Origin of the sequence: Paraburkholderia phenoliruptrix, assembly GCF_902859825.1 — a bacterium.
GTDB lineage: Bacteria > Pseudomonadota > Gammaproteobacteria > Burkholderiales > Burkholderiaceae > Paraburkholderia > Paraburkholderia phenoliruptrix.
In genome coordinates this window covers 228,516-284,826 of sequence record NZ_CADIKB010000004.1, presented here as the reverse complement: position 1 = coordinate 284,826, position 56,311 = coordinate 228,516, and the positions used below count along the sequence as shown (strand labels likewise).

The following is a 56,311-nucleotide window of genomic DNA, read 5'->3' as shown; positions in this document are numbered from 1 at the left end:
CGGCCCACGCACGTGAACGCCGACAAGCCCGTACGCACCGCTCGCGCCAAAGCGACCGCGTTGCGCGGCGTGCGTGCGAACACGCGCGAGCCTGTGCAGAGCCCGGTCAAACAGCGGTCGAAAAATAGTTGCGGCACGATTGAACTCAACCATGTCGCCAGGCATCTTACGTGCCTCACGTCTCATTAGCGTCTAACGAACTTGATGGATTGCACCAACGCACCGCGCCGATTGCTGCGGCTGGTCGGCCGGTTGGCAACATTGGCAGCAAGTCTCTCGCTTGTCTGCACCGCGCCCGCATTCGCCGACCAACTCGAACAGCACAACGATCTCGTCAACAAATTTGTCAATGAAATGCACGCCGACCCGCTCGTAGCGGATTGCGCCGCGCATGGCAATTTTGTCGCGAGCACATCGACCGCTTTTGATCACGTCGAATTCCCACCCAGTTCCTTCGACAGCGCGCACGCCTCGATCACACCGTGGAACGATTCGTTCGACGAAGGCAAGCAGCGCGTCAAGGTGGACAACATCGTCACGGTGGAAGGGCTCGGCATCCGCCAGAACGGCGGAGGCGACGCTGCCGACCTGAAATTCCGTTGCGGCTATGTCGGCTCGCAAATGCTCGCGTTCAGCTGGAACGACCCGGTGCCGCCCGCACGGGCGCGCAGCGCGGAACATTCACAGTCGCGTGCGACGTCGGGCAAGCATCGTGGCGGCAAGGGCAAGCAGGCGGCAACCAGCAAAGGTGCAAAGAAAAGCACGGCCAAGTCGTCGAAAGGCACGTCGAGCAAATCGTCCAGCAAGAAAGCACCGGCGAAGAAGAAGCATTAGGCGAAGAACGCGCGTCACCACGCGCGGTCGGCAACGCCGCCCCCGTCCCATCTTGGGCGCTGGTAATACCGCCAGAGTGGGCAATCTTCAGCGCGTGTCGTGATGAAATCCGCGGCGCGCGCTCACGGCAACACAAAGGCACACGCGCAATCCATGTGTGCCTTTGTGTGCCGCCACCCATCAGGCGAACCTCTCCAGATGCCACAAAATGGCCTGCAGCATCGCCGCGCCGAGCGACGCGCTGCGCTCGCCGTTCCAGCCCACCCGTTCGTCAGGCAAGTTGGCGTTGTCCTTGAACGGCATTTCCAGCGTCAATGACAAACAGCCAAATTCGTTGCCGATATATTTCGACGCCAGCTTGAGCGCATCTTCGCGATACTTGCTCGCCGCGTAGCCGTACTTGTCCTGGAAATCAGGGCTCGCCTGTTTGAATGCTTCGATAAAGGCTTTCTGTTCCTCGGCTTGCCGCTCGGTGAATCCCGGCAGCATCTCGGAGCCCGCCACGAACACGTAAGGCAGCGCCTCGTCGCCGTGAACGTCGAAGAACAGATCACAACCGGTTGCGCGAATTGCGTCACGCACCACGAGGACCTCGGGACTTCGGGCGGCGTCCGGCTCCATCCACTCGCGGTTCAGATTAGCGCCCGCCGCGTTCGTGCGCAGGTTTCCGTGCACGCTGCCGTCCGGGTTCATGTTGGGCACGATATGAAACACGGCGTGATCGTACAGCTTGCGCGCAACCGGATCGCCCGCCCAATCGCCCCAGCCGACGAGCCGCTTTACGAGCCCTTCGATAAACCATTCGGCCATTGTTTCGCCGGGATGCTGACGCGCGATCAGCCAGATGTTCTTCTTCGGCGTGTCGCCGCTTCGCGGCGTGCCGAGCGTGAGCAGCGACACCGGCCGGCCCTCGACGGTCGTGCCCAGTTCGGTGAGCGCGGCATGCGGCATCTGCTGAACGGCGCCGAGAAACTCGGCGTGACGTTCCTCGCTGTACGGCTCGAAGTACGCGTAGTAAATGTGGTCGAACTCCGGCGTATGGTCGATGATGAGCACGCGGCCGTCGTAGGACGTCGGCACGCGAAACCAGTTGACGCGGTCGTAGCTGGCCACGGCCTGGTAGTCGCGCCAACCTTCCGCAAAGGCGCACGCCGCCGCATTCTCGAAGGTCATCACACAGCGCTCGCCTGCCGCGCCCGAGAGCCGGAAGTAGAACCACTGCGCGAAGTCCGCATGGCTGTCGGGCCTGACGCGCAGGCGGATGTCCCCGGCTTGCGCGCAGGACAGCACCTCGATTGCGCCCGCGTCGAAGTTGCTCGTAATCGATATAGTCATGATGTGATTCTCTGCAGGGTGTGCGGCAAACCCCCGGGCGGCGCTCCGCCGGGCGGCGTTCCGCTTATTCGGCGACGCGGCGGCGGAATACGTAAGTGGAATCGTTCGAGGCCTGAACGTCGAACGCATAGCCTTCCGAGTCGAACGCCTTCAGCTGTTCCGGCTGGTCGAGGCGATGTTCGACGACATAGCGCGCCATCAGCCCGCGCGCGCGCTTTGCATGAAAGCTGATGATCTTGTAGCGGCCGCCCTTCCAGTCCTCGAACACCGGCGTGATGACCGGCGCTTCCAGCAGCTTCGGCTTGACCGACCTGAAATACTCACCCGACGCGCAGTTCACCAGCACCCGCGAGCCCGCCGCGCGCTTCTTCAATTGCACGTTCAAGGCTTGGGTGATGCGCTCGCCCCAGAATGCGTACAGGTCTTTGCCGCGCGGGTTGGCGAGGCGCGTGCCCATTTCCAGACGATACGGCTGCAGCAGATCGAGCGGACGCAGCAGCCCATAGAGCCCGGACAACACGCGCACGTGGTTCTGGGCAAAGTCCAGATCCGCCGACGACAACGTCTTCGCGTTCAAGCCCTCATACACGTCGCCGTTGAACGCGAGCACGGCCTGCTTCGCGTTGTCCGTGCCGAAGCGCGGCGACCACTGCGCATAGCGCTCGAAATTGAGGTGCGCCAGCTGATCGGAAATGCTCATGAGCGAGGCGATCTGTTGCGGCGACAAACGACGCAGGCCGCTGATCAATTCGGCGGCATCGTCGACAAAATCGGGAATGGTGTGCTTCTTGACGTGAGGCGGGGTGTCGTAGTCGAGCGATTTCGCCGGCGACAGAACGATTATCATAGAGGCTTGCAGGCACGCCGTGCCTGGCGGTCAAAGACGAAAGCCAGATTGTAACGAATGCCCGGTTCCCATGCCTCACGCGGCGCTTTGCGCGTCGTTCTCGATTCCAATGTCTGGATCGACATTCTCGTGTTCGACGATCCGCACACGCGGCCCATTCGCGCCGCGCTTGAAAGCGGCGCCCTCGCCGCGCTGATCGACGCGCGCTGCCTCGCCGAACTCACTTACGTGCTCGACTATCCGCAGTTCGTCGAACGCAAGGTGGACAAGTCCGCCGCGCTCGCCGTTCTCGGGCGCCTCGCGCAGCTTGTCGAACCTGCTGCGCAGCCCGAAGACGCGCGGCCGCTCCCCAGATGCAAGGACCGCGACGATCAGAAATTCCTCGAACTCGCGCATGCCGCACAGGCGCACTGGCTGATTTCGAAAGATCGCGCCGTATTGAAGCTCGCGAAGCGGATCGCGCGCGATTTCGGCTTTCAGATCGCGCAGCCCGCGCCGTTCGCCGCCTCGCTGGCTGATCCTGCCGGCAACGCACCTGGCGGTTCGACGAGCCGAGCCGCAGCCATGGAAAGCCCGGTATAACCCTAGGCTTCGAACCCGCGCTGCGGCGCGGCCGCGCACGCGGCGCCGCGATTCCCTACAATCAGGCTTCGCGGGTTTCAAACGATGCCTGCGCCCACTCACCCGTCCTGCCCGAACAGCGCCATGAATGCACCGCACGACACGCCCATGAGTCCCTCGTTTCCCTCGCGCCTGCCGAATGTCGGCACCACGATCTTCACCGTGATGAGCGCGCTCGCCGCCGAAAAAGGCGCGGTGAACCTCGGCCAGGGCTTTCCCGACTTCGGCTGCGATCCGCGCATCGTGGAGGCGGTTGCGAATGCAATGCGCGACGGCCACAACCAGTATCCGCCGATGGCAGGCGCCGCGTCGCTGCGCGAAGCGATCTCCAGCAAAATCGCCAGTCTGTACGGCCGCCGCTATGACGCCGCCACGGAAATCACCGTCACGGCGGGCGCGACCCAGGCGCTGTTGACCGCGATTCTGTGCACGGTCCATCCGGGCGACGAAGTGATCGTCATCGAACCGACCTACGACAGCTATCTTCCGTCCATCGAGCTGGCGGGCGGCAAACCCGTATTCGTCACACTGGAGGCGCCGGACTACGCGATCCCGTTCGACAGGCTCGCCTCCGCCATCACGCCGAAAACGCGGCTTTTGTTGATCAATACGCCGCACAATCCGACCGGCACCGTCTGGCGCGCCGAAGACATGCGCAAGCTTGAAGACATCGTGCGCGGTACCAACGTGCTGATTCTCTCGGACGAAGTGTACGAACACATGGTGTACGACGGCGCACCGCACGAAAGCGTGGCGCGTTATCCGGAGCTGGCGCAACGCAGTTTCGTCGTGTCGAGCTTCGGCAAAACGTATCACGTGACCGGCTGGAAAGTCGGCTACGTTGCGGCGCCGGCCGCGCTGACCGCCGAATTCCGCAAAGTCCATCAGTTCAACGTCTTCACCGTGAACACGCCGATGCAGATCGGTCTCGCCGAGTATATGAAAGACCCGGCGCCGTATCTGGAGCTGCCGGCGTTTTATCAGAAGAAGCGCGATTTCTTCCGCGCCGGCCTCGCCCATTCCCGCTTCAAGCTCCTGCCTTGCACGGGCACGTACTTTCAGTGCGTCGACTATTCCGCCATCAGCGATCTGCCCGAAGCCGAGTTCGCGCAATGGCTGACCGGCGAAATCGGCGTCGCCGCCATTCCGGTCTCCGCGTTCTATCACGAGGCGCACGAGTCGGGCGTAGTGCGCTTCTGTTTTGCGAAGCAGGAAAGCACGCTCGCCACGGCGCTCGAGCGGCTGGCGCAGCTCTAGCATGTCACGCGCGATGCTGCGAACGAACCCACGTTCCTCGTCATCGCGCGCAGCGGCCAGCGCGTGCGCCGGGCGCCGCGGCTCGCTTCATGCCGCGCGGCGCGTTTCGGGTTGCATTCCGCGTTGCACTTCGTGTTGCGCTTCGTGTGGCATTTCGCGGTGCCCCGGTCGGCGCCCTCAGTCAGGCCGGACGCGACGCCGCGATATACGCCTTGCGGTCCTCGGTCACGCGCTGCGCGGCTGGCCGGCTGTTGATCGCTTTCACATAGCTCTTCCAGTCCAGACCGGCGTCGAGCAGAAAATCGCGGCCATAGACAGCCTGCGTCGCCATGCCGACGAGCGGCAAGCTTACATAGCCGGCCGCATCCGCGACGCTGAACCGCTCGCCGCGCAAATACGGCGCGAACTTCGCTATCCGCCTGAAGCCCGCGATGTGATGCGCGAGCAGCTTCTCGACCCGGCCCTTGGTCGCATCGCTCACCGTGCCGCCGAAAAACGCTTCCTTGTACAGATTGCGCACCGTCAGTTCGAGATGCACATCGACGAACGTGATCAACTCGCGCTCCTTGGCCGCCTCCCAGGGATCCGCGGAGAAAATCTGCCTGTCGGGAAAGCGCGCGGCGAGATACTCGACGATACATTGCGATTCGCACAAATCGCCGTGTTCCGTCTGCAAATAAGGCACTTTGCCGAGCGGCGAGTGAGCGAGCACCGCCTCGTCCTGGCTCGGCTCGACGAACACCTCCTCGAACTCGATGCCGTGTTCGAGGAGAACGAACTTCACCTTGTTGTAGTAGTTGGAAAGCGCAAAGCCGCAGAGCTTGATCATCGTTGTCTCCTTGTTTCCTGCGTAGGTGAAACTGTTGAACTGCTGATCAACAGATGCGGCAGCCGCCCGGCAACCGTCAGGTAATGTGCACGAGCGTGCTATTCTAAAATAACCATGGAGTCGAGCAACACAATGACCTCTCGCAATTTCAGCATCGAGACTATCGGCATTGTCGGCAGCGGAGCAATGGGCCGCGGCATCGCGCAGATCCCGGCGCTCGCCGGTCTCACCGTGCGCCTCTACGACGCGAATCCGGCTGCAATCGGCGCCGCGCGCGATTACCTCGCCGACACGTTCGCCAAGCTCACCGCCAAAGGCAAGCTCGACGACGCGCGTTCGCTCGCCGCGCTCGCCAACGTCAAGGCCGCGCATTCGATCAGCGAACTCGTGGATTGCGATCTCGTGATCGAGGCGATCGTCGAAAAGCTCGAAGTCAAGCAGGCGCTCTTTCGCGAACTCGAGACCGTGGTGAGCGGACGTTGCGTGCTCGCGTCGAACACGTCGTCGCTGTCCATCACGGCGATCGCCGCGGGCTGTAGCGACCCGTCCCGCGTGGTCGGCTATCACTTCTTCAATCCGGTCCCGCTCATGAAAGTGGTCGAAGTGATCGACGGCCTGCGCAGCGACCGCGAAGCAGGTGACGCGTTGATGGACCTCGCGCGCCGCATGGGCCACACGCCGGTTCGCGCGAAAGACATGCCTGGCTTCATCGTCAATCACGCGGGCCGAGGCATGAATACCGAGGGCCTGCGCGTGGCCGGCGAAGGCGTGGCGAGTTTCGCCGACATCGACCGAATCATGCGCGAGCAAGCGGGCTTTCGCCTCGGCCCGTTCGAGCTGCTCGACCTGACCGCGCTCGACGTTTCACACCCGGTGATGGAGTCGATCTACCATCAGTTTTATGAGGAGCCGCGCTTTACGCCCTCGCCCATTACCGGCACACGGCTCGCGGGCGGACTGCTCGGCCGCAAGACCGGCGAAGGGTTTTATCGCTATGAAGACGGCAAGCAGCAGGCGGCCGCGGAAGCCCCCGCGCCCACTGCGCTGCCGGCGAGCGTCTGGGTCAGCAAGCGATACCCGGAAGCTCGCGAAGCCGTCGTGGAACTCATCGGGAAAGCCGGCGTGACGCTAGACGAAGGCGCGACACCCGCTGCCGATTCGCTGATTGTCGTCACACCGTTCGGCCACGACGCCACCACGGCCGCCGTCGCCGAAGCGCTCGACGCGCGCCGCGTCGTCGCCATCGACGCGCTCTTTCCACTCGTCGGCGCCCAACGCCGCACGCTGATGACCACGCCCGCCACCACGCGCGCCGCGCGCGACGCCGGCCACGCGCTCTTTGCCGCCGACGGCGTGCCGGTCACCGTCATTCGCGACTCGACGGGGTTCGTCACCCAGCGCGTGGTGGCAACGATCGTCAACATCGGCTGCGAGATCGCGCAAAAGCAGATTGCGTCGCCGGAAGACATCGACCTGGCCGTGATGCTCGGCCTCGGCTATCCGCGCGGGCCGCTTGCACTCGGCGACGCACTCGGCGCGAAAACCATCCTCACCATTTTGCGCAATATGTTCGACGTGCTCGGCGAGCCGCGCTACCGGCCGTCGCCGTGGCTCGCGCGCCGCGCGCAACTCGGCCTGTCGCTCACTCAGTGCGACGCCGCAGACAACGATACGGAGACACAATCATGAGCGCCGAACTGCTCACCTCGCGCCCCCCAGAAAGCGAATCGACACTGGTTCTCACGCTATCGAACCCCGGCGCCCGCAACGCGTTGCACCCCGACATGTATGCGGCCGGGATCGAAGCGCTCGATTCAGTGGAACGCGATCCATCTATTCGCGCCGTGGTGATCGCCGGCGCGGACAACTTTTTTTGCGCGGGCGGCAACCTGAACCGTCTGCTCGAAAACCGCGCGAAAGACCCTTCGGTGCAGGCACAAAGCATCGACCTGCTGGCCGAGTGGATCTCGGCGCTGCGGCTGTCCTCGAAACCGGTGATTGCCGCGGTCGACGGCGCGGCTGCCGGCGCCGGCTTTTCGCTCGCGCTGGCATGCGATCTGATCGTCGCGGCCGAAGACGCCAAATTCGTGATGTCGTATGCGCGCGTCGGCCTCACACCCGACGGCGGGGGCTCGTGGTTCCTCGCGCAGGCGCTGCCTCGCCAGCTGGCCACGGAAGTGCTGATCGAAGGCAAGCCGATCGGCGCCGCGCGTTTGCACGAACTCGGCGTCGTCAACAGGCTCGTGAAGCCGGGCACGGCGCGCGACGCCGCCGTCGCATGGGCGGACGAGCTCGGCAAGATCTCGCCCAATTCGGCCGCGCGCATCAAGACCCTGGTCTGCGCGGCCGGCACGCAGCCGCTTTCCACGCATCTCGTTGCCGAACGCGATAACTTCGTCGCCTCGCTGCATCATCGCGACGCGCTGGAGGGTATTTCCGCGTTCCTCGAAAAACGCGCGCCCGTCTACAAATAAGCGAGGGACCATGCCCGCCTATCAGCTACCGAAGCGCCGGCGCATCTATCTGATGCGTCACGGCGATGTGACGTACTTCGACGACTCCGGCCGGACAATCGATCCCGAAACCGTGCCTTTGAACGCCAACGGCCGGGAGCAGGCAAGCGCCGCGGGCCGCGTGTTCGCCGAACAGCAGGTGCGCTTCGACCGTGTGATCGTGAGCGGACTGCCGCGCACCGTGGAAACCGCGCAGCGCGTGCTGGCCGAGACCGGTCAGCGGATCGAAGTGGAGATCGAACCGGCGTGGCATGAAATTCGCGGCGGCAAGCTGCTGCAGATTCCGTTGCAGGATCTCGAAGCGGCGTTTCTCGGCGTGTTCGACGGGATCGTGCCGGAAAGCACGCGCTTTCTCGACGGGGAGACGATCGGCGAATTGTTCGACCGCGTGCTGCCCGCCGTCGCCGCGTTGCGCGAGGACAGCTCGTGGGACACCGTGTTGCTGGTGCTGCACGGCGGGGTGAATCGCGCGATTCTCTCGCATGCGCTCACGGCCGGCGGCCGCACATTCTTCGGCCACCTTGCGCAGGCCACGGGCTGCATCAACGCACTCGACGTCGGCTCGGCACCGCGCGACTGGGTGCTGCGCGCGATCAATTATTCCCCGCCGTCGCCGCTGCATCGCGACATCCGCAATACGACGATGGAAATTCTCTACGCACAATTCATCCGATACTCGCGTAGCTGAACCCGAACCGGAGGAGACACATGGTGCAAGCGTCAGAAAGCGGCGAACTGGAACAGCGGGCGGATTACTCGGCGTTCGAGGGCACGCGCCCTGTCAATGAACGGCAGCGCTTCGACCATGAAGCGCTCGGCGCGTGGTTGACGCGGCATGTCGACGGTTTCTCGGGGCCGCTCACGGTCGAGCAGTTCGCCGGCGGGCAGTCGAATCCCACCTTCAAGCTCGTCACGCCCTCGCGCGCTTACGTGATGCGCGCGAAGCCCGGGCCGGCGGCGAAATTGCTGCCGTCCGCGCATGCCGTCGAACGTGAATACCGCGTCATGCATGCGCTCGCCGGCACGGACATGCCCGTCGCCAGAATGCTTGCGCTGTGCGAGGACGAAAGCGTGATCGGGCGCGCCTTCTATGTGATGGAGTTCGTTGAGGGCCGTGTGCTGTGGGACCCGTCGCTGCCCGGCATGAGCGCCGCTGAACGCGCCGCGATCTACGATGAAATGAACCGCGTGATCGCCGCACTGCACAGCGTCGACCCGGCGGACGTGGGGCTTTCCGACTATGGCAAGCCGGGCAACTATTTTGCGCGTCAGATCGGCCGCTGGAGCAAGCAGTACCTTGCGTCGGAAACCGAACCGATCGAGGCGATGCAGCGTCTCATCGAATGGTTGCCGCAGCATATGCCCGCCGAAAGCGGCCAGCGCGTCTCGATCGTGCATGGCGATTACCGGCTCGACAATCTGATCTTCGATCGCAAGCAACCGAAAGTGCTGGCCGTACTCGACTGGGAATTGTCGACGCTCGGCGATCCGCTCGCGGATTTCGCGTATCACTGCATGGCGTGGCATGTCGATCCCGCTCAGTTCCGCGGCATCGCGGGCCTTGACTGGGCCGCGCTGGGCATACCCGACGAGCAGCACTACGTCGAGCAATATTGCGCGCGCACAGGCTTCGAGATTCGCGGCGACTGGAATTTCTACCTGGCGTACAACATGTTTCGCATCGCGGCGATTCTGCAGGGCATCATGAAGCGAGTCGTCGACGGCACCGCGGCAAGCGCGCAAGCACTCGATGCGGGCCGGCGCGCGCGGCCAATGGCGGAACTCGCCTGGCGTTACGCGCAGAAGGTGGGTTGATCGGCGATGCGAGGGCGCCGGAGCGCGCCTCGCAGCCCAACATTGAATATCGTCCGTTATCCGCGAGGTTATAGATGAATTTCGACTACACCCCAAAGGTTCAGGCACTGCGCGAAAAACTGCTCGCCCTTTTCGACGAGCACATTTATCCCAATGAGCACGCGTTCTACGCGGAGATTGCGCGGAATCGGCAAGACGGCAACGCATGGCAGCCGACGGAACTGATCGAGGAACTCAAGCAGACAGCGCGCGACGCGGGCCTGTGGAATCTGTTTTTGCCGGATTCCGTACGCGGCGCCGGGCTCACCAACCTCGAATACGCGCCGTTGTGCGAAATCATGGGGCGCGTGCCCTGGGCGCCGGAGGTGTTCAATTGCAACGCGCCCGACACCGGCAACATGGAAACGATCGAGCGCTACGGCAGCGAGGAGAACAAGCGCGAATGGCTTGAACCGCTTCTGCAAGGGCACATTCGTTCTGCATTCCTGATGACAGAGCCCGAAGTCGCTTCGTCGGATGCCACCAATATCCAGACCAGCATTGTGCGCGACGGCGACTACTACGTAATCAACGGTCACAAGTGGTGGTCGTCGGGCGCGGGCGATCCGCGCTGCAAGATCTATATCGTGATGGGCAAGACCGATCCCGAGGCGCCGCGCCATCAACAGCAGTCAATGATCCTCGTTCCCGCCGACGCCACCGGGATCACGGTGCACCGTCCGCTTTCCGTGTTCGGTTATGACGACGCTCCGCACGGCCACATGGAAATTACGCTCGACAACGTGCGCGTGCCGGTGACAAATATGCTGCTCGGCGAAGGGCGCGGCTTCGAGATTGCGCAGGGCCGCCTGGGACCGGGACGCATCCATCATTGCATGCGTCTGATCGGCCTTGCAGAGCGCGCACTCGAATTGATGTGCAAACGGTCGCTGCAACGCGTCGCCTTTGGCAAGCCGGTTGCCATGCAGGGCGTGACGCAGGAGCGTATTGCCGAGGCGCGCTGCCTGATCGAACAGGCACGGCTCCTGACGCTGAAAACCGCGTACATGATGGACACCGTGGGCAACAAGGCAGCGCGCGGCGAAATCGCGATGATCAAGGTTGTGGCGCCGAACATGGCGTGTCAGGTCATCGACTGGGCAATCCAGGCTCACGGCGGCGGCGGTGTCAGCGACGACTTCCCGCTCGCGTACGCTTACGCGTCGGCCCGGACGCTGCGTTTCGCCGACGGACCGGACGAAGTGCATCGCAATGCGATTGCCAAGCTCGAACTTGCGCGTTACATGGAGCCCGGCGCGGCGGATCGTGTCAAGACGCCGGTCACGCGCGCTTGAGGTACTGCTGACAGAATTTGACGCGCGTTTTGTCGGCGGCAGGTTCGGTCTTGCAGCGCCCGTCGTCGCTGCCGGCTCGCCAGCAGCATCGTGCGATCTATGCTCTAATTTTCGCGAAGCGCGGCGCCCTCGCGGTGCCGCGTTAACGAACGCAAGGAGCGAGGATGATCGACGTCTATAGCTGGGCGACCCCTAACGGTCACAAGGTCCATATCATGCTCGAGGAGACAGGCCTCGAGTACACGGTGCACGCAGTCGACATCGGCGCCGGCGATCAGTTCAAAGCCGAATTTCTCGACATCAGCCCGAACAACAAGATTCCGGCGATTACCGACTCCGACGGCCCACGCAGGGCGGACGGCAAACCGTTCGCGCTGTTCGAATCGGGCGCGATCCTGATTTATCTCGCCGAGAAAACCGGCCGTTTCCTGCCGACCGATCCCGCTGCCCGCTATTCGGTACTGCAATGGCTGATGTTCCAGATGGGCGGTCTCGGGCCCATGCTCGGGCAAACGCACCACTTCCGCATTTACGCGCCCGAGCCGATCGAGTACGCGATCAACCGCTACACCAATGAAACCCGGCGGCTGTATGGCGTGATGGACAAGCAACTCGGCAAGACGCAGTACCTGGCCGGGAACGAGTATACGATCGCCGACATTGCGTCGTTCCCCTGGACGCGTTCGTGGCAAAACCAGGGCATCGAACTCGACGCGTTTCCGAACGTGAAACGATGGCATGAGGAAATCGCCGCGCGTCCGGCGGTGGTGCGCGGCGTCGCGGTGCTCGCGTCGGCCCGCAAGCCGCTGATGGACGACAAGGCCAAGGAAATGCTGTTCGGCGCGACACAATACGCAAAGCATTAGGGCGTTGGGGCGTGGCGCGACGGCGCGCACGCGGGCCTGACTGGAAATGTCGCGGTGCCAAAGCGACCTGGCCTTGGCATGCGGCTAGCCGTCGTCCGTCTAACGCTTGCGGCGGAGCGCGTCAGAAATAATGGCGCGTGATGAACTCGGCAATGCACACCGGCCGCTCATTGCCTTGCCGCTCCAACGTGACGTTCCACGTTATTTGCACGCCTGCCTGCTCGATATCCACGACGGACGCCACCGCGAATTGAGCGCGCAATTGCGCGCCCACCAGTACAGGCGACGTAAACCTGACGCGATTGAGCCCATAGTTCACCGCCATGCGTTGCTCGATCCGCAGGGTTTTTTGCAGCAGTCCGGGAATCAGGGAAAGCGTCATGAAGCCGTGCGCAATGGCACCGCCGAATGGCGACTCGCGCCGCGCGCGCTCGGGGTCGACGTGGATCCATTGCTGGTCGCCGGTGGCTTCGGCAAAACGATCCACGCTCGCTTGATCGATCGTTATCCAATCGCTTAGCAGTGGCGCCCCGCCGACGAGCGCATGCAACGCCGCCGCGTCGCAAAACACCGCAGCAGGCGACACGCTTTCCGTCGTCATGACGCGGCGCCCGGGTTGCGCAGCCCGAACAAGCCTTTGGAGCGCACCGTGATCACCGTCTCGCCATGCTGATTGATGCCCGCCCATTGCGTGGACACGATGCCGCGATCCGGTTTGCTCTCCGAGACGCGCTTGTCGAGCACCGAATTCGTCATGGTGATCGTATCGCCGACGCGCACCGGCTTGAGCCAACGTATTTCGTCGATGCCGGGCGAGCCCATCGACGTCGAGCCCGCGAGTACGTTGCGCACCAGCATGCCCATCATGACCGAACAGGTATGCCAGCCGCTCGCCACCAATCCCCGAAACGCAGAGGTTTCAGCCGCGGCCTCGTCGACATGGAACGGCTGCGGGTCGAACTTCTCCGCAAACTCGATGATCTCCTCGCGCGTGAAAGTGTGCTTGCCCACTTCGGTCGTGGAGCCGACCGTCATGTCCTCGTAACTCAAACCCATCTCTTTGTCTCCTTGCTGTCGATTCAATCGGCCAATCAGACTTCGGTACTGACAAACCCCGGCAGCGCGGCAAAGCGTGCAAGATGATGATCGACGTCGCCCAATGTCGTTTCAATGATAGCGAGACGCTTGAACAGATGCGCCGCGGCGACCTCGTTCGTGACGCCCATTCCGCCGTGCAACTGCACCGCCTGCTGGCCGACGAACCGTGCGGCCTGCCCCACGCGCACCTTCGCCGCGGAGATTGCGCGGCGGCGCTCATCGGCATCTTCGCTCGAATAGCGCATGGCGGCCAGGTAGGTGAGCGAACGCGCCTGCTCGGCGTGAATCAGCATCTCGACCATACGGTGCTGCAAGACCTGGAAGCGTGCGATGGGCTGACCGAACTGCTGGCGCGTCCTCGTGTAGTCGACCGTTGCCGTGTTCAATGCGTCGAGCGCGCCGATGGCTTCCGCACACAGCAACAGCGTGCCGTAATCCGCGATATGCTCGAGAGCGGCCGCGCCCGAGTGCCGCCCGCTCAGACGGCGTGCCGGCGTGCGGTCGAACTCCAGCGTGGCAGCGCGCTGCCCGTCGATGGTGCGGTAATCGGTGATCTTCGCACCGGCGGCCTCGCGCGCAACGACGAATAACGCGATTTCGCCATTCACGCGCGCCGGAACGATCCAGTAATTCGCCTGCGCGCCATGCAGCACTACCGACTTCCTTCCGATAAGCGTCTGCTGCTCGCCTGCGTCATGTGCAGTGGTTGCCACATCGAACAGGTCGTAGCGCGCCTGCGGTTCGTGGAATGCAAACGCCAGCTTGATCTTGCCTTGAGCCGCGCGCTCGAGCAGCGATGCATCTTCGCCCTGCCCTGTGCCGGCGAGGCGCACGGCCTCGATGCCCACGGCGCTCGCCCAATATGGCTCGACCACCAGCGCACGGCCCAGTTCCTGCATGACGACCAGCATGTCGACTGGTCCGCCGTTGAAACCGCCGTGTGCTTCTGGCACCGGTAATGCCGTCAGGCCCAACTCGGCGAAGGCTGCCCAGTGGGCCTCAGAGACACCAGTGTCCGACCGCACGATCGCCTGGCGCGCTTCGAAGCCGTAGCCCTTATCCAGATAGCGGCGCAGCGCGTCGGCAAACTGCTGTTGCTCGTCGTTGAAGGTGAAGTCCATGCGCCGCTCCTCAAAGTCCGAGAATCATCTGGGCGATGATGTTCTTTTGAATTTCGTTCGACCCGCCGTAGATCGACGTCTTGCGGAAGTTGAAGTAATACGCGGCTAACGGCGCCGCATCGTCGTCGCCAGCAAGGCTGTGTTGGCGCTCGCCCTCGAGGAACGGCACGTCGAACGGCGCGGCAAGCGGTCCAATGGCTTCGAACATGAGTTCGGTCAACGCCTGTTGCACCTCCGTGCCTTTGATCTTGAGCATCGAGGCCTCGGGACCCGGCCCACGTCCGCCTGCCTCGTTGGCCACCACGCGCTGCACGGTGACTTCGAGCGCCATCAGTTCGATTTCCAGATTTGCAACTTTGGCGGCGAACACCGGGTCGTGCAAAAGCGGTTTGCCGTTCTTTTTCTGATCGAGCGCGAGACGCTTGAGGAAAACCAGCTCGCGCTTTGACTGCCCGACTCGTGCGATGCCGGTGCGCTCGTGCCCGAGCAGATACTTCGCGTAGGTCCAGCCGCGGTTCTCCTCGCCGACCAGATTGTCGACGGGCACTTTTACGCCTTCGAAGAAAACTTCATTGACTTCATGGTCTTCGTCGAGCGTGATGATCGGACGGACCGTGATGCCGGGCGTTTTCATGTCGATAAGCAGGAACGAGATCCCCTCCTGCTTCTTGGCGCCGCTGTCCGTGCGCACAAGACAGAACATCATATCGGCGTGCTGCCCCAATGTAGTCCACGTTTTCTGCCCATTGACCAGGTAGTGATCCCCGACCCGTTCAGCACGCGTACGTAGCGACGCGAGGTCGGAACCGGAGCCGGGCTCCGAGTAGCCCTGACACCACCAGTCGGTACCGTCGAGAATGCGCGGCAGGTAGTAGCGTTTTTGGGCCTCGTTGCCGTATTTCATGAGGACCGGCGCAACCATGGAGACACCGAATGGCAACACCGTGGGCGCACCGACACGCGCGCACTCTTCGTCCCAGATATGACGCTGGGTCGCGTCCCAGCCTGGGCCGCCGTATTCCTTCGGCCAGGCCACAGCCGACCAGCCGCGCGCGCCCAGCAGTTTGTGCCAGCTTGCGAAGTCTTCGCGATTCAGCCGCTTGTGATTGAGTACCTTCTCGCTCAGTTCGCGAGGCAGGCTGGCTTCGAGCCAGGCGCGGATCTCGGCGCGGAACGCCTTCTCCGCGGGGGAATAGTCCAGATTCATACGCAGTGTCTCCTGGCCGCTACCACCCGCCGCCAGTGAGCCGGTGCGCTATTGCAGCGGTTCCTTCAAGGCAGCCGGGACCGGCAGCGGCATCACTTCGATGCCTTCTTCGACCAAAGCTCGCGCGTCTTCCGGCGTCGTGACGCCGCGAATATTGCGTGCCGGCGCTTCGTTGTAGTGAATGCGCCGTGCTTCCTCGGCGAAGCGGTCGCCCACGTTCTCCGTCTTTTCCAGTACCTCGCGCAACGCACGCATGGCCCGCGCCTGCAGATCACCGGAGGTCGCGGGCGCTTTCGTTTCGACCGCACCCGAGAGATTCAGGCGCGGAGCCGACGGCAAACGGCTCACCTCTTTCGCGCCGCAAATCGGACATTCGACCAGCTTGCGGGACTGCTGCGATTCGAAGTCATCAGCCGAAGCAAACCAGCCTTCAAACCGATGGCCGTGCGGACACTGTAAATCGAGGACCTTCATTTGGAATCAGGGGCTTGCTTGCCAGTTTAGCGCAAAACGAAGTTTTGTGAACGGTCGTTCGTAAAAAGTTGGCGGACCACGCGTTCATATTAAGACGCTGCCGGAAGATCAGGCGTGGTGGGCGATTTTAACGCTTCGCGCAAACACCTGCTGAACGCGATATGACCGGACGAGCCCGACCCGCGTGCGTGTTACCACCTTAGCGCATCCGAAAAACTGCGCACTCACGGGGTGGCTCCTCGTACGGTTCCCTGTTGAGCGCTCACGCGACGAGGCGTTCGAGTCGACGACTCAGTTGCGGCTCAAGCGCGCGCACTTCTTTGGCGAGGTTGATCTGCTTGGCCGACTTCGCGACATCGAAAACGTCTGGCTTGATGTCGTATCCACCACGGGAATCCAGCCAATCGAGCACGTCCGACAAATGCCACACCGACGCACTTCCCTCGTGCACCGGCGCCGGGAACTCAACTGCATGACTCAGCATAAGCTTGCGCATGTTTTGCCGGGACACGCCCGCAATCTCGGCCACGTCTGTCAGACCAACGAAATCCGGGCCCGCTTCGACAAGCCGTGCCGACGGCACCGCATTCTTGACGTCGCGAAGCGCGCTGGCCAGCGCCTCGAACGCGGACGCCGCTTCTCGAGAAAAGACCAGCGCGAGCCGCCCCGGCTGACCCACGCCGATTGTGGCGTCGTCACACCCCGCTTCGCCCAGTCGCTCGACAATCGCGTCAAGATCGCAGTCTTGCGCAGCGAGTTTGTACTTCAACGTGAACGTATATTCCATGTGCTACTCCTACTCAATTCCTTGACTTTGCAACTCAATGCCGGCATGAACGGTGCGCCGTGCAGTTGTCGACCACACGCCGCAAGTGCCTGGCATGACTAACCGCATTCTTAGGCGTACTCCACACACTTGAGATGCCGAACTCTCCGCAACGGCACTCTGCGTCTTTATAAGGGCAATAGATTTTTCCCCACGCGTGCCCCTTGCCTCTGCCTTGTATGCGCCACCCGCGCCGCTCGGCATATGCCAATGCGGCCTCAATCTCTTTCTTAGCGTGGACTCCACGAACCATCCTGTCCTCCAATGTAGTACGCGCAAATCAGGTTGTCAAGTGACAACCTGATTTCAGTCAGCGACGCTCGCGCCCATATACTTCGTTATGCAAAGTAATTTGACGAGAAAACGGTTTTTCGGAGTTCCATACTAAAGTAGGCGCCACAATGACGCGAGACTGTCGGATGGCATAGGACAAAGGCGCATTCGTTCAGACGCCATGAGAAATGTGGAAGGTTTGGCGCGCCCAACAATGACAAAGCCCCTGACGGTCAAAACCGCCAGGGGCTTCGCTGATGCCGCACCAATACTTGTGTGCCGGCAGATGCCACGATTTATTGCGGTTGCGCCATCGGCCATGCGCCCGACAACACCTTCTCGAGCCAGAACGTCCCGATGATGGTTTTGACGTCTGTGATCTTGCCGGTTCGCACCCACTCCGACACTTCGGGAACCGTCGCCGTGAACATTTCGAGAAACTCGCCGTCGTCGAGCTTGCGTTCGCCGGCCGTGAGACCTCGCGCGAGATAGATGTCGATGAACTCGGTCGAGTAGGAAATAATCGGATGGATACGCGTCAGGTACACATACTCGCGCGCCGTGTAGCCCGTCTCTTCGCGCAATTCGCGAATCGCGCAGGCGAGCGCGCCTTCGTTCGGATCGAGTTTGCCGGCCGGATACTCGACCATAACCTTGCCCATCGGATAGCGATACTGGCTTTCCAGCAGCACACGGCCGTCATCGAACAGGGGAATCACCATCACGGCGCCCGGATGCTCCACATATTCGCGGGTGGCATGCTTGCCGTCCGGCAGACGAACGGTGTCGCACTTGAGTGTCAGAAACGGCCCTTGATGGACCGTTTTACTGTCGACACAGGTCTCGGTAAGGACGGCGTCGTGATTGGGAAGTTCAGCCATATGCGGACCTCGGAACAGCTTGGTGCGCGACGGCGTGACGCCGTCAGCGGCGTTTGAGGAGATACTGGAAAGTGAAGCCGGGGAAGGCGAAGACGACGAACAGTGCGAACGTGATCGCGTAAAACTGCCACCCCTGTTCAAACCGATTGCCGGCACGCGCTTCGAGCAGAAAACCGAGCGCGCCGACCACGAAGTACAGCACGATCAGTTCGGCAATGCGGAGCCAGGCGCTTTTCTTCGCCGCCTTCAACGGGACGGCGGCGAAGAGTCGCTGATTCAGGAACGGCAGGTTGGCGCCGACGAGCGCCAACAGCACGATAAACCAGCCAGCGGCGGACATTAGAACGACAGCGTGTGCTGGATAGCTTGCAGGCAAGCCTTCAAGAGCGGGTCCGGCACGATGCCGAGTACCAGCACCGCGACGCCGTTGAGCGCGAGCAACGCGCGAGTGCCCGTGTCCGCGGTGATGGCCGACTTGTCTTGCGGCTCGTCGAAATACATCAGCTTCACGATACGCAGGTAGTAGAACGCGCCGAACAGCGAGGTGATCACGGCCAGCACCGTCAGCCAGGTCAGGCCGGCGTTCATCGTAGCCTGCAGTACCGCCAGTTTCGCGTAGAAACCGACTGCGGGCGGGATGCCGGCGAGCGAGAACATCATGACCATCATGACGAACGCGAATACCGGGCTGCGTTGATTCAGGCCCTTGAAGTCGTCGAGCGTGTCGGCTTCGAATTCGCGACGCGCGAGCAGCATGATGACGCCGAAGGTACCCATCGTCGTGATCAGATAGACGATGCTGTAGTACATCGCCGAGCCGTACGCACTCGCCGCGCCGGTGGTCTTGTGGTCGACCACGCCGGCCAGCAGGCCGAGCAGCACGAAGCCCATGTTCGAGATCGCCGAGTACGCGAGCATCCGCTTCACGTTGCGCTGCACGATACCCGTGATATTGCCGACGATGAGCGACAGCGCCGCGAGAATCACCAGCATTTCCTGCCATTCGACTGCGAGCGGCAGCAGACCCATCACGAGAAAGCGCAGGCCCCACGCGAATGCCGCGACCTTCGGACCGCCGCCGACCAGCAGCGTCATGGCCGTGGGCGCGCCTTGATAGACGTCGGGCACCCACATGTGGAACGGCACGGCACCCATCTTGAACGCGACGCCCGCGACGATGAAGATCACGCCGAACAGCAGCACGCTCGGGTCGTAGTGGCTCTGACCGATCGCCTTGAAGACTTCGTTCAGCTCGAGCGAGCCGGTCGCGCCGTACAGCATGGAAATACCGTACAGCAGGAAGCCGGAAGCCAGCGCGCCGAGCACGTAGTACTTCATGGCGGCTTCATTCGACGGCGCGGCCTCGCGACGCAGTGCGATCACGCCATACAGCGACAGCGACATCAGTTCCAGACCGAGGTACAGCGTCAGGAAGTTGTTGCCCGAGATCATGACGATCTGACCGAGCAGCGAGAACATGCCGAGCAGGAAGAACTCGCCGCGATACAGCCCGCGATCTTCGAGGTAGCGGCGCGAATACACGATCGTGACCGTATAGCCGAGGGTCACCACGGCTTTCATCAGATTCGCGAACGAGTCGACCACGTACATGCGGCTGAAGAAGTAGTGCACCGACGGGTCGAACGCATTCACCGCGAACCAGATGCCGGCGACGAGCGTCGACAGGACCGCGATGAAGTACGTGGTACGGCGACCGGCCTGGCCGACGAACGTGTCGTTGAGCCACGCGACGACAACGGCGAGCATCACCAGCGCGTCGGGCAACAGAGCAGTCATAGGGGCGTTTTGCATGGTGTTTGATTCCTCCGCTCTGCGTTACTGAGACAACGGCAGCTTCGACTGCGCAACGTGGGAGAGGAGGTTTTCCACGGATACGTGCATCACATCGGTAAAGGGCTTCGGATACAGGCCCATGAAAAGCGTCAGTGCGGCGAGCACTGCCAGCATGAAAAATTCGCGGCGGCCGATGTCGAGCAGGCTCTTCACGTGGTCGTTGGCGACCGCGCCGAAGTACACGCGCTTGTACATCCACAGCGTGTAGGCTGCGCCCAGGATCAGCGTCACGGCAGCGCCGGCCGCGATCCAGAAGTTGTACTGGACGGCGGCGAGAATCACCATGAATTCGCCGACGAAACCCGAGGTGCCCGGCAAACCGCAATTGGCCATCGAAAACAGCATGACGAAAGCCGCAAACTTCGGCATGACGTTGACGACGCCGCCGTAGTCCGCAATCTGACGCGAATGCATGCGGTCGTACAACACGCCGATGCTAAGGAACATGGCACCCGACACGAAACCGTGCGAGATCATCTGCACGATCGCGCCTTCTACGCCGAGCTGATTGAAGATGAAGAAGCCGAGCGTAACGAAGCCCATGTGCGCAATCGACGAATACGCGACGAGCTTCTTCATGTCGGCCTGCACCATCGCGACGAGACCGATGTAGATCACGGCGATCAGCGACAGCGTGATGACGACCGGCGCGAGAAAGTGGCTTGCGTCCGGCGTAATGGGCAACGAAAAGCGCAGGAAACCGTAGGCGCCGAGCTTCAGCATGATCGCGGCCAGCACGACGGAGCCGCCCGTCGGCGCTTCCACGTGAGCGTCAGGCAACCACGTGTGCACCGGCCACATCGGCACCTTCACGGCGAACGCCATGAAGAACGCGATAAACAGCAGGATCTGCGGCGTCATCGCGATTTGCGCGTGCTGCCAGGTGGCGAGGTCGAATGTACCGGTCTGGATGTACAGATAGAGCAGCGCGACCAGCATGAGCAGCGAGCCCATCAGCGTGTACAGGAAGAACTTGAACGCCGCGTAGACGCGGTTCGCCCCGCCCCACACGCCGATGATGATGTACATCGGAATCAGCGTTGCTTCGAAGAACACGTAGAACAGCATGCCGTCGGCCGCGCTGAACACGCCGACCATGATGCCCGACAGGATCAGGAACGAAGCGAGGTACTGGCCGACGTTCTTCGTAATGACTTCCCACGCGGCGATCACGACGATCACGGTGATCAGTGCGGTCAGCACCACGAACCACATCGAGATGCCGTCGACGCCCAGGTGATACGTGATACTGAATCGTTCGATCCAGTTCGCCTTTTCGACGAACTGCAGGTCGGCGGTGCTCGAATCAAAACCGGTGATCAGCGGAATCGTGACGAGAAAGCTCACGATGGAGCCGATCAATGCAATCCAGCGCGCGGGGCCCGGGTTGCGGTCGGAACCGATGGCCAGAACCAGCAGGCCGAAAAGGATCGGTAACCAGATGGCAATACTGAGAATCGGATAAGCGTGCATTAGTGTCCCTCGCCTTATTTGCCGCCGAGCGTTACAAACAGGGTCAGGAGCCCCAACATGCCGATAATCATGGCGAACGCGTAGTGGTAGATGTAGCCGGATTGGAGGAAACGGATCACGCCGGCGAACCAGCCGATAAAGCGTGCGCTGCCGTTGACGATACCGTCGATCACGACGACGTCGCCTTCCTTCCAGAGACCACGGCCAATTGCCACCGCGCCCCGCGCAAACACGACTTCGTTGATCTTGTCCATGTAGTACTTGTTGTCGAGCAGCGTGTAGATCGGACCGAACGCGCGCTTGATGGTAGCCGGCAGTTCAGGACGAACCAGATACAGGAACCACGCGACCACGACCCCCGCGAGCGCCAGCCAGACCGGCAGACCGGCCACCGAGTGCAGGCCCATTGCCGCCCAGCCGTGGAACTCTTCCGCCATTTCATGCAGTGCCGGATGGTTTTCGCCGATGAAGATGACCTTCTCGAACGCCACGCCGTGCCGGAAGAAGTCGCCGAACAGCATCGGACCGACAGCAATCGCACCGATCACGACCGACGGAATGGCCAGCAACACGAGCGGCACCCACACCACCCACGGCGTTTCATGAGGTTCGTGCGCGTGACCGTGGTCGTCGTGACCATGACCGTGCGCGTCGTGGCCGTTGCCATGACCGTGTGCCGCGGCTTCGGCGCCCATCGGCGAATCCGGATGCTTCGGATCGCGGAAGCGCTCCTTGCCATGGAACACCATGAAATACATACGGAACGAGTACAGCGCGGTGACGAACACGCTTGCCACCACGGCGAAATAGGCAAAGCCCGAACCCGGCAGATGCGACAGCTTGACGGCGTCGATAATCGAATCTTTCGAGTAGAAGCCCGAGAAGAAAGGCGTGCCGATCAGCGCGAGCGAACCGATCAGCGACGTGATCCACGTGATCGGCATGTACTTGCGCAGCCCGCCCATGTTGCGCATGTCCTGATCGTGGTGCATGCCGATGATCACGGAACCCGCGCCGAGGAACAGCAGCGCCTTGAAGAACGCGTGCGTCATGAGGTGGAACACGCCGACCGGATAAGCCGAGACGCCGAGCGCAACCGTCATGTAGCCGAGTTGCGAGAGCGTGGAGTACGCCACCACACGCTTGATGTCGTTCTGGACAATGCCGAGGAAACCCATGAACAGCGCGGTAATGGCACCGATCACTGTGACGAACGACAGCGCGCTATCCGACAGTTCGAACAGCGGCGACATGCGCGTGACCATGAAGATACCGGCCGTCACCATGGTTGCCGCGTGAATCAGCGCGGAAATCGGCGTGGGGCCTTCCATCGAATCGGGCAGCCACACGTGCAGCGGAAACTGCGCGGACTTACCCATTGCGCCGATGAAGAGGCAAATACAGGCCACCGTCAGCAAGCCCCAGTCCGTGCCCGGGAAGCTCAGCGCCGCAAGCTCCGTACGCTTTGCGAACACGTCGCCGTAGTTCAACGAACCGGCAAACGCGAACAGCAGGCCGATACCGAGCAGGAAGCCGAAGTCGCCGACGCGGTTCACGAGGAACGCCTTCATGTTCGCGTAGATGGCCGACTCGCGCGTGAAGTAGAAACCGATCAGCAGGTACGACACCAGACCCACCGCTTCCCAGCCGAAGAACAGCTGCAGGAAGTTGTTGCTCATGACGAGCATCAACATCGAAAACGTGAAGAGCGAGATGTACGAGAAGAAGCGCTGGTAGCCGTCGTCGTCGGCCATGTAGCCGATCGTGTAGATGTGCACCATCAGCGACACGAAGGTCACGACGCACATCATCATGGCCGTCAGCGAATCGACGAGGAAGCCGATCTCGAACTTCGTCTTGCCGATCATCATCCATTCGTAGACGGTCGCGTTGAAGCTCGCGCCGTCCAGCACCTGGAAGAACACCATCATCGACAGGACGAACGAGATGGCAACGCCGAGAATCGTGACCGAGTGCGCGCCCGCGCGCCCTACAGCCTTCCCGAACAGCCCCGCGACCAGTGAGCCGGCCAGCGGCGCCAGCGGAATCGCCAGCAGCAGGTTTTCATTAAGTATCGTGGACATAACCGCTTTTCCTGAGATTAACCTTTGAGCTGATCGAGATCTTCGACATTGATCGTGTCGAGACTACGGAATAGGGTCACCAGAATGGCGAGGCCGATCGCCGCTTCCGCTGCCGCTACTGTCAGCACAAAAAACACGAAAATCTGGCCATGCACGTCGCCGAGGTAATGCGAGAAGGCGACAAAATTGGTGTTCACCGCGAGCAGCATCAATTCGATCGCCATCAGGATGATGATGACGTTGCGGCGGTTCAGGAAAATGCCGACGACGCTGATCGCAAAGAGAATCGCGCCGAGCACGAGGTAATGGGCAAGGGTCAACATGATTTCTATCTCCTGTGCGCTCAGCTGTTCTTCGCAGACGCCGATTCGGCTGCCGCCGCTGCTGCGGCCTCTTCCGCCGCGACAGTCGCCGCGCTCTTCTCCGACGGCATCTTCACGACGCGCACGCGGTCCTGCGCGCGCACCTTGACCTGCTGGCTGATTGTCTGGCGCTTGCTGTCCTTCTTGTGGCTCGTGGTCAGCGCGATGGCCGCGATAATCGCCACCAGCAGCACGAGTCCGGCAATTTCAAACGCGAAGATGTAGTCGGTGTAGATCACCTTGCCGATCAGGCGGGTGTTCGACCAGTCGCCCATGCCGCTCGCGGCGGCGGTCGTGTCGCGCACCACCGTGCTCGTCGCACCGTAGCCGTGCCACAGGATGAGCGCGGTTTCGAGCACGATGATCGCGCCAACGACCGTGGCCATGGGCACAAAGCGTTTGAAGTCCTTGCGCAGCACGTCGAGGTTGATGTCCAGCATCATCACGACGAAAAGGAACAGCACCATCACCGCGCCCACATAAACCAGCACCAGCAGGATGGCGAGGAACTCGGCCTGCAGCAGCATCCAGATAGCGGCTGCGTTGAAAAACGCCAGCACGAGAAACAGTGCGGACGACACCGGGTTGCGCGAGGTGATCACCTTCAGCCCTGAAACCACCAGGAGCAGCGCGAAGATGTAGAACAGTACGGTCGTGAATTCCATGATTACCGGTTCATCGTTAGGCCATCGTCAGGCATTTTCTTTGGCACGTGCATCTGGCAAGCACGCTGACAACAGCGTGAAAACCGCCAGAACAACCGCACAGGTGCGCCATGCCGCGGCATTCACGCCGCGGCGTCCGGCCCGACAACAGGCCGTGTTACTGCTGCATTGACTCGATGCGCGACTGCCGCATCTACCGCTTCACTTGACGCTTTAACGATACGGCGCGTCGGCAGCCTTGTTCGCGGCGATTTCCGTTTCGTAGCGATCGCCGACGGCCAGCAGCATTTCCTTCGTGAAGTACAGATCGCCGCGCTTTTCGCCGTGATACTCAAGAATGTGCGTCTCGACGATCGAATCGACCGGGCAGCTTTCTTCGCAGAAGCCGCAGAAGATGCACTTGGTCAGGTCGATGTCGTAGCGCGTGGTGCGCCGCGTGTTGTCCTCGCGCGTTTCGGACTCGATCGTAATAGCGAGCGCCGGGCACACCGCTTCGCACAGCTTGCAGGCGATGCAGCGCTCTTCGCCGTTTTCATAACGGCGCAGCGCATGCAGTCCGCGAAAGCGCGGCGAAATGGGCGTTTTCTCTTCCGGGAACTGCACGGTGACCTTGCGCTGGAACGTATAACGCCCGGTCAGCGCGAGGCCCTTGACGAGTTCCGTCAGGAAGAAGGTCTTGAAAAAGTTTTGGATTGCGGTCATGAGTTCATCCGCCCTTTATTTCCAGATATTCCACGGCGACATGATCCAGAAGCCGACCACCACCAGCCATACCACGCAAACGGGAATGAAAATCTTCCAGCCGAGACGCATGATCTGGTCATAGCGGTAGCGCGGAAACGTGGCACGCGCCCAGATGAACACCGACAGCAGCAGGAAAACCTTGAGGACGAGCCAGAAGATACCTGGGATAAACGACAGGAAGCCGAACGGCGCACTCCAGCCGCCGAGGAACAGCGTCGACGCCAGTGCCGAGATCACGATCATGTTGATGTACTCGGCGAGGAAGAACAGCGCGAACGCCATGCCCGAGTAGTCGATCATGTGACCCGCGACGATTTCCGACTCACCTTCCACCACGTCGAACGGATGGCGGTTCGTTTCGGCGATGCCCGAGATGAAGTACACGACGAACATCGGCAGGAGCGGCAGCCAGTTCCACGACAGGAAGTTCAGGCCGTGCGCCGCGAAAAAGCCGCGTTCCTGCGAACCGACGATGTCCGACAGGTTCAGCGTACCGGCCGTCATCAGCACGACGACCAGCGCAAAGCCCATGGAAATTTCGTACGACACCATCTGCGCCGCGGCGCGCATGGCGCCAAGGAACGCATACTTCGAGTTCGACGCCCAGCCGGCCAGAATCACGCCGTACACGCCGATCGACGAAATGGCGATCGCATACAGCAGACCTGCGTTGATGTCGCCGAGCACCGCGCCCGCCTGGAACGGAATCACCGCCCAGACCGCGAAGGCCGGCACCACCACCATGATCGGCGCGATCATGTAGATCCAGCGGCTTGCCTGGGTCGGCTGAATCACTTCTTTCAGCAACAGCTTCAGCACGTCGGCGATCGGCTGCAAGAGACCTGCGGGGCCGACGCGGTTCGGGCCGAGACGCACGTGCATCCAGCCGATCAGCTTACGCTCCCACAGAATCAGGTAAGCCACGCACAGCAGGATCACGACGGCCACCACCAGGATGCGCACCAACGCCCACACCGTGGGCCATGCCACACCGAGAAGCTGGATGCCGCCCGAGTTGATCGTATCGAACAAGCTCATTTACGCCTTCTCCACCACCAGTTCACCGAACAGGCTGCCCAGCGCTGCACCGGCAGGCGTAGCCGCCGACACGCGGACGACCGTCTCCGCAAGATTCGCATCGCGCACGGCCGGCAACTGCACCGATTGCTCGCCCTGGCGCACGCGAACCGCGTCGCCTTCCTTCAAACCCAGTTTGTCGAACAGCGCCGCCGGCAGGCCGACCTTGTTCGCGGCGCGCGCCGCGGCGGTCAGATGCAGCGACTCGGCGCGACGGACCAGCGGGTCGGCGTGGTAAATGGGCACGTCGGCGATACGCTCGAACTTGCCTTCCGCTGCCTTCGCCGCCTTGCCGCGAGCAACCGCTACGCTCGTGCGGTTCGACAGACGCGCTTGCAGTTCGCCGTCGCCGAGTGCCGCCGTGCGCACTTCTTCCGCCGTGTCGTATTCGAAACCGGAGGCGCCCAACAGACTGCCCAGCACGCGCAACACTTTCCATGCAGGACGCGTGTCGCCGAGCGGGCGCACGACGCCGTTGAACGTCTGCACCGTGCCCTCCGCATTCACAAAGGTACCGGCCGTTTCGGTGAACGGCGCGATGGGCAGCAGCACGTCGGCATATTCGGCGCCCGTCTGGAACGGCGACATGACGACGACCATTTCCGCCTGCTTCAGTGCGGCCAGCGCCTCAACCGGATTGGCCGTGTCGAATTCCGGTTCGAAATTCAGCAGCAGATAGCCCTTGCGCGGTTGCTCGAACACTTCACGGGCGTTCAGACCGCCCTCGCCCGGCAATGCATTCACGAGATGGGCGCCGACCGTGTTCGCCGCCTCCGTCAGGAAGCCGAGCGTTGCGCCGGTTGCGTCGGCGATCCATTGCGCCGCCGCATGAATGACCGCGAAATCCGGATGACGCACCGCGCCGTTGCCGAGCAGCACAAGGCGGCGTTCGCCCGTAGCCAGCGACTTTGCGACGTCCTTGTCGGCTTCCGTGGCTTCTACGCCGGAGAACGCTTCCGGCAACGCGGTGCCGTTCGCCTGCGAAACCGCCGATGCGATGGCGCCCAGTGCCTGAAGCCATGCCGACGGCGCAGCGGCGATACGTTGCGCTTGCGGAATCAGCGCATCGTCGCCGCTCGCTTGCACCAGCGTGAGCTTCGCGCCGCCCTTCGCGGCCTGACGCAGGCGCGCGGCGAAGAGCGGGTGATCGCGACGCAGGTCCGAACCGATCACGAGTGCGGAGTCGATATTCGACAGGTCCGCAATCGTGGTGCCGAGCCACGGCGCGCCGTTGACCGGAGCCGAGAAATCCGATTGACGCAGACGGAAGTCGACGTTAGGCGTGCCGACCGCTTGCGCCAGCTGCTTCAGCAGGAACAGTTCCTCAACCGTGCTGTGGGCGCTCCCGAGCGCAGCCAGCGCGTTTGCGCCGTGGTCGCCCTTGATGCCCTTCAGACCCTTCACCACGTAGTCGAGCGCCGTCTGCCAGTCGGTTTCCACCCACTTGCCGCCCTGCTTCAGCATGGGCTGCGTGAGACGCTCCGGACTATTCAGGCCTTCGTACGAGAAGCGGTCCTTGTCCGAAATCCAGCATTCGTTGATCGCTTCGTTTTCGAACGGCAAAACGCGCATGACGCGGTTGTTCTTCACCTGCACCACCAGGTTTGCGCCGACGGAATCGTGCGGGCTCACCGACTTGCGGCGCGACAGTTCCCACGTACGGGCGCTGTAGCGGAACGGCTTGCTGGTCAGCGCGCCGACCGGGCACAGGTCGATCATGTTGCCGGACAGTTCGGAGTCCACCGTCTTGCCGACGAACGACGTGATTTCCGAATGCTCGCCGCGGCCCAGCATGCCGAGTTCCATCACGCCGGCGACTTCCTGGCCGAAGCGCACACACCGCGTGCAGTGAATGCAACGCGACATTTCTTCCATCGAGATCAGCGGACCGACGTTCTTGTGGAACACCACACGCTTTTCTTCGCTGTAGCGCGACGACGACTTGCCGTAGCCCACGGCCAGATCCTGCAACTGACACTCGCCGCCCTGATCGCAGATCGGGCAATCGAGCGGATGGTTGATCAGCAGGAATTCCATCACGGATTGCTGACCCTTCACTGCTTTTTCCGACTTCGTGCGCACGACCATGCCGGCCGAGACGGGCGTCGCGCATGCGGGCACGGCTTTCGGCATCTTTTCGACATCGACGAGACACATCCGGCAGTTGGCCGCAATCGACAGCTTCTTGTGATAGCAGAAGTGCGGAATGTACGTGTCGACCTTATGCGCAGCCTGGATCACCATGCTGCCTTCGGGCACTTCTACCTTCTTGCCGTCTATTTCAAGTTCAACCATGATGGTCAATCTTCCTTAACCTGTTACCGCTCAATCGTTCGCCCCGTTCATCGCAGGCTTCTGCAATGAATCCCGTGGTTGACGTGTTCTGGTGCGTAGCTGTCTGGCGCGTTGCTTGCCCGGCGCTTGCCCGAGCGCTTTAGGTTCGCGCCTCGGGCAATCTGAAGCTCACTTTGAAGCTCATTCCAAAGTTCGATCAGGCCGCCACTGTTTCGGCTGCCGCCGCAGCACCCGCATGACCGCCGACAAGGCAATGCTTGTGAGCGACGTGATATTCGAATTCGTCCCAGTAGTGCTTGAGCATGCCGCGAACCGGCATGGCCGCCGCATCGCCGAGCGCGCAGATCGTGCGGCCCATGATGTTTTCCGCGACAGAGTTCAGCAGATCCAGGTCTTCCGGACGGCCGAGCCCATGCTCGATACGATGCACGACGCGATACAGCCAGCCCGTGCCTTCACGGCAAGGCGTGCACTGACCGCACGACTCTTCGTAATAAAAGTACGACAGGCGCAGCAGCGAGCGCACCATGCAGCGCGTTTCGTCCATGACGATGACCGCGCCGGAGCCAAGCATGGAGCCCGCCTTCGCGATCGAGTCGTAGTCGAGGTCCGTCTGCATCATGATGTCGCCGGGAATGACCGGCGCCGACGACCCGCCGGGAATGACCGCCTTGATCTTTCTGCCGCCGCGCATGCCGCCCGCGAGTTCCATCAGCGTGGCGAACGGCGTGCCGAGCGGAACCTCGTAATTGCCGGGACGTTCGACGTCGCCGGAAATCGAGAAGATCTTGGTGCCGCCGTTATTCGGCTTGCCGATTTCGAGGTAATTCTGCGGGCCGATGGCGAGCAGGAACGGCACTGCGGCGAACGTCTCGGTGTTGTTGATGGTGGTCGGCTTGCCGTACACGCCGAAGCTCGCCGGGAACGGCGGCTTGAAGCGCGGCTGGCCCTTCTTGCCTTCCAGCGATTCGAGCAGCGCCGTTTCCTCGCCGCAGATGTAGGCGCCATAGCCATGGTGCGCATGCAGTTCGAACGAAAAGCCCGAACCCATGATGTTCTCGCCGAGGAACCCAGCGCGGCGAGCTTCGTCCAACGCTTCTTCAAAGCGCTTGTAGACTTCCCAGATTTCGCCGTGGATATAGTTGTAGCCGACCGTAATGCCCATCGCGTACGCGCCGATCGCCATGCCTTCAATCAGCGAATGCGGATTGAAGCGCAGAATGTCGCGGTCTTTGAACGTGCCCGGTTCGCCTTCGTCCGAGTTACAGACCAGGTACTTCTGCCCCGGAAACTGACGCGGCATGAAGCTCCACTTCAGACCGGTCGGGAAGCCCGCACCGCCACGGCCGCGCAGACCCGACGCCTTGACGTCGGCGATCACCTGCTCGGGCGGAATTTTTTCTTCCAGAATGCGGCGCAGCTGGGCATAACCGCCGCGCGCCACATAGTCTTCGAGATGCCAGTTGTCGCCGTTCAGGCCAGCGAGAATCAGCGGTTTGATGTGACGATCGTGTAAAGACGTCATTTCGAAAGTTCCTCGAGCAGCTGGTCGATCTTCTCGCGGCTCATGAAGCTGCACATGCGATGGTTATTCACCAGCATCACCGGCGCGTCGCCGCACGAACCCATGCATTCACCTTCTTTCAAGGTGAATTTGCCGTCGGCCGTGGTTTCGCCGAAGTCGATGCCGAGCTTCTGCTTCAGATATTCAGCGGCGCTGTCGGAGCCGCCGTCCGGGCCGAGCTGGCACGGCAGGTTCGTGCAGAGCGTGATCTTGTACTTGCCGACGGGCGACGTCTCATACATCGTGTAGAAGGTTGCCACCTCCTGCACAGCGACAGCCGGCATGCCGAGGTAGTCCGCGACGAACTGCATGAGTTCGGGCGAGAGCCAGCCATGCTCTTCCTGAGCAGTGGCCAACGCCGACATCACGGCGGACTGTTTCTGATCGGCGGGATACTTCGCGATCGCACGATCGATTTCTTTCAGGCCTTCAGCTGAGATCATTTTCAGACACGACTCTTTCAATTCCTACCGAACGAAAACCTGTCGCTCACTTCGTGCTGCGACAGACCCGGCGTTCCTTTGCTTGACGCGCGCTTGTGACCTACCCGAACGCGCGCGCCGATGATTACGTCCTAGCGATCGACTTCGCCGAACACGATGTCCTGCGTGCCGATGATCGTCACGGCGTCGGCGATCATGTGCCCGCGCGCCATTTCGTCCAGTGCGGACAGGTGCGCATAGCCCGGCGCGCGAATCTTGAGGCGATACGGCTTGTTCGCGCCGTCCGAGATCAGATAGATACCGAACTCACCCTTCGGATGTTCCACTGCGGCATACGTCTCGCCTTCCGGCACATGGAAGCCCTCAGTGAACAGCTTGAAGTGGTGAATCAGTTCTTCCATGTTCGACTTCATGCCCACGCGCGACGGCGGTGCCACCTTGTGATTGTCGATCATTACAGGGCCCGGATTCTTGCGCAGCCACTCAATGCACTGTTTCACGATACGCGTTGACTGGCGCATTTCCTCGACGCGAACCAGATAGCGGTCGTAGCAGTCGCCGTTCACGCCGACCGGGATGTCGAAGTCGAGCTTTTCGTACACTTCGTACGGCTGTTTCTTGCGCAGATCCCATTCGACGCCCGAGCCGCGCAGCATTGCACCGGACATGCCGAGCTGCAAAGCGCGCTCGGGGCTGACCACGCCGATCCCGACCAGACGTTGTTTCCAGATACGGTTGTCGGTGAGCAGCGTCTCGTATTCGTCGACGTACGTCGGGAAACGCGTGAAGAAATCGTCGATGAAATCGAGCAGCGAACCTTGACGGTTCTCGTTCATCTTCGACAATGCCTTCGCATTGCGAATCTTCGACGCCTTATATTGCGGCATTGCGTCAGGCAGATCGCGATAGACGCCGCCCGGACGGTAATACGCCGCGTGCATGCGCGCACCGGACACCGCTTCGTACACGTCCATCAGATCTTCCCGCTCGCGGAACGCGTACAGGAACACAGCCATCGCACCGACGTCGAGCGCGTGCGCGCCGATCCACATCAGATGGTTCAGCACGCGCGTGATTTCGTCGAACATCACGCGAATGTACTGCGCGCGCACCGGCACTTCGATGCCGAGCAGTTTTTCGATAGCCATCACATAGCCGTGCTCGTTGACCATCATCGACACGTAGTCGAGACGGTCCATATACGGCACCGACTGGATGAACGTTTTGGTTTCGGCGAGCTTCTCGGTAGCGCGATGCAAAAGGCCGATATGCGGGTCGGCGCGCTGAATGACTTCGCCGTCGAGTTCCAGCACGAGGCGCAGCACGCCGTGCGCTGCCGGGTGTTGCGGGCCGAAGTTGAGCGTGTAGTTCTTGATCTCTGCCATGGCGTTCTCTTAGTGTTTCAGACCGCCATAGCGATCCTCGCGGATCACGCGCGGCGTGATTTCCCGCGGCTCGATCGTCACAGGCTGATAGACGACGCGCTTTTCTTCCGGGTCGTAACGCATTTCGACGTAGCCGGAAACAGGGAAATCTTTACGGAACGGGTGACCAATGAAGCCGTAGTCGGTGAGAATGCGGCGCAGGTCCGGGTGGCCTTCGAAGACGATGCCGTACAGGTCGAAGGCTTCGCGCTCGTACCAGTTCGCGGAATTCCAGACTTCGACGACGGACGGCAGAATAGGCATGTCGTCGTCCGGCGCGAACACGCGCAGCCGCAAACGCCAGTTATTCTGCACCGACAACAAATGCAGCACGGCCGCGAAACGCGGGCCGTCATACGCGCCGTCGGCATAGGTTTGATAGTCGACGCCGCACAGGTCCATCATCTGGTCGAAACCGAGCGAGCGGTCGTCGCGCAGACGCGTTGCCACGTTGAGGTAGTCGCTTGCTTTCACGACGATCGTCAACTCACCGATTGCCTCGGTAGTGCTCAGCAGGAGGCCGCCAAAGGCCGCCTCGAGGTTCGCTTTCAGGGTCTCGAGTTTGCTTGCCATATTGTGGGGAGGCGTTGCCTTATTGACGGGCGATTGTGTTGGTGCGGCGAATCTTGGCCTGCAACTGGATCACGCCGTAAACCAGCGCCTCCGCTGTGGGCGGGCAACCCGGCACATAGACGTCGACCGGCACAATGCGGTCACAGCCACGCACCACCGAATACGAGTAGTGGTAATAGCCGCCGCCGTTCGCGCACGAACCCATGGAAATCACCCAGCGCGGCTCCGCCATCTGGTCGTACACCTTGCGCAGAGCCGGCGCCATTTTGTTACACAGCGTGCCGGCGACGATCATCACGTCCGACTGACGCGGACTGGGACGAAACACCACACCAAAACGGTCGAGGTCATAACGGGCCGCGCCCGCATGCATCATCTCGACCGCGCAGCACGCCAGACCGAACGTCATCGGCCACAGGGAGCCGGTGCGCGTCCAGTTGATCAGTTTGTCAGCCGTCGTGGTGACAAACCCTTCCTTCAAGACCCCTTCGATACTCATTTGCTTTCCACTCCAGACGGGGCGGCAAGCTTTAGCCACCCGCGCAAACCGGCGATTAAACCATCATTCCCAGTCGAGGCCGCCCTTCTTCCAGATATAGGCGAAGCCCAGCAGGAATTCGAGCAGGAAAATCATCATCGCCATGAAGCCAGGCCAGCCGATGTCGCGCAGGGCCACACCCCACGGGAACAGGAACGCGGTTTCAAGATCGAAAATGATGAAGAGAATGGCGACGAGGTAATAGCGCACGTCGAACTTCATGCGCGCATCTTCGAATGCTTCGAAGCCGCACTCGTACGGTGCGTTTTTCTCGGTATCGGGCTTGTTAGGACCGAGGATCTTGCCGATACTGACCAGTGCTACGCCTAAACCGGTGCCCACAAGGAGGAACAACAAGACGGGGAAATAGGCTGCGAGGTTCAAGACTATCCTCAATCGGTTGGTTCTGAGTGCCGTCAGGAGCATAGCACCCCTGACGAGAAATCACTTCTGAGACGTACACGCCGCAGACCAACGCAAACGGCGCGCCAGAAGTGAAAATGCCAGCCGAAGCGAAGCAAGCGGCTGGCATTTAGATAACATTTGGTGCCGACGGCGAGACTCGAACTCGCACAGCTTTCGCCACTACCCCCTCAAGATAGCGTGTCTACCAATTTCACCACGTCGGCACTGTATGCAATCCGGGAAAACAACTTGTAAAACCCGCGAATCGCTTCAAGACTTAGATTGTAACTGCTTTAAACAGATTGTTCAACGCACAAACGCACTTTCTACGAAAATTTATTTCGGCACGTCGGTAGCAGGCACGGACGCAGCCGATGCCGCGAGCGCAGCCGAACCACCAGCCGGCGCGGACGCAACGGGAGCAGCGGGAGCAGCCGAAGCAGCGACCGGTGCAGTGACCGCCGCGCCCAGCACGCCGGCCGACGGTTTCACGCGATACGCGCCGAGATACGTGAGCGCCAGCGTTGTAACAAAAAACACGGCGGCGAGCACGGCGGTGGTGCGCGACAGGAAGTTTGCCGAGCCGGTCGCACCGAACAGACTGCCCGACGCGCCGCTGCCGAATGCCGCGCCCATATCGGCGCCTTTGCCGTGCTGCAGCAAGACGAGGCCGATGACCCCGAGCGCCGACAGCAGCTGAACGACGATAATCAAAGTTTTCAAATACAGCATTACACTCACCTGAGTCTTTATTGAGCCGAGACTCGCAAACTGCGAGACCCGGAATGGGTCACCCCCGCCGCGGCGCCCTGCTCAACTCGCGGCTGCCGTTGCAGCCGCCGCTTTGCAGATCGCCAGAAAATCCTGGTCCTTCAACGACGCGCCGCCGATCAGACCGCCGTCGATATCCTGCTGACGGAACAACTCTTCCGCATTGTCGGGCTTCACGCTGCCGCCATACAACAGCGGCACGCCCGCGACCTCAGCACCCTTTACCGCAAGACGCGCGCGCAGAAACGCATGGACCGCCTGCGCCTGCTCCGAACTCGCGCTCTTACCGGTGCCGATAGCCCAGACGGGCTCATAGGCGACGACGATACGCGCCGCTTCTTGCGCCGACAGTTTCGCCAGCACTTCGTCCAGCTGCGCGCCGACCACCTGCTCCGTCGCGCCCGCTTCCCGCTCTTCCAGCGTTTCGCCGACACACACGATCGGCGTCAAGCCCGCCTCGAGCGCACGCTGCGTCTTGACCGCGACGAGCTCCGCGCTCTCGCGGTGATAGGCACGCCGCTCCGAGTGCCCGACGATTGCAAACGTGGCACCGAAATCCGTCACCATTTGCGCAGCAACTTCGCCGGTATAGGCACCGTGCGTAAAAGCGGAAACATCCTGCACACCCCACACCACCCGGCTGCCTTCGAGCAACGACTGCGCTTGCGCGAGATATGGGCTCGGCACGCACACACCTACGCGCACCGCAACCGGCAGTTCGCCCGCGCCTTTTGCCACGGCCTGCAGCAGCCCGGCGTTCTCGGCGAGGCGCCCATGCATCTTCCAGTTACCCACTACCAGTTTGGCTCGTTGTGTCGACATCGTCTCGTCTTGTCTTCTGTTGACGGCGGGCCTCGCTTGCGCGTGTTGCGTTGCGCTTACAGTCCGCCTTTCGGATTCATGCGGCGCGCGCAAAACGCGCAATTTTACTGCGTGGGGGAGATCGGGTCAAACACACGCGTTGGCACCCGCTCCCGCCGCCGGACGGCTCGCATCAAGCGTCCTGACCCCACGTCAGCACAATCTTGCCGACATGCGTGCTGCTTTCCATCAACGCGTGCGCGTCGGCGGCCTGCGCGGCGGGAAATACCCGATGCACCACCGGTTTGATTCGCCCGCCTTCCAGATGGGGCCACACCTGCTCCTTCAACTGCGCGGCAATTTTCGCCTTGAACTCCACTGGCCGCGGACGCAGCGTCGAGCCCGTCACGGTCAAGCGGCGACGCAGCACTTCGTTGAGGTTGAGTTCCGCTTTCGCGCCGCCCAACAGCGCGATCAGCACGATACGGCCGCCGTCTGCCAACGCCGTCAGCTCGCGCGACACGTAACTGCCGGCCACCATGTCGAGCACCACGTCGACGCCGCGATCGTTGGTCAGCGACTTGATGACTTCGACGAAATCTTCAGTCTTGTAGTTGATCGCACGCTCGGCGCCCAGCGCTTCGCACGCGCGACATTTGTCGTCCGAACCGGCGGTTGCGAAAACGCGGAAACCGAGCGCGTGCGCGATCTGGATCGCGGTCACGCCGATGCCGCTCGAGCCGCCCTGCACCAGCAGCGTTTCGTTCGCGCCACCCTCGCCCTTGCCGAGCTGCGCGCGGTCGAACACATTGCTCCACACGGTAAAAAACGTCTCCGGCAGCGAGGCAGCCTCGACATCCGACAGACCGGCCGGCGCCGGCAGGCACTGCAACAACGGCGCGACGGCGTATTCGGCGTAGCCGCCGCCCGCCAGCAGCGCACAGACGCGATCGCCGACTTTCAAACCAAACGGATTGTTCTTTTCGTCGATGTCGCCGCCGACGATTTCCCCCGCCACTTCCAGCCCCGGCAGGTCGGACGCGCCCGGCGGCGGCGCATAGGCGCCCTTGCGCTGAAACACGTCCGGACGGTTGATGCCGGAAGCCGCCACCTTGATCAGCACCTCGCCCGCTTTGGGCTGCGGCGTGGGCCGCTCCGCAAGCTTGAGAACTTCCGGCGCTCCGAATTCCGTGATTTCGATCGCTTTCATCTGCGTCAACTCCAAGATTGGATTGCGTTGCACACCGCGCATTCTGCACGCGGTTCGCGCTGGCGGGACCTCATGCGCATTGTCGCCCGATTGCGACAATGACGTGCGCGCTACCCGATTTTCGCCAACCGCCCCCCAATGCAAGCGGCGTACCGTTTAGGCCCGTTTGAGCGACCCACAGCCATTCGCAACGCAATTCACCCTGCGTCCACCAAGAAAAACGGCCGGCGCGCGTTCGCGCTGCCGGCCGTTGTGCCACTACCGCTTTACTGCGGCGCCGGCTCGCCTTGCGGCGCACCCGACGCGGCGTCGTTCAACAACGCCTTCGCCGACAAACGCACGCGGCCCTTCTCGTCCGTCTGGATGACCTTGACCTTCACTTGCTGGCCGTCCTTCAGGTAGTCGTTGATGTCCTTGATACGCTCGTTGGCGATTTCGGAGATGTGCAGCAGACCGTCCTTGCCCGGCAGGATGTTCACGATCGCGCCGAAATCGAGCAGCTTGAGCACCGTGCCCTCGTAGACCTGGCCCACTTCGACTTCCAGCGTAATGTTCTCGATACGCTTTTTCGCTTCGGCCATACCTTCGCTGCTGGTGCTTGCGATGGTCACGACGCCGTCGTCGGAAATATCGATCGTCGTGCCGGTTTCTTCCGTCAGCGCGCGGATCACCGAACCGCCCTTGCCGATCACGTCGCGGATCTTTTCCGGGTTGATCTTGATGGTGATCATGCGCGGTGCGAACTCCGACAATTGCGTGTTCGCGCCCGACACCGCCGAAGTCATCTTGCCGAGGATATGCATGCGGCCTTCCTTCGCCTGCGCGAGGGCGACCTGCATGATTTCCTTCGTGATGCCCTGGATCTTGATGTCCATCTGCAGCGCGGTCACGCCCTGCTCCGTGCCCGCCACCTTGAAGTCCATGTCGCCGAGGTGATCTTCGTCGCCGAGGATGTCGGTCAGCACAGCGAACTTGTTGCCTTCCAGAATCAGGCCCATGGCGATGCCGGCGACGTGCGCCTTCATTGGCACGCCGGCGTCCATCAGCGCGAGGCAGCCGCCGCACACCGAAGCCATCGACGAAGAACCGTTCGATTCCGTGATTTCCGACACGACGCGGATCGAGTAGCCGAATTCGTCGGCGCTCGGAAGACACGCGGCCAGCGCGCGCTTCGCCAGACGGCCGTGACCGATTTCGCGGCGCTTCGGCGAGCCGACGCGACCCGTTTCGCCGGTCGCGAACGGAGGCATGTTGTAGTGAAGCATGAAGCGTTCGCGGTACTCGCCTTCGAGCGCGTCGATGTTTTGCTCGTCACCCTTCGTGCCGAGCGTGGCCACCACCAGCGCCTGCGTTTCGCCGCGCGTGAAGAGCGCCGAGCCGTGGGTGCGCGGCAGCACGCCCGTGCGGATCTCGATCGGGCGCACCGTGCGGGTGTCGCGTCCGTCGATACGCGGCTCGCCGTTCAGGATCTGCGTACGGACGATCTTCGCTTCGATGTCGAACAGCACGTTGCCGACGGTCGCCTTGTCGGCCGCCACCGTGCCGCTTGCCGCGGCTTCTTCTTCCAGCTTCGCCGACACCGCTGCGTAGACTTCCTTCAGCTTGGTCGACCGCGCCTGCTTGTCGCGGATCTGATAAGCCGCGAGCAGATCGGCTTGCGCCAGTTCCGTCACGCGCGCGATCAGCGGCTCGTTCTTCGCGGCCGGTTGCCAATCCCATTCCGGCTTGCCGCCTTCGCGGACCAGATCGTGGATGGCGTCGATCGCGACTTGCATTTGCTCATGGCCGAACACCACGGCGCCGAGCATCACTTCTTCGCTCAGCTGCTGCGCTTCCGACTCCACCATCAGCACCGCGCGTTCCGTACCGGCGACCACGAGGTCGAGCGCCGAGTCCTTCATTTGCGGACGCGTCGGGTTCAGCACGTATTCGTTGTTGATGTAAGCCACGCGCGCTGCGCCGACCGGGCCGTTGAACGGCAGACCGGACACCGCGAGCGCCGCCGACGCGCCGATCAGCGCGGGAATGTCGGCGGGGATGTCCGGGTTGAGCGACAGAACGTGAATGACGACCTGCACTTCGTTGTAGAAGCCTTCCGGGAAGAGCGGACGCAGCGGACGGTCGATCAGGCGCGAAATCAGCGTTTCGCCTTCCGACGGACGGCCTTCACGGCGGAAGAACCCGCCCGGAATCTTGCCGGCAGCGTAGGTCTTCTCGAGATAGTCGACCGTCAGCGGGAAGAAGTCCTGGCCCGGCTTCGCTGTCTTGGCGCCGACCACGGTTGCCAGAACCACGGTGTCTTCGACGTCGACGATGACCGCGCCGCTCGCCTGGCGAGCGATTTCACCGGTTTCGAGGCGAACGTTGTGTTGTCCCCACTTAAATTCTTTGACGACCTTGCTGAACATAGTCATTGCTTTTCCTCATCGTAATGCCGCGCGGAACAGAAGCGGCGCGGCAACGCCAGGACCGGCGCCGCATGGGAAGAGGTGTGTTATGCCATTCCAGAGAGCCGCATGCTGCGTCGCCGGTCATGCGAAGGCCGGCGAGGCGCGCGAACCGCTGGAATGACACAAAGCTCCGCCCTGAAGCCCGGCCATGTTTCTATTTCTGCTTTTTCTACTGCTTTGTGCTGCGTTCTGCTGCTATTTTCTGCTGCCTGTTACTGCCTTCACTGCTGCGAGCCCGCCGCGCGAACCGACACGCCGCTGCGAAGCCCGGCGGCGCACCTCACGCGATGCACGCCGCGCAAAAACAAAATGCCTGCATCAGCGGAACTGACACAGGCATCTTGCTGAACGACTAGCCGATTACCGGCCGCTTACTTACGCAGACCCAGCTTCTCGATGAGAGCGCGGTAACGGTCCGCGTCCTTACCCTTCAGGTAGTCGAGCAGCTTGCGGCGGCGGCTCACCATGCGCAGCAGACCGCGGCGGCTGTGGTGATCTTTCGCGTGTGCCTTGAAGTGAACGGTCAGTTCGTTGATGCGGGTCGTGAGCAGCGCGACCTGAACTTCGGGGGAGCCGGTGTCGTTGGCTGCGCGTGCGAATTGCGCGACGACTTCGGACTTCTTGCTTGTGTCAACTGCGGACATGTCGATTTCCTTGAGAACTAGACAGGCGGTCACGGAAGAAAGGCCGTGCCGTGGATTACCCGTGCAAACTGGCGCCGCAAACTGCTTTCCAAACTGCTGCTTTCAAACTACTGTAAAACCGCTTTTCGGACAGCTCGTGTACTGCCGGCAACGCAACGGGACGCGTATTGTAGCACAGTGCAATCCCGCCGCGAACCCCGCCGCGCCGGGCGAAATAGCATCCGCGGGGCATCCGCGCGCGGCGGCATCACGGCACGCCGGTGCCCACCGATGCAGACTTACGGCCGCTTCATCTTGCAGACTGTCGGCGGCACCGTGCGCTCCGCCGGCAATGCAAGCACCGTGCGGAAGCCGAACCCGGAGCCTTCGTTGTCGAAACGCACGCCGCGCGTGCCGGCCTTGTCCATTTCCATCACGTAAAGGGGCTGGATCAATTGATGGTCGTCCGCCCGCATCCATGACGCGTGAAAGCCGTTGTCGAACCGGATGCCTTCCAGTGCGCGCGCGACCGCCGTCGGATCCGCGGTTTTCGCGCGGTTCATCGCCGCGGCCAGGGTTTCGATCATCAACGGCATGCGCAGCACCGGATAGTCGTCCTGCGCCGCCGGGAAGCGCGCGCGGAACGCCTGATACCACGCATCGGAGGCCGCGCCGCCCGCGTTCGGATGCCAGTCCGCCACCGCGATCACGCGCCCGACGCCCGCCTCGCCAAGCGCAGCCGGCGCGCCGAGACTGTTCCCATAGAACGTGTAGAACTTCGTGTCGAGGCCCTGCTCGCGCGCCGCTTTCACGAGCAGCGTCAGGTCGTTGCCCCAGTTGCCCGTGATCACGGCATCGGCACCGCTCGCGCGCATTTTCGCGACGTACGGCGCGAAGTCCTTCACGCGGCCTATCGGATGGAACTCGTCGCCGACCACTGCGATGTCCGGGCGCTTCGCCCGCAGCGCCGAGCGCGCGAGACTGCTCACGTCGTGCCCGAAGCTGTAGTCCTGGTTCAGCAGATAGACCTTCTTGATCGCCTTGTCGCGCTGGATCACGTCAGCAAGCGCGTCCATGCGCATGCCCGCATGCGCGTCGAAGCGGAAGTGCCAGAAGCTGCAGTTGGCATTCGTGAGCGCGGGGTCGTCGGCGGAATAGTTGAGGAACAGCTCGCGGTTGCCCGGCTCGCGGCTGTTCTGCTTGTCGATGGCGCTGATGAGCGCTGCCGCGACCGCTGAACTATTGCCCTGCAGGATATAGCCAATGTGCCGATCGGCCGCCGCGCGCAGTTGCGTGAGCGCTTCTTCGGTGCCGCCCTTGCTGTCCAGCACCACCAGCTCGAGCGGATGCGCACCGTCGGCGAGTTGCACACCGCCGCGCGCGTTGACCTGCTCGACACCGAAGCGCAGATTGCGCTCCACCGCGGCGCCGGCGTTCGCAAACGGACCGGACATGCCCTCGATCAGCGCAAGCTGGATCGGCGCGCCGGAGGGCTTCCGCGCCGTTTCAGCGACGTTGGCCGTCTGGGCCGTCTGGGCCGTCTGCGTCGCGCGAGCCCCGCCGGCCGCCGCCATCATTGCCACAGAAATTGCCGCCAGGACCACTGCCGTCTTCCGTTGCCACTTCGCCATCGCCCGTTTCCGTCTGGTTCGTCAAAGCGCGGATCATAGGGCGCGGGCGACGCAATAAGCAAGCCGCGCGAGACGCTTCCGTACACGCCGGCCCGCGCGCGAACGGGCAAATCTTTTACAGCGCCGCGTGTCAAAATGCTCTGTGTTGACGATAAAAACCGCTATTTGAAAAGTCACTGGAGGAATTCATGTCCAACCGCCATCACCGCAAGGCGGCCTCGACGGAGGCGCCGGCTGCGGGACCTGCCGGGCGCCTGCGCCGCGCGGCGCTCGCAGCCTTGAGCGCACTCGCGCTGGCCGGCTGCGCGCAGCCCTGGCAGCAGTACCAGGCTGGCGCCGACGAGTCGACAATCGTCGCGCGTCTCGGCCCGCCGCGCGAAAGCTACGATCTGCCGAACGGCGGCAAGCGCCTGATGTGGCCCACGCAGCCGATGGGTGAGACCACCACTGCGGCCGACATCGACGCGTCCGGCAAGATCGTCAACGTGCGCCAGGTCTTGCAGCCGAACGAGTTCTATCGCGCCGAAGTCGGCAAGTGGACGAAGGGCGACGTGCTGGTGAATTTCGGGCGCCCGGTCGAAACGTCTTACTTCCCGTTGATGAGGCGCGAAGTCTGGACCTATCGCTATCTCGAGGACAACGTCTGGTACATGATGTTCAGCTTCTATTTCGACGACCAGGGTGTGCTGCGTCTCACGCAAAAAACGCCCGATCCGCTGCATGATCCCGATCGCCGGAACCTGTTCTAGCTCGCGCTGTCATTGAATCTACGCGCATCTCCGAAAGCCGCTCGCGAAGCGGCTTTTTTTTATTTATTTCGCATCGCAACGAATTTTATTTCACACACAGACGATTAATTTTTTGATAGAAAGGCTTTTGTAAGCATCGATCCGGTGCTGGCCGTCGCTCCAAAAGAAGTGCGGCCACGCGGCACCGCCGTGATTCCTGCACCGGACGATGCGCCCCTTTCTGGAGCCGCTATCGATGAATCGTCCTAAACGCCTTCTCGTCGCCAACGTCGCATGGGCGCATGACACCGCCGAGCGCAACCCCGAATTTTTCCGCGACCTGGCGCGCGGTCAGAATCCGCACGTGCTGTGGATCGGCTGCTCGGACAGCCGCGTGCCCGCCGAAACCATCACGCATTGCGAGCCGGGCGACCTGTTCGTCCACCGCAACATCGCCAACCTCTTTCATTCCGACGACGACAACTCCGCGAGCGTTCTCGAATACGCGGTGCGCGTGCTGAAGGTCGGTCATGTGATCGTCTGCGGGCATTACGGCTGCGGCGGCGTGCGCGCGTCGCTCCTGCCGCCCGATCCGGGGCTGCCGCATGTGAACCGCCGCATCGCGCCGCTGTGTTCGCTGGCGAGAGCGCATCGCGACGAGCTCGACGCAAAAGCGAGCGAACGCGAGCGCGTCGACCGGCTGGCCGAGCTCAACGTGCTCGAACAGGTGCGCCAGCTGCGCGCGAATCCGATCGTGCGCGACGCCGAGCCCGCGCCGCTCGTGCACGGCTGGATCTTCGCGCTCGAAGACGGACGCCTGAAGGTGCTCACGTCCGGCTACGAAGCCGACGACGCGATGACCTGCGAGACAGCCGCGCACAGCGCTTAGCGCCTAGCTACCCTCGATCGCCGAGATGCGCCTCGATGTGCCACGGGCGCCATCCTGTGGTTCAGCCTTCGTCTTACACAGGCATCACTTACTTCTGCACCGACATCATGAATCTTCGAGCTTTCTTTTCGACATTTCAGCGCGACGCCCTTGCGGGCACCGTCGTTTTTCTCGTAGCGCTGCCGCTGTGCCTCGGCATTGCCAATGCATCCGGTGTCGAGCCGTTCGCCGGGCTCGTGTCGGGCATCGTCGGCGGGCTGGTCGTCGCCGTCCTGAGCGGCTCGCGGCTGAGCGTCAGCGGACCGGCGGCGGGTCTCGTCGTGATTGTCGTCGACGGGATCGCGCAGCTCGGCAGCTTTTCCGCGTTCCTCGCGGCGGTGCTGTTGTCCGGCGCCATCCAGTTCGGCTTCGGCATGCTGAAGGCAGGCCGCTTTGCCGCGTACGTGCCGTCGCCCGTCATCAAGGGCATGCTTGCCGCCATCGGCATCCTGCTGATCGTCAAGCAGTTTCCGCTCGCGCTCGGGCTCGTGAATGGGCCAGCCGAAGGCGCGGCGTCAGCGGGCGGCACAATCACGGCGCCGTTCGGCACGATCTCGGCGGTGGCCTGCGTCATCACGCTGCTGTCGCTTGCGATCCTGTTGGCCTGGGAAACGCGACCGATGCGCCGCTTCGCGCTGGTGCGCATTGTGCCCGCGCCGCTCGCCGTCGTGCTGCTCGGGATCGGCGCGACGCTGCTCCTGACCATGCTCGCGCCGTCGCTCGCCCCGCCGGCCGAACATCGCGTCGCGCTGCCGTCGCTCGAATCGTTCGCGGCCTTGAGCGTCGCGCTCGAATGGGCCGACTTCGGCCCGCATTTCGCCCAACTCGTCAATCCGGACGTGTGGCGCGTGGCGATCACGCTTGCGATCGTGGCGAGCCTCGAAACCTTGCTGAGCCTCGAAGCGGTCGAGCAGATCGACCCCGAACGCCGCCCCGCGCCGCCGGATCGTGAACTGAAGGCGCAAGGCGTGGGCAATCTGATTGCAGGCGCGATCGGCGGGCTGCCGATCACCGCGGTGATCGTGCGCAGTTCGGCGAACGTACATGCCGGCGCGCAAAGCCGGCTGTCGGCGATCATTCACGGCGTACTGCTGCTCGTGAGCGTGTTCGCGTTGACGAGCGTCATCAACCTGATCCCGCTCGCCTGTCTTGCCGCGATCCTGATTTTCACGGGGCTGAAGCTCGCCAAGCCGTCGCTGTTCGTCGCGGTCGCGAGGCAGGGCTTTGCGCCGTTCGCGCCGTTTATCGTTACGCTGGTCGGCGTGCTGGCGACCGATCTGCTGATCGGCATTGTGCTCGGCATTCTGTGCAGCGTGCTGCTCGCGCTGTATGCGAATCTGCGGCGCCCTATCGTGCTCGCGCAGCATGGCGATCACTATTTGCTGTCGTTCCGCAAGGACGTGTCGTTCCTCGGCAAAGTGCCGCTCAAGCACTATCTGCAGCAAATTCCGGACGGCGCCACGCTGATCGTCGACGCGACGCGCGCCGATTTCGTCGATCACGACGTGCGTGAAATGCTCGACAGCTTCGTGGACGAGGCGCCCCGCCGAGGCATCGCGGTGGAAGTGCGGCATCAGGTCCGCACGCAGGCGCGCGCGGCGCGCGGCTGGCCGATGCGACGCGCGGCAACCGAGTAACGTGGGGAGACGGCGGCGGGTAAGCACGACGCGCCCGCCGCATAAAAAAACCCCGCGCCGTTTGAGGCGCGGGGCTTGACGTTGGTTGGGGCGGGTTAGTGCGGTGGCTGCTGGCTAGCAGCGATTGGCGCTGGCTGGCACCGTTGCTGCTGGTTAGCGCCGATTGCCGCTGGTTGCCGCCGCCTCGCGTTGGCGGCGCCGCTTCTTCCCGCCTGGCGCTGCTTGCCGATCCGCGGCGCTTGACGCCGCAAGCAGACAAATCGCGCCTCGCCGCTCCAGGCCGCCACCCTGCCCGGCTTCACTCCGAGCGCTGCGGGTTAAGCTTGTCGGAGTTCGAATACAGCTTGTTGAGCGCCGAGATATACGCTTTCGCCGACGCCGCGACAATGTCCGGATCGGTGCCGACACCATTGACGATGCGCCCGCTCTTCGACAGCCGCACGGTCACCTCCCCCTGCGCCTGCGTTCCCGTGGTGATCGCGTTCACCGAGTAAAGCAGCAGCTCCGAACCGCTGCCCACTTCCGTTTCGATCGCGTTGAGCGTGGCGTCCACCGGACCGTTGCCGCGCGCTTCGCCGGTGATTTCCTTGCCGTCCACTGCGAACACGATCTTCGCCTGCGGCTGCTCGCCGGTCTCCGAATGCTGCGACAGCGACACGAACTTGTAGTGCTCCTTCTCCTGCGCCTCAGCCGATTCCTCGGTGACGATCGCGATGATGTCCTCGTCGAAAATTTCTGCCTTGCGGTCGGCCAGTTCCTTGAAGCGCGCGAATGCGGTATTGAGTTCGGCCTCGCTGTCGAGCGCGATGCCCAGTTCCTGCAGGCGCTGCTTGAACGCATTGCGGCCCGACAACTTGCCGAGCACGATCTTGTTCGCGCTCCAGCCCACGTCTTCCGCGCGCATGATTTCGTACGTGTCGCGCGCCTTCAGCACGCCGTCCTGGTGGATGCCCGACGCGTGTGCGAACGCGTTTGCGCCCACCACGGCCTTGTTCGGCTGCACGACGAAACCGGTGATCTGGGACACGAGCTTCGACGCCGGGACGATCTGCGTGGTATCGAGACCGAGTTCGAGCCCGAAATAGTCCTTGCGGGTCTTCACGGCCATCACGATTTCCTCGAGCGACGTATTGCCCGCCCGCTCGCCGAGACCGTTGATCGTGCACTCCACCTGACGCGCGCCGCCGATCTGCACGCCCGCCAGCGAATTGGCGACCGCCATGCCGAGGTCGTTATGGCAATGCACCGAGAACACGGCCTTGTGCGAGTTCGGAATGCGCTCGCGCAGCGTTTTGACGAGATTGCCGTACAACTCCGGCACGCCGTAACCGACCGTGTCTGCAATGTTGATGGTGGTCGCGCCTTCGGCGATCACCGCTTCCAGCACGCGGCACAGGAAGTCCATGTCCGAGCGGCTGCCGTCTTCCGGCGAAAACTCGACGTCGTCGGTGAATTTGCGCGCGAAGCGCACCGCCAGCTTCGCCTGCTCGAACACCTGGTCCGGCGTCATGCGCAGCTTCTTTTCCATGTGCAGCGGCGACGTCGCGATGAACGTGTGAATGCGGAAACGCTCGGCAGGCTTCAGCGCGTCGGCCGCGCGTTGAATGTCCTTGTCGTTCGCGCGCGCAAGCGAGCAGATGGTGCTGTCCTTGATCAGCCCGGCAATGGTGTGAATGGCGTCGAAGTCGCCGTTCGAGCTTGCCGCGAAGCCCGCTTCGATCACGTCGACTTTCATCCGCTCGAGTTGCTTCGCGATACGGATTTTTTCTTCTTTCGTCATCGACGCGCCGGGCGATTGCTCGCCGTCACGCAGCGTAGTGTCGAATATGATCAGTTTGTCGGACATGTCGAGTCTCCTGCGGAGTACTTTAATTGGGGGAATCGGATAGGGATTCGGGATGCGGTCGCGCCGAGCGCCACGGCGGTGACAACTCGGCATCACCTCAGCGTCATGTCAACGGCAAGTCAACATCGCGGACGGCGCTCGAGCATGAGCGAGGCGAACAGCGGCACGGCCGGTTAGCGTGGTTGCCGCGGGGCTGGCAGGCCCGTCAGCGAAGCTTTATGCCGACCCGGCTCCGTAGCCGCGGCGCCGACGGAAAAAGGAACGTGGACGCAGTCATCCAACGACTATAGCGGCATTCCACCTGCCGTGCAATTGGCGCCGGGCCTGCCTGGCAAGCGCTTCGCGAACGTTTCGCACGGGTTGGCAAACCGCCTCGCAAGCGCACTTGCTAAAAAGAAACGGCGCCCCGAAGGACGCCGTTGTTGAGTGCCTGGCCTGCCGGACGACAGTTACAACGACTGTCGCGACGCCGGCCGCTACCGGTCGTGCGCGACCGAGCGAGCCGGATTCGCCCTGCCCCGCAGCGCCTGATAACCCCAGAACACATAGCCAGACAGCCCGTACAGCACGAACAGGCCGAACAGCATCAAAGGCGGATCCGACGACACCAGCACGAACGCGACCACCACGAGCAGAATCACGCCGAACGGCACGCGATGCCGCACGTCGAGCGCCTTGCCGCTATAAAACGGCGCGTTGGACACCATGGTCACGCCCGCGTAGATGGTCAGCACAAACGCGACCCACGGCAGCCAGACGAGCTTGAGCGGCACGCGGTTGTCGGTGGCGAGCCACACGAAGCCCGCGATCAGCGCCGCGGCCGCCGGACTCGGCATGCCCTGGAAGAACCGCTTGTCGACCACGCCGATGTTCGTATTGAAACGCGCGAGCCGCAGCGCCGCGCCCGAACAGTAGACGAAAGCCGCGAGCCAGCCCCAGCGGCCGAGATCTTTCAGGATCCACTCATACATGACGAGCGCCGGCGCGACGCCGAATGACACCATGTCGGAGAGACTGTCGAACTGCTCGCCGAACGCGCTTTGCGTGTGCGTCATGCGAGCCACGCGGCCGTCCATGCCGTCGAGCACCATGGCGACGAAAATCGCGATGGCCGCGACCTCGAAGCGCACGTTCATGGCCTGCACGACGGCAAAGAAGCCGCAGAAGAGCGCCGCCGTGGTGAAGGCGTTCGGCAGCAGATAAATGCCGCGCTTTCGCAGGAATTGCTGACGCTGCGCGCGCCGGCTGTCTACAGCCGGCGACTCCGCGACGATCGGCTTGTTGCGGCGAAACGGACGCGGCAGCGGTCCACTGTTGCGCGGTCGGCGCGGTTTGAATGCGGCCATTCGGACAACCTCCTTTGTGCCGCTTCAGAGTTCAGCGAGGATCGTGGACGACGCCGACACTTTCTCGCCGATCGACACCCGCGGACGGCTGCCCACCGGCAAATACACGTCGACGCGCGAGCCGAAGCGGATAAAGCCATACCGTTGACCGCGCGTAAGCGGCTCACCTGCACGCACATAGCAAAGAATGCGCCGCGCGATCAGGCCGGCGATCTGCACGGACGTGACAGTCTGGCCGCCGGCCATTTCGATGACGATCGCATTGCGCTCGTTTTCGAGCGAGGCCTTGTCCACCGCCGCGTTCAGATAGGCGCCGGGAAAATATTCGACCTTGGAGATTGCGCCGTCGACCGGCGAGCGCTGCGAATGCACGTTGAATACGTTCATGAACACGCTGATTTTCAGCGCTTCACGATTGGCATACGGATCATGCGCGGTTTCCACGGCGACGATGCGGCCGTCGGCCGGGCACAGCACGGCGTTCGCCTGCGTGGGGATGGGGCGCGCCGGATCGCGGAAAAACTGCACGACGAAGATCAGGATCAGCCAGAAGATCCAAGCAAAGCCGAACCCCGCGAAAGCGTGAACCAGTAATGCAACGACGGCCGCGATGGCGATGAACGGCCAGCCTTCTCGCGCGATGATCGGATGTGGGTAATTCATGGATGGCTTCAGTGTTTTTGTAAAACCGTAGGATAGCAAAAGCCGCCCAGGGTTCAGCACCCTTGGGCGGCTTTTTGCATGACCGACGCCTGCGGCGGTGCGCCGCGCCGGCTTCGTGCGATAAAACGGACTTCTTAGTTCTTCGACTGGTCGACCAGCTTGTTCTTCGCGATCCACGGCATCATGGCGCGCAGCTTCGAGCCGACCTGCTCGATCTGGTGCTCGGCCGTCAGACGGCGGCGCGATTGCAGCGTCGGTGCGCCGGCCTTGTTTTCGATGATGAAGCTCTTTGCGTACTCGCCCGTCTGGATGTCGGTCAGCACGGCCTTCATCGCCTTCTTCGTTTCAGCCGTCACGATGCGCGGACCCGTCACGTACTCGCCGTATTCGGCGTTGTTCGAGATCGAGTAGTTCATGTTCGCGATGCCACCTTCGTAGATCAGGTCGACGATCAGCTTCAGTTCGTGCAGGCACTCGAAGTACGCCATTTCCGGCGCGTAGCCGGCTTCAACCAGCGTTTCGAAGCCGGCCTTGATGAGGTCGACGGTACCGCCGCACAGCACCGCCTGTTCGCCGAACAGGTCGGTTTCGGTTTCTTCGCGGAAGTTCGTTTCAATGATGCCGGCACGGCCGCCGCCGTTCGCCGCTGCGTACGACAGCGCGATGTCGCGCGCCGCGCCCGATTTGTCCTGCGCGACCGCGATCAGGTGGGGCACGCCGCCGCCTTGCGTGTACGTGCCGCGCACCGTGTGGCCCGGCGCCTTCGGCGCGATCATGATCACGTCGAGATCGGCGCGCGGGATCACCTGGCCGTAGTGCACGTTAAAGCCGTGCGCGAACGCGAGCGCCGCGCCCTGCTTGATGTTCGCGTGGACTTCCTTCGCGTACACGTCGGCGATCTGCTCGTCGGGCAGCAGCATCATGACGACGTCTGCGCCCTTCACGGCTTCCGCCACTTCCTTCACTTGCAGGCCGGCATTCTCAGCCTTGCTCCACGATGCGCCGCCCTTGCGCAGACCGACCGTGATGTTCACGCCGCTTTCCTTCAGGTTCAGCGCGTGCGCATGGCCTTGCGAGCCATAGCCGATGATGGTGACCTGCTTGCCCTTGATGAGGGAGAGATCGGCGTCCTTGTCGTAGAAAACTTTCATGTCGGTTCCTTGGCTAATTCGATGATTCAGAGAGATTCAATACTGCGAACGTTGTGCTGCAAGGCCGGATAGTGATGAGCCCCATCCGGCCCGGATCGGGACGCTGCGCGTTACACCTTCAGAATGCGCTCGCCGCGGCCGATGCCCGAGCTGCCCGTACGGACGGTCTCGAGAATCGCAGTGGCGTCGAGTCCTTCGATGAAGGCGTCGAGCTTGTCGCTCGCGCCCGTCAGTTCGATCGTGTAAGTCTTTTCGGTGACGTCGATGATGCGACCGCGGAAAATATCCGACATCCGCTTCATCTCCTCACGTTCCTTGCCGACCGCCCTCACCTTGATCAACATCAGCTCGCGCTCAATGTGGGCGCCCTCTGTCAGGTCGACCACTTTCACCACCTCGATCAGGCGGTTCAGATGCTTCGTGATCTGTTCGATCACGTCGTCCGAGCCAATGGAGACGATGGTCATGCGCGACAGCGAACGGTCTTCGGTCGGAGCCACCGTCAAGGTTTCAATGTTGTAGCCGCGTGCGGAGAAAAGACCCACCACGCGTGAGAGCGCGCCGGGTTCGTTTTCCAGCAGGACGGAAATGATGTGTCTCATGTTTCGCTTCTTCCAGATGTTGTGTCGATGTCTGCGAACGGTTGCGCGCCGCTTCGTCTTGCTGCGTCTTTTTTGAAGACGCGCGTGGCGAAGCCGGCGCTAGCAGCCGTCGTTATAGATCTTCCGAACCCATGAGCATCTCGGTGATGCCCTTGCCGGCCTGGACCATCGGCCAGACGTTTTCGGTGGGGTCGGTCTGGAAGTCGAGAAACACCGTGCGATCTTTCAGGCGCAGCGCTTCCTTCAGCGCGGGCTCGACGTCGGCCGTGCGTTCGATACGCATGCCCACGTGGCCGTACGCTTCGGCGAGCTTCACGAAATCCGGCAGCGCATCCATGTACGAATGCGAATAGCGCTTGCTGTATTCGATCTGCTGCCACTGGCGCACCATGCCCAGATAGCGGTTATTGAGCGAGATGATTTTCACAGGCGTGTCGTACTGCTTGCAGGTCGACAGTTCCTGGATGCACATCTGGATCGAGCCTTCGCCCGTGATGCAGAGCACGTCGTCGTCCGGGTGCGCCATTTTCACGCCCATCGCCGCCGGCAGGCCGAAGCCCATGGTGCCGAGGCCGCCCGAGTTGATCCAGCGGCGCGGCTTGTTGAACCGGTAGAACTGCGCGGCCCACATCTGGTGCTGGCCGACGTCGGAACAGACGAACGCATTGCCGTCGGTCAGCTCCCACGCCTTTTCCACCACGTACTGCGGCTTGATGATGTCGCTCTTGCGGTCGAACTTGAGGCAGTCTTTCGCGCGCCAGGCCTCGATGTCCTTCCACCAGTCGGCGAGCGCCGCGGTGTCCGGCCCATGCTCGGCCGTCTGCAACTGCTCGATCAGCTCCTTCAGCACTTCCTTCACGTCGCCGACAATCGGAATGTCGACCTTGACGCGCTTCGAAATGGACGAAGGATCGATGTCGATATGGATGATCTTGCGCGGGCGCGACGCGAAGTGCGACGGGTCGCCGATCACGCGGTCGTCAAAGCGCGCGCCGATCGCGATCAGCACGTCGCAGTGCTGCATCGCCATGTTGGCTTCGTACGTGCCGTGCATGCCGAGCATGCCGAGAAATTTCTTGTCGCTCGCGCGGTAACCGCCCAGACCCATCAGCGTATTCGTGATCGGGTAGCCGAGCAGATCGGCGAACTGGTTCAGCTCGCGCGACGCGTCCGCGAGGATGATGCCGCCGCCGGTGTAGATATACGGACGCTTTGCCGAGAGCAGCAGCGACACCGCCTTGCGGATCTGGCCGGAGTGGCCCTTGGTCACCGGATTGTACGAGCGCAGCGACACGGTTTTGATCGGCTCGTACTGGCACGGCGCCTTCGACACGTCTTTCGGAATGTCGATCAGCACCGGGCCGGGACGGCCGGTACGGGCAATGTAGAACGCTTTCTTGACGGTGGCGGCGAGGTCGCGCACGTCCTTCACGAGGAAGTTGTGCTTCACGCAGGGGCGCGTAATGCCGACCGTGTCGCACTCCTGGAACGCGTCCTGGCCGATCGCGGCAGTCGGCACCTGGCCGCTGATCACGACCATCGGGATCGAGTCCATGTAGGCAGTGGCGATGCCGGTCACCGCATTGGTGACGCCGGGGCCGGAGGTCACGAGGCACACGCCGACCTTGCCGGTGGAACGCGCGTAGGCGTCCGCTGCGTGGACCGCGGCCTGCTCGTGGCGCACGAGGATGTGCTCGAACTTGTCCTGCTTGTACAGCTCGTCGTAAATGTAGAGTACCGAGCCGCCGGGATAACCCCAGATGAACTCGACGTCTTCGTCGGCCAGTGCCTTCATGAGCACGGTGGCGCCGATAGAGTCAGCTTCGTGGTGTGGAGTCGTATCCGACGTGGAGAATTCCGCGCTGGGCATATTCATTCAATTCACCTTTCGAATTTTCGGCAAAAAATTGATCGGGTGCTCTCTGCCGGGCTTGTGGCTCGGGTTCAAGCGGCGCGTCCAGTTGACAGGTGAGCTTCTTGGGCCACACCTCAATGAGACAAGTCACTTATGTTGCGAACCAGCGACGATAGCGTCAGACGCCCGCGCGGTCAAGCAAATATTGCCCGAACGCCCGCCGGCAAGGGGCCGTTTCTGACCGACGCCCCGCCTCGGGACGACCCGGCCCGCTGCACGTTTTGCCCCGGGTTAGGCAAAAATTTGTTAGCATCCGCGAGTTTTACGACATTTTTCGACCGATTACGCGCACGCTGGCTGCGCCGACCCCCAACGGATGGCATCAGACAAGGAACTCGCCGACTTTCTGGCGGGCGTCGAAAGGCGCGCATTCAAGCAGACGGTCTACGCCGTGCGGGACGACGACGCCTCGCTCGATATCGTGCAGGACGCGATGATCAAACTCGCCGAAAAATACGGCGACCGTCCCGCCGCCGAGCTTCCGCTGCTGTTTCAGCGTATTCTGCAAAATGCGACGCACGACTATTTCCGGCGTGCCAAAGTACGCAATACCTGGGTGAGCCTGTTCTCGTCGCTCGGTAATGCCGAGGACGAGGAGTTCGATCCGCTCGAAACGTTCGAGCTCGAGCAGGGCTCCGCGGGCGCCGAGAGTAATGAGCGCAAACTCGAGCGTGAACAGGTCCTACAAATAATCGACGACGAAATCCAAAAGTTGCCGGCACGTCAACGGGAGGCGTTTCTCATGCGTTATTGGGAAGATATGGATGTCGCTGAGACTGCCGCCGCAATGGGCTGCTCGGAGGGCAGTGTGAAGACGCACTGCTCGCGGGCCACGCACACGCTGGCGCAAGCGCTCAAGGCCAAAGGAATCACGCTATGAGCTCCCTCGAAACAAAAGAACTCGAGTTCGCCCGCCAGGTGCGCCGCGCGCTCGACGAAAACGCGGCCGGCATTCCGTCCGCCGCCGTCGACCGGCTGGCCGCCGCCCGCCGCGCCGCGCTTGCCCGCAAGAAGCCCGAAACCGTCAGCGCGCCGGTGTTCGTGCCGGCCTTCGCCGGCATTCCCGCCGGCCTCTCCGAGGCGCCGCGCCCACAGCGGCGCCGCTCGCCGCTGCGCCGCTTCGCGCTCGCGTGGCCGCTCGCCGCGCTCGTCGTGAGCCTCGTCGGCATTGCGTACTGGGAAGATCAGCAGCGCACGGCCGAACTCGCCGATATCGATGCCGCCATGTTAAGCGACGACTTGCCGCTCAATGCCTATCTCGACCACGGCTTCAACGCGTATCTTTCGCGCGCGCACTGAGCGGGAGATCGTTCGGGTGAGCTACAAGCGCGGTCTGGCGGTTGTTTTCGGATGCGCGATAGCGGCGCTCGTGTCGTTTGCCGCCACGTATCCGCGCTTTTACCCGAGCCCCTCGCCCGCCGGCGCGCCTGCCGCGAACGGCAACGGCGCGGCGCCTGCGCCCGCGCCTGCACTCGGCGTGGAGCTGCCGAGCCTGCCGGGCAGCACCAGCCCGCTTGCGTGGTCGCGCCTCAGCTCGGCCGAACATATCGCCCTTGCGCCGTTCGAGACGCAGTGGGATTCCTTCAGCGACGAGCGCAAGCGTAAATGGCTGAAGATCGCGTCGCGTTACTCGAAGTTATCGCCCGAAGGGCAAAAACGCCTGCACGACCGGATGACCGAATGGATCCGCATGACGCCGGACCAGCGGCGCGTCGCGCGTGAGAACTATCAGGTCTCCAAGCAGTTGCCGCGCGAAACGCGCCAGAACGCCTGGAAGGCCTATCAGCAACTGCCCGAGGAAACCAAGCAGCGGCTCGCCGCGAGCGAGCATAAGCGGCGTCCGAGCGTAGTCAGCGCGCCGCCGTCGGGTCGCAGCGAAATCAAGGGACTCGACCGGCTGGTCAATGCGCGCGAGCGCGCCGCCGCGAGCGGCACGCCGTCGGCGAGCGCGGGCGCGGCCGCGTCGTTGCCGAGCCCAGCCTCGCTGCCGGGCGTTCCGGCGGCCGGCAGTTTTGTGCCGGCCACGCCGCTGCCGGTGTCGCCGGCGGAAGCACCGTCCATCTTCAATGGTTCATAGGCCGCGCTTGCCTATGTCCGAACCGCGCGCGACTTCCCGACTCGACACGCATGCCGATCCTGCGTCGAGCGCGAGCACCGGCGCCGGCGCACGAGGCGCGGTTCAGCCACCAACCCCATCCTCGCCCCGCAAGCCGCCATCCGTTCGCCGCCGCCTCGCCGCACTGCTTTACGAAGCGCTGCTGCTGTTCGGCGTGGTATTTGTCGCGGGTTATCTGTTCAGCACGCTCACGCAGCAACGCAACGGGCTCACGCATCACAACCTTCTTGCGGCGTGGATCGGACTCGTGGTCGGTCTGTATTTCGTGTGGTTCTGGACCCACAGCGGCCAGACCCTGCCGATGAAAACCTGGCGCCTGCGCGTGGTCGCCGCCGACGGCGCGCCGCTCTCCGCTTGGCGCGCCATCGCACGCTATCTGCTGGCATGGCTCTGGTTTCTGCCGCCGCTCGCGCTGCATCCGCTCCTCGGACTGCGCGTGCCGCAGACGCTCGCCATCGCGGGAATCTGGTTCGTGCTGTGGGCGGCGACCGGCCGCCTCGGCGCAAGCCGGCAGTTCCTGCACGACCGGCTTGCCGGAACCCGCGTGATCGACGTCACGCGCGAGGTCCCGCCCGTGACCGTCGTGTCATAGAGGCCACGTCAGCCGGCCTCTTACGGGCCGCGCCGGGCGCCGGCCGCGCCCGCAGTAATAAGAACTTCTCATGACTGTCACGGCATAGTCACGCGCCGTAGGCCCAATACGGGCACTGCAACTCGACGCGTGAGCCATGGACTCCAGAACGTCCGCGACTTCCCTGTTCCGCCAGACCGGCCCGAGCGTCGACCCCGTCGCGTTCCGCCCCGAACCCAGTCATAGCCACGGCCTGCCGCTGCCCGCCGCGCCGCTGCCGCTCGACAGCCACACCGGCCAGCACGACGACGATCACACAGAGCCGCATCGCTACCGCACCATCTGGCTCTCGGACATCCATCTCGGCTCGAGCGGCTGCCAGGCGCCGTATCTGCTCGATTTCCTGCGTCACAACGAATCGGAGTATCTGTACCTCGTCGGCGACATCATCGACGGCTGGCAGTTGAAGAAAGGCTGGTACTGGCCGCAGGCGCACAACGACGTCGTGCAGAAGGTGCTGAGGAAGGCGCGCAAAGGCACCCAGGTCGTCTACGTGCCCGGCAATCACGACGAAGCCGCGCGCCAGTTCTGCGACCTTGCGTTCGGCGACATCCACGTGCGCGGCGAGGCATTTCACACGACGCTCGCCGGCAAGCGCCTGTGGATCGTGCACGGCGATCTGTTCGACGGCGTGATCCAGCACGCCAAATGGCTCGCCTATCTCGGCGACACGCTCTACACGATGATCCTGATCCTGAACCGCTGGTTCAACCGGATCCGCAGCCGGCTCGGCTTTCCGTACTGGTCGCTGTCGCAATACCTGAAGCACCAGGTGAAGAACGCGGTGAACTTCATCTCGTCGTTCGAACGCGTGATGACCGACGAAGCACGACGCCGGGGCTGCGACGGCGTGGTCTGCGGGCACATCCACAAAGCCGAGATTCGCGATATCGACGGCGTGCTGTATTGCAACGACGGCGACTGGGTCGAAAGCCTGTCGGCGCTCGTCGAAACGTATGAAGGCGAACTCAAGGTGATCTACTGGACCGTGATGCGCTCGCCGCAAGCGGGCGCGCAGAAGGCCCGGGCGACCGCGTAACCCTTTCAACTTCTGTCGTCCGGATCGAGAAAACGGTCGAGGACACAATCGAGAACACAAGCGAGGAACGAATCGATGAAGATCATGATCGTCACCGACGCATGGGAACCGCAGGTCAACGGCGTCGTGCGCACGCTCAAGAACACCACGCGCGAACTCAGCGAACTCGGCCACCGGGTCGATCTGCTGACGCCGCTCGAATTCAGAACGATCCCCTGCCCGACTTACCCGGAAATTCGTCTCTCGCTCCTGCCGCGCCGCAAGCTGCGCGAGCGTATCGACGCGTTCGGCCCCGACGCGCTGCATATCGCCACCGAAGGTCCGCTCGGCATGGCCGCGCGCGCCTACGCGATCCAGCACAAGCTGCCCTTCACGACGGCTTATCACACGCGCTTTCCCGAGTACGTGCAGGCGCGCTTCGGCATTCCGCTCGCCGCGACGTACCGGTTCCTGCACTGGTTCCACAAGCCGTCGCTCGCGGTGATGGCGCCCACGCCCGTCGTGAAGAGCGACCTCGAGAAGTACGGCTTCACGAACGTCGTACTGTGGACGCGCGGCGTCGACCTCGACATTTTTCATCCGATGGACTCC

General features: G+C 62.6%; 57 protein-coding genes and 1 tRNA gene (2 of these 58 only partly in view). 19 read left to right on the top strand and 39 right to left on the bottom strand.

Annotated features, from left to right (window positions below; translation table 11 throughout):
* Both HV711_RS07610 and HV711_RS07605 read left to right on the top strand, forming a co-directional pair.
* Positions 1–16: the end of an energy-coupling factor ABC transporter permease gene (locus HV711_RS07610; protein ID WP_015002181.1), read on the top strand. Its footprint begins 659 nt before the window's first position; the window shows 16 of its 675 coding nt (coding positions 660–675); its start codon lies off the left edge, out of view; its stop codon occupies positions 14–16.
* Positions 17–204: 188 nt separating this feature from the next.
* A complete protein-coding gene (locus HV711_RS07605) occupies positions 205–834 on the top strand; it encodes a BspC domain-containing protein (protein WP_015002180.1) in 630 nt (209 codons plus the stop codon).
* A 180-nt stretch (positions 835–1,014) separates the two neighbouring features.
* On the opposite strand, the gene HV711_RS07600 is transcribed toward HV711_RS07605, so the two are convergent.
* Positions 1,015–2,169 (bottom strand): M14 family metallopeptidase, encoded by a 1,155-nt coding sequence (locus HV711_RS07600; protein ID WP_028360567.1) that lies wholly within the window; start codon positions 2,167–2,169, stop codon positions 1,015–1,017.
* A 64-nt stretch (positions 2,170–2,233) separates the two neighbouring features.
* Positions 2,234–3,016, bottom strand: a complete 783-nt coding sequence (gene yaaA, locus HV711_RS07595) for a peroxide stress protein YaaA (RefSeq protein ID WP_013587802.1) — start codon at positions 3,014–3,016, stop codon at positions 2,234–2,236.
* 57 nt (positions 3,017–3,073) lie between these two features.
* Here yaaA and HV711_RS07590 point away from each other — a divergent pair, with 57 nt between their 5' ends.
* Together HV711_RS07590 and HV711_RS07585 are read left to right on the top strand one after the other, a co-directional pair.
* A complete protein-coding gene (locus tag HV711_RS07590) occupies positions 3,074–3,598 on the top strand; it encodes a putative toxin-antitoxin system toxin component, PIN family (RefSeq protein WP_035487027.1) in 525 nt (174 codons plus the stop codon).
* 123 nt (positions 3,599–3,721) lie between these two features.
* On the top strand, positions 3,722–4,894 hold the full coding sequence (locus HV711_RS07585; protein WP_035487025.1) for a pyridoxal phosphate-dependent aminotransferase: 1,173 nt from the start codon (positions 3,722–3,724) through the stop codon (positions 4,892–4,894).
* 181 nt (positions 4,895–5,075) lie between these two features.
* On the opposite strand, the gene HV711_RS07580 is transcribed toward HV711_RS07585, so the two are convergent.
* Positions 5,076–5,723, bottom strand: coding sequence for a glutathione S-transferase family protein (locus HV711_RS07580; RefSeq protein ID WP_013587799.1), 648 nt, complete (start codon positions 5,721–5,723; stop codon positions 5,076–5,078).
* Positions 5,724–5,855: 132 nt separating this feature from the next.
* Between HV711_RS07580 and HV711_RS07575 the strand changes: the two genes are divergently transcribed.
* From HV711_RS07575 to HV711_RS07550, 6 genes are all read left to right on the top strand, one after another.
* The gene (locus HV711_RS07575; RefSeq protein ID WP_035487023.1) at positions 5,856–7,412 is read left to right on the top strand and encodes a 3-hydroxyacyl-CoA dehydrogenase; all 1,557 of its coding nucleotides are present in this window, start codon (positions 5,856–5,858) and stop codon (positions 7,410–7,412) included.
* A complete protein-coding gene (locus tag HV711_RS07570) occupies positions 7,409–8,197 on the top strand; it encodes an oxepin-CoA hydrolase, alternative type (RefSeq protein ID WP_028360562.1) in 789 nt (262 codons plus the stop codon). Before HV711_RS07575 ends, HV711_RS07570 begins: the two co-directional genes overlap by 4 nt.
* Positions 8,198–8,207: 10 nt before the next feature.
* On the top strand, positions 8,208–8,924 hold the full coding sequence (locus tag HV711_RS07565) for a histidine phosphatase family protein (RefSeq protein WP_035487021.1): 717 nt from the start codon (positions 8,208–8,210) through the stop codon (positions 8,922–8,924).
* Between the two features lie 20 nt (positions 8,925–8,944).
* Complete coding sequence (locus HV711_RS07560) at positions 8,945–10,051, top strand: phosphotransferase (RefSeq protein WP_035487018.1); 1,107 nt, start codon at positions 8,945–8,947, stop codon at positions 10,049–10,051.
* 74 nt (positions 10,052–10,125) lie between these two features.
* Complete coding sequence (locus tag HV711_RS07555) at positions 10,126–11,385, top strand: acyl-CoA dehydrogenase family protein (protein WP_035487015.1); 1,260 nt, start codon at positions 10,126–10,128, stop codon at positions 11,383–11,385.
* A 164-nt stretch (positions 11,386–11,549) separates the two neighbouring features.
* The gene (locus tag HV711_RS07550; protein WP_035487011.1) at positions 11,550–12,251 is read left to right on the top strand and encodes a glutathione binding-like protein; all 702 of its coding nucleotides are present in this window, start codon (positions 11,550–11,552) and stop codon (positions 12,249–12,251) included.
* Between the two features lie 121 nt (positions 12,252–12,372).
* On the opposite strand, the gene HV711_RS07545 is transcribed toward HV711_RS07550, so the two are convergent.
* The 30 genes from HV711_RS07545 to HV711_RS07405 form a co-directional block, all read right to left on the bottom strand.
* Positions 12,373–12,852: a MaoC family dehydratase gene (locus tag HV711_RS07545; RefSeq protein WP_035487008.1), complete on the bottom strand. Its 480-nt coding sequence runs from the start codon at positions 12,850–12,852 to the stop codon at positions 12,373–12,375.
* A complete protein-coding gene (locus tag HV711_RS07540) occupies positions 12,849–13,307 on the bottom strand; it encodes a MaoC family dehydratase (protein ID WP_035487006.1) in 459 nt (152 codons plus the stop codon). The genes HV711_RS07545 and HV711_RS07540 overlap by 4 nt, the downstream gene beginning before the upstream one ends.
* A gap of 35 nt (positions 13,308–13,342) precedes the next feature.
* Positions 13,343–14,470, bottom strand: coding sequence for an acyl-CoA dehydrogenase family protein (locus HV711_RS07535; RefSeq protein WP_028360556.1), 1,128 nt, complete (start codon positions 14,468–14,470; stop codon positions 13,343–13,345).
* 10 nt (positions 14,471–14,480) lie between these two features.
* Positions 14,481–15,677, bottom strand: coding sequence for an acyl-CoA dehydrogenase family protein (locus HV711_RS07530; RefSeq protein WP_035487003.1), 1,197 nt, complete (start codon positions 15,675–15,677; stop codon positions 14,481–14,483).
* A 48-nt stretch (positions 15,678–15,725) separates the two neighbouring features.
* On the bottom strand, positions 15,726–16,151 hold the full coding sequence (locus HV711_RS07525) for a DUF1178 family protein (protein ID WP_013587788.1): 426 nt from the start codon (positions 16,149–16,151) through the stop codon (positions 15,726–15,728).
* Between the two features lie 262 nt (positions 16,152–16,413).
* On the bottom strand, positions 16,414–16,938 hold the full coding sequence (locus HV711_RS07520) for a helix-turn-helix transcriptional regulator (RefSeq protein WP_013587787.1): 525 nt from the start codon (positions 16,936–16,938) through the stop codon (positions 16,414–16,416).
* 34 nt (positions 16,939–16,972) lie between these two features.
* Positions 16,973–17,230 (bottom strand): hypothetical protein, encoded by a 258-nt coding sequence (locus HV711_RS33440; RefSeq protein WP_082201659.1) that lies wholly within the window; start codon positions 17,228–17,230, stop codon positions 16,973–16,975.
* A gap of 316 nt (positions 17,231–17,546) precedes the next feature.
* The gene (locus HV711_RS07515; protein WP_013587785.1) at positions 17,547–18,131 is read right to left on the bottom strand and encodes an NUDIX domain-containing protein; all 585 of its coding nucleotides are present in this window, start codon (positions 18,129–18,131) and stop codon (positions 17,547–17,549) included.
* Positions 18,132–18,174: 43 nt separating this feature from the next.
* The gene (locus tag HV711_RS07510) at positions 18,175–18,471 is read right to left on the bottom strand and encodes a DUF2818 family protein (protein WP_013587784.1); all 297 of its coding nucleotides are present in this window, start codon (positions 18,469–18,471) and stop codon (positions 18,175–18,177) included.
* Complete coding sequence (gene nuoN, locus HV711_RS07505; RefSeq protein ID WP_013587783.1) at positions 18,471–19,943, bottom strand: NADH-quinone oxidoreductase subunit NuoN; 1,473 nt, start codon at positions 19,941–19,943, stop codon at positions 18,471–18,473. The genes HV711_RS07510 and nuoN overlap by 1 nt, the downstream gene beginning before the upstream one ends.
* Before the next feature lie 24 nt (positions 19,944–19,967).
* A complete protein-coding gene (locus HV711_RS07500) occupies positions 19,968–21,458 on the bottom strand; it encodes an NADH-quinone oxidoreductase subunit M (RefSeq protein ID WP_035487000.1) in 1,491 nt (496 codons plus the stop codon).
* A 14-nt stretch (positions 21,459–21,472) separates the two neighbouring features.
* On the bottom strand, positions 21,473–23,542 hold the full coding sequence (gene nuoL, locus HV711_RS07495) for an NADH-quinone oxidoreductase subunit L (protein ID WP_035486998.1): 2,070 nt from the start codon (positions 23,540–23,542) through the stop codon (positions 21,473–21,475).
* 17 nt (positions 23,543–23,559) lie between these two features.
* Positions 23,560–23,865 carry an NADH-quinone oxidoreductase subunit NuoK gene (gene nuoK, locus HV711_RS07490; RefSeq protein ID WP_013339863.1) on the bottom strand — a complete coding sequence of 102 codons (306 nt, stop codon included), beginning with the start codon at positions 23,863–23,865 and terminating at the stop codon, positions 23,560–23,562.
* Between the two features lie 20 nt (positions 23,866–23,885).
* Complete coding sequence (locus tag HV711_RS07485) at positions 23,886–24,569, bottom strand: NADH-quinone oxidoreductase subunit J (RefSeq protein ID WP_013587780.1); 684 nt, start codon at positions 24,567–24,569, stop codon at positions 23,886–23,888.
* 213 nt (positions 24,570–24,782) lie between these two features.
* Complete coding sequence (gene nuoI, locus HV711_RS07480; RefSeq protein WP_013587779.1) at positions 24,783–25,271, bottom strand: NADH-quinone oxidoreductase subunit NuoI; 489 nt, start codon at positions 25,269–25,271, stop codon at positions 24,783–24,785.
* Between the two features lie 15 nt (positions 25,272–25,286).
* On the bottom strand, positions 25,287–26,351 hold the full coding sequence (gene nuoH / locus HV711_RS07475; RefSeq protein ID WP_035486994.1) for an NADH-quinone oxidoreductase subunit NuoH: 1,065 nt from the start codon (positions 26,349–26,351) through the stop codon (positions 25,287–25,289).
* On the bottom strand, positions 26,352–28,685 hold the full coding sequence (gene nuoG / locus HV711_RS07470) for an NADH-quinone oxidoreductase subunit NuoG (RefSeq protein ID WP_035486992.1): 2,334 nt from the start codon (positions 28,683–28,685) through the stop codon (positions 26,352–26,354).
* Positions 28,686–28,881: 196 nt separating this feature from the next.
* Positions 28,882–30,210, bottom strand: coding sequence for an NADH-quinone oxidoreductase subunit NuoF (nuoF, locus tag HV711_RS07465; protein ID WP_013587777.1), 1,329 nt, complete (start codon positions 30,208–30,210; stop codon positions 28,882–28,884).
* Positions 30,207–30,692: an NADH-quinone oxidoreductase subunit NuoE gene (gene nuoE / locus HV711_RS07460; RefSeq protein WP_013587776.1), complete on the bottom strand. Its 486-nt coding sequence runs from the start codon at positions 30,690–30,692 to the stop codon at positions 30,207–30,209. The genes nuoF and nuoE overlap by 4 nt, the downstream gene beginning before the upstream one ends.
* Before the next feature lie 131 nt (positions 30,693–30,823).
* The gene (locus HV711_RS07455) at positions 30,824–32,077 is read right to left on the bottom strand and encodes an NADH-quinone oxidoreductase subunit D (RefSeq protein WP_013587775.1); all 1,254 of its coding nucleotides are present in this window, start codon (positions 32,075–32,077) and stop codon (positions 30,824–30,826) included.
* Between the two features lie 9 nt (positions 32,078–32,086).
* On the bottom strand, positions 32,087–32,689 hold the full coding sequence (locus HV711_RS07450) for an NADH-quinone oxidoreductase subunit C (protein WP_013587774.1): 603 nt from the start codon (positions 32,687–32,689) through the stop codon (positions 32,087–32,089).
* Positions 32,690–32,708: 19 nt separating this feature from the next.
* Positions 32,709–33,188: a NuoB/complex I 20 kDa subunit family protein gene (locus HV711_RS07445; RefSeq protein WP_006052903.1), complete on the bottom strand. Its 480-nt coding sequence runs from the start codon at positions 33,186–33,188 to the stop codon at positions 32,709–32,711.
* Between the two features lie 63 nt (positions 33,189–33,251).
* Positions 33,252–33,611, bottom strand: coding sequence for an NADH-quinone oxidoreductase subunit A (locus tag HV711_RS07440; protein WP_013587773.1), 360 nt, complete (start codon positions 33,609–33,611; stop codon positions 33,252–33,254).
* Positions 33,612–33,771: 160 nt separating this feature from the next.
* Positions 33,772–33,856 (bottom strand) — tRNA-Leu (locus HV711_RS07435).
* A gap of 112 nt (positions 33,857–33,968) precedes the next feature.
* Complete coding sequence (gene secG / locus HV711_RS07430; RefSeq protein WP_013587772.1) at positions 33,969–34,364, bottom strand: preprotein translocase subunit SecG; 396 nt, start codon at positions 34,362–34,364, stop codon at positions 33,969–33,971.
* A gap of 81 nt (positions 34,365–34,445) precedes the next feature.
* Positions 34,446–35,225, bottom strand: a complete 780-nt coding sequence (gene tpiA, locus HV711_RS07425) for a triose-phosphate isomerase (protein ID WP_013587771.1) — start codon at positions 35,223–35,225, stop codon at positions 34,446–34,448.
* A 172-nt stretch (positions 35,226–35,397) separates the two neighbouring features.
* The gene (locus HV711_RS07420) at positions 35,398–36,414 is read right to left on the bottom strand and encodes an NAD(P)H-quinone oxidoreductase (RefSeq protein WP_035487049.1); all 1,017 of its coding nucleotides are present in this window, start codon (positions 36,412–36,414) and stop codon (positions 35,398–35,400) included.
* 266 nt (positions 36,415–36,680) lie between these two features.
* The gene (gene pnp / locus HV711_RS07415) at positions 36,681–38,828 is read right to left on the bottom strand and encodes a polyribonucleotide nucleotidyltransferase (RefSeq protein WP_175145035.1); all 2,148 of its coding nucleotides are present in this window, start codon (positions 38,826–38,828) and stop codon (positions 36,681–36,683) included.
* A 407-nt stretch (positions 38,829–39,235) separates the two neighbouring features.
* Entirely contained in the window at positions 39,236–39,508 is a 273-nt protein-coding gene (gene rpsO, locus HV711_RS07410; RefSeq protein ID WP_006048211.1) for a 30S ribosomal protein S15, read from the bottom strand.
* A 278-nt stretch (positions 39,509–39,786) separates the two neighbouring features.
* A complete protein-coding gene (locus tag HV711_RS07405) occupies positions 39,787–41,118 on the bottom strand; it encodes a branched-chain amino acid ABC transporter substrate-binding protein (protein ID WP_035486989.1) in 1,332 nt (443 codons plus the stop codon).
* Positions 41,119–41,306: 188 nt separating this feature from the next.
* Here HV711_RS07405 and HV711_RS07400 point away from each other — a divergent pair, with 188 nt between their 5' ends.
* The 3 genes from HV711_RS07400 to HV711_RS07390 all read left to right on the top strand — a co-directional run bounded on the left by HV711_RS07400 (position 41,307) and on the right by HV711_RS07390 (position 44,411).
* The gene (locus HV711_RS07400) at positions 41,307–41,867 is read left to right on the top strand and encodes a hypothetical protein (RefSeq protein ID WP_013587767.1); all 561 of its coding nucleotides are present in this window, start codon (positions 41,307–41,309) and stop codon (positions 41,865–41,867) included.
* Positions 41,868–42,102: 235 nt separating this feature from the next.
* Positions 42,103–42,735, top strand: coding sequence for a carbonic anhydrase (locus tag HV711_RS07395; protein ID WP_035486986.1), 633 nt, complete (start codon positions 42,103–42,105; stop codon positions 42,733–42,735).
* 107 nt (positions 42,736–42,842) lie between these two features.
* On the top strand, positions 42,843–44,411 hold the full coding sequence (locus HV711_RS07390; RefSeq protein WP_035486983.1) for a SulP family inorganic anion transporter: 1,569 nt from the start codon (positions 42,843–42,845) through the stop codon (positions 44,409–44,411).
* A gap of 298 nt (positions 44,412–44,709) precedes the next feature.
* On the opposite strand, the gene HV711_RS07385 is transcribed toward HV711_RS07390, so the two are convergent.
* The 6 genes from HV711_RS07385 to HV711_RS07360 all read right to left on the bottom strand — a co-directional run bounded on the left by HV711_RS07385 (position 44,710) and on the right by HV711_RS07360 (position 51,895).
* Complete coding sequence (locus tag HV711_RS07385; protein ID WP_013587764.1) at positions 44,710–46,257, bottom strand: 2-isopropylmalate synthase; 1,548 nt, start codon at positions 46,255–46,257, stop codon at positions 44,710–44,712.
* A gap of 476 nt (positions 46,258–46,733) precedes the next feature.
* On the bottom strand, positions 46,734–47,603 hold the full coding sequence (gene pssA / locus HV711_RS07380; RefSeq protein WP_013587763.1) for a CDP-diacylglycerol--serine O-phosphatidyltransferase: 870 nt from the start codon (positions 47,601–47,603) through the stop codon (positions 46,734–46,736).
* A gap of 24 nt (positions 47,604–47,627) precedes the next feature.
* Complete coding sequence (locus HV711_RS07375) at positions 47,628–48,266, bottom strand: phosphatidylserine decarboxylase (RefSeq protein WP_013587762.1); 639 nt, start codon at positions 48,264–48,266, stop codon at positions 47,628–47,630.
* A gap of 134 nt (positions 48,267–48,400) precedes the next feature.
* Entirely contained in the window at positions 48,401–49,417 is a 1,017-nt protein-coding gene (ilvC, locus tag HV711_RS07370; protein ID WP_013587760.1) for a ketol-acid reductoisomerase, read from the bottom strand.
* Positions 49,418–49,527: 110 nt separating this feature from the next.
* Positions 49,528–50,019: an acetolactate synthase small subunit gene (ilvN, locus tag HV711_RS07365; protein ID WP_007175629.1), complete on the bottom strand. Its 492-nt coding sequence runs from the start codon at positions 50,017–50,019 to the stop codon at positions 49,528–49,530.
* A gap of 112 nt (positions 50,020–50,131) precedes the next feature.
* Positions 50,132–51,895 carry an acetolactate synthase 3 catalytic subunit gene (locus tag HV711_RS07360; protein WP_013587759.1) on the bottom strand — a complete coding sequence of 588 codons (1,764 nt, stop codon included), beginning with the start codon at positions 51,893–51,895 and terminating at the stop codon, positions 50,132–50,134.
* Positions 51,896–52,250: 355 nt separating this feature from the next.
* On the opposite strand from HV711_RS07360, the gene HV711_RS07355 reads away from it, so the two are divergent.
* The 6 genes from HV711_RS07355 to HV711_RS07330 all read left to right on the top strand — a co-directional run.
* Positions 52,251–52,814, top strand: a complete 564-nt coding sequence (locus tag HV711_RS07355; RefSeq protein WP_013587758.1) for an RNA polymerase sigma factor — start codon at positions 52,251–52,253, stop codon at positions 52,812–52,814.
* Positions 52,811–53,233: a DUF3619 family protein gene (locus HV711_RS07350; protein WP_013587757.1), complete on the top strand. Its 423-nt coding sequence runs from the start codon at positions 52,811–52,813 to the stop codon at positions 53,231–53,233. Before HV711_RS07355 ends, HV711_RS07350 begins: the two co-directional genes overlap by 4 nt.
* Before the next feature lie 16 nt (positions 53,234–53,249).
* Positions 53,250–54,011 (top strand): DUF3106 domain-containing protein, encoded by a 762-nt coding sequence (locus HV711_RS07345; protein WP_028360544.1) that lies wholly within the window; start codon positions 53,250–53,252, stop codon positions 54,009–54,011.
* A 13-nt stretch (positions 54,012–54,024) separates the two neighbouring features.
* Positions 54,025–54,642: an RDD family protein gene (locus tag HV711_RS07340; protein WP_015002153.1), complete on the top strand. Its 618-nt coding sequence runs from the start codon at positions 54,025–54,027 to the stop codon at positions 54,640–54,642.
* Positions 54,643–54,778: 136 nt separating this feature from the next.
* On the top strand, positions 54,779–55,720 hold the full coding sequence (locus HV711_RS07335) for a UDP-2,3-diacylglucosamine diphosphatase (RefSeq protein ID WP_035486980.1): 942 nt from the start codon (positions 54,779–54,781) through the stop codon (positions 55,718–55,720).
* 75 nt (positions 55,721–55,795) lie between these two features.
* Positions 55,796–56,311 carry the start of a glycosyltransferase family 4 protein gene (locus HV711_RS07330; RefSeq protein WP_015002151.1) on the top strand. The gene runs 516 nt beyond the window's last position, so 516 of the gene's 1,032 nt are visible here — the first part of the coding sequence; it begins with the start codon at positions 55,796–55,798; its stop codon lies off the right edge, out of view.

Excerpts from the sequence above, each read along its gene's own strand:
- HV711_RS07335 (WP_035486980.1), top strand. The coding sequence starts at position 54,779 with ATGGACTCCAGAACGTCCGCGACTTCCCTGTTCCGCCAGACCGGCCCG.
- HV711_RS07535 (WP_028360556.1), bottom strand. The coding sequence starts at position 14,470 with ATGGACTTCACCTTCAACGACGAGCAACAGCAGTTTGCCGACGCGCTG.
- secG (WP_013587772.1), bottom strand. The coding sequence starts at position 34,364 with ATGCTGTATTTGAAAACTTTGATTATCGTCGTTCAGCTGCTGTCGGCG.
- tpiA (WP_013587771.1), bottom strand. The coding sequence starts at position 35,225 with ATGTCGACACAACGAGCCAAACTGGTAGTGGGTAACTGGAAGATGCAT.
- pssA (WP_013587763.1), bottom strand. The coding sequence starts at position 47,603 with ATGGCCGCATTCAAACCGCGCCGACCGCGCAACAGTGGACCGCTGCCG.
- ilvC (WP_013587760.1), bottom strand. The coding sequence starts at position 49,417 with ATGAAAGTTTTCTACGACAAGGACGCCGATCTCTCCCTCATCAAGGGC.
- nuoG (WP_035486992.1), bottom strand. The coding sequence starts at position 28,685 with ATGGTTGAACTTGAAATAGACGGCAAGAAGGTAGAAGTGCCCGAAGGC.
- nuoF (WP_013587777.1), bottom strand. The coding sequence starts at position 30,210 with ATGACGTCTTTACACGATCGTCACATCAAACCGCTGATTCTCGCTGGC.
- HV711_RS07355 (WP_013587758.1), top strand. The coding sequence starts at position 52,251 with ATGGCATCAGACAAGGAACTCGCCGACTTTCTGGCGGGCGTCGAAAGG.
- HV711_RS07510 (WP_013587784.1), bottom strand. The coding sequence starts at position 18,471 with ATGTCCGCCGCTGGCTGGTTTATCGTGCTGTTGGCGCTCGTCGGCGCC.
- HV711_RS07450 (WP_013587774.1), bottom strand. The coding sequence starts at position 32,689 with ATGGCAAGCAAACTCGAGACCCTGAAAGCGAACCTCGAGGCGGCCTTT.
- rpsO (WP_006048211.1), bottom strand. The coding sequence starts at position 39,508 with ATGTCCGCAGTTGACACAAGCAAGAAGTCCGAAGTCGTCGCGCAATTC.
- HV711_RS07360 (WP_013587759.1), bottom strand. The coding sequence starts at position 51,895 with ATGAATATGCCCAGCGCGGAATTCTCCACGTCGGATACGACTCCACAC.
- HV711_RS07520 (WP_013587787.1), bottom strand. The coding sequence starts at position 16,938 with ATGGAATATACGTTCACGTTGAAGTACAAACTCGCTGCGCAAGACTGC.
- ilvN (WP_007175629.1), bottom strand. The coding sequence starts at position 50,019 with ATGAGACACATCATTTCCGTCCTGCTGGAAAACGAACCCGGCGCGCTC.
- nuoL (WP_035486998.1), bottom strand. The coding sequence starts at position 23,542 with ATGTCCACGATACTTAATGAAAACCTGCTGCTGGCGATTCCGCTGGCG.
- HV711_RS07540 (WP_035487006.1), bottom strand. The coding sequence starts at position 13,307 with ATGGGTTTGAGTTACGAGGACATGACGGTCGGCTCCACGACCGAAGTG.
- HV711_RS07350 (WP_013587757.1), top strand. The coding sequence starts at position 52,811 with ATGAGCTCCCTCGAAACAAAAGAACTCGAGTTCGCCCGCCAGGTGCGC.
- HV711_RS07555 (WP_035487015.1), top strand. The coding sequence starts at position 10,126 with ATGAATTTCGACTACACCCCAAAGGTTCAGGCACTGCGCGAAAAACTG.
- HV711_RS07500 (WP_035487000.1), bottom strand. The coding sequence starts at position 21,458 with ATGCACGCTTATCCGATTCTCAGTATTGCCATCTGGTTACCGATCCTT.
- pnp (WP_175145035.1), bottom strand. The coding sequence starts at position 38,828 with ATGACTATGTTCAGCAAGGTCGTCAAAGAATTTAAGTGGGGACAACAC.
- HV711_RS07405 (WP_035486989.1), bottom strand. The coding sequence starts at position 41,118 with ATGGCGAAGTGGCAACGGAAGACGGCAGTGGTCCTGGCGGCAATTTCT.
- HV711_RS33440 (WP_082201659.1), bottom strand. The coding sequence starts at position 17,230 with ATGGTTCGTGGAGTCCACGCTAAGAAAGAGATTGAGGCCGCATTGGCA.
- HV711_RS07395 (WP_035486986.1), top strand. The coding sequence starts at position 42,103 with ATGAATCGTCCTAAACGCCTTCTCGTCGCCAACGTCGCATGGGCGCAT.
- HV711_RS07580 (WP_013587799.1), bottom strand. The coding sequence starts at position 5,723 with ATGATCAAGCTCTGCGGCTTTGCGCTTTCCAACTACTACAACAAGGTG.
- HV711_RS07445 (WP_006052903.1), bottom strand. The coding sequence starts at position 33,188 with ATGAGTATCGAAGGGGTCTTGAAGGAAGGGTTTGTCACCACGACGGCT.
- HV711_RS07575 (WP_035487023.1), top strand. The coding sequence starts at position 5,856 with ATGACCTCTCGCAATTTCAGCATCGAGACTATCGGCATTGTCGGCAGC.
- HV711_RS07385 (WP_013587764.1), bottom strand. The coding sequence starts at position 46,257 with ATGTCCGACAAACTGATCATATTCGACACTACGCTGCGTGACGGCGAG.
- HV711_RS07375 (WP_013587762.1), bottom strand. The coding sequence starts at position 48,266 with ATGAATTACCCACATCCGATCATCGCGCGAGAAGGCTGGCCGTTCATC.
- nuoE (WP_013587776.1), bottom strand. The coding sequence starts at position 30,692 with ATGATCTCAGCTGAAGGCCTGAAAGAAATCGATCGTGCGATCGCGAAG.
- HV711_RS07585 (WP_035487025.1), top strand. The coding sequence starts at position 3,722 with ATGAATGCACCGCACGACACGCCCATGAGTCCCTCGTTTCCCTCGCGC.
- HV711_RS07605 (WP_015002180.1), top strand. The coding sequence starts at position 205 with ATGGATTGCACCAACGCACCGCGCCGATTGCTGCGGCTGGTCGGCCGG.
- HV711_RS07525 (WP_013587788.1), bottom strand. The coding sequence starts at position 16,151 with ATGAAGGTCCTCGATTTACAGTGTCCGCACGGCCATCGGTTTGAAGGC.
- HV711_RS07560 (WP_035487018.1), top strand. The coding sequence starts at position 8,945 with ATGGTGCAAGCGTCAGAAAGCGGCGAACTGGAACAGCGGGCGGATTAC.
- nuoN (WP_013587783.1), bottom strand. The coding sequence starts at position 19,943 with ATGCAAAACGCCCCTATGACTGCTCTGTTGCCCGACGCGCTGGTGATG.
- HV711_RS07565 (WP_035487021.1), top strand. The coding sequence starts at position 8,208 with ATGCCCGCCTATCAGCTACCGAAGCGCCGGCGCATCTATCTGATGCGT.
- HV711_RS07530 (WP_035487003.1), bottom strand. The coding sequence starts at position 15,677 with ATGAATCTGGACTATTCCCCCGCGGAGAAGGCGTTCCGCGCCGAGATC.
- nuoI (WP_013587779.1), bottom strand. The coding sequence starts at position 25,271 with ATGACCGCAATCCAAAACTTTTTCAAGACCTTCTTCCTGACGGAACTC.
- HV711_RS07455 (WP_013587775.1), bottom strand. The coding sequence starts at position 32,077 with ATGGCAGAGATCAAGAACTACACGCTCAACTTCGGCCCGCAACACCCG.
- HV711_RS07590 (WP_035487027.1), top strand. The coding sequence starts at position 3,074 with ATGCCCGGTTCCCATGCCTCACGCGGCGCTTTGCGCGTCGTTCTCGAT.
- HV711_RS07550 (WP_035487011.1), top strand. The coding sequence starts at position 11,550 with ATGATCGACGTCTATAGCTGGGCGACCCCTAACGGTCACAAGGTCCAT.
- HV711_RS07600 (WP_028360567.1), bottom strand. The coding sequence starts at position 2,169 with ATGACTATATCGATTACGAGCAACTTCGACGCGGGCGCAATCGAGGTG.
- HV711_RS07545 (WP_035487008.1), bottom strand. The coding sequence starts at position 12,852 with ATGACGACGGAAAGCGTGTCGCCTGCTGCGGTGTTTTGCGACGCGGCG.
- HV711_RS07515 (WP_013587785.1), bottom strand. The coding sequence starts at position 18,131 with ATGGCTGAACTTCCCAATCACGACGCCGTCCTTACCGAGACCTGTGTC.
- HV711_RS07400 (WP_013587767.1), top strand. The coding sequence starts at position 41,307 with ATGTCCAACCGCCATCACCGCAAGGCGGCCTCGACGGAGGCGCCGGCT.
- HV711_RS07340 (WP_015002153.1), top strand. The coding sequence starts at position 54,025 with ATGTCCGAACCGCGCGCGACTTCCCGACTCGACACGCATGCCGATCCT.
- yaaA (WP_013587802.1), bottom strand. The coding sequence starts at position 3,016 with ATGATAATCGTTCTGTCGCCGGCGAAATCGCTCGACTACGACACCCCG.
- nuoK (WP_013339863.1), bottom strand. The coding sequence starts at position 23,865 with ATGTTGACCCTTGCCCATTACCTCGTGCTCGGCGCGATTCTCTTTGCG.
- nuoH (WP_035486994.1), bottom strand. The coding sequence starts at position 26,351 with ATGAGCTTGTTCGATACGATCAACTCGGGCGGCATCCAGCTTCTCGGT.
- HV711_RS07420 (WP_035487049.1), bottom strand. The coding sequence starts at position 36,414 with ATGAAAGCGATCGAAATCACGGAATTCGGAGCGCCGGAAGTTCTCAAG.
- HV711_RS07570 (WP_028360562.1), top strand. The coding sequence starts at position 7,409 with ATGAGCGCCGAACTGCTCACCTCGCGCCCCCCAGAAAGCGAATCGACA.
- HV711_RS07390 (WP_035486983.1), top strand. The coding sequence starts at position 42,843 with ATGAATCTTCGAGCTTTCTTTTCGACATTTCAGCGCGACGCCCTTGCG.
- HV711_RS07485 (WP_013587780.1), bottom strand. The coding sequence starts at position 24,569 with ATGGAATTCACGACCGTACTGTTCTACATCTTCGCGCTGCTCCTGGTG.